This is a genomic window from Formosa algae (assembly GCF_001439665.1).
GTDB classification, from domain to species: domain Bacteria; phylum Bacteroidota; class Bacteroidia; order Flavobacteriales; family Flavobacteriaceae; genus Formosa; species Formosa algae.
Window position 1 is genome coordinate 1 of sequence record NZ_LMAK01000016.1, and the last position, 57,671, is coordinate 57,671.

54 protein-coding genes and 1 pseudogene (1 of these 55 running past the window's edge) are annotated in these 57,671 nt (G+C 33.1%); 36 read left to right on the forward strand and 19 right to left on the reverse strand.

What is annotated here, in order from left to right:
• Positions 1-106: pseudogene (locus AST99_RS18705) on the forward strand (methyltransferase); the annotation flags it as partial.
• Positions 107-108: 2 nt separating this feature from the next.
• Positions 109-960 carry a glycosyltransferase family 2 protein gene (locus tag AST99_RS06610; RefSeq protein WP_057780614.1) on the forward strand — a complete coding sequence of 284 codons (852 nt, stop codon included), beginning with the start codon at positions 109-111 and terminating at the stop codon, positions 958-960.
• A gap of 854 nt (positions 961-1,814) precedes the next feature.
• On the opposite strand, the gene AST99_RS06615 is transcribed toward AST99_RS06610, so the two are convergent.
• Positions 1,815-4,451 carry a valine--tRNA ligase gene (locus tag AST99_RS06615; RefSeq protein WP_057780468.1) on the reverse strand — a complete coding sequence of 879 codons (2,637 nt, stop codon included), beginning with the start codon at positions 4,449-4,451 and terminating at the stop codon, positions 1,815-1,817.
• Between the two features lie 277 nt (positions 4,452-4,728).
• Between AST99_RS06615 and AST99_RS06620 the strand changes: the two genes are divergently transcribed.
• Positions 4,729-5,118 (forward strand): DUF1573 domain-containing protein, encoded by a 390-nt coding sequence (locus AST99_RS06620; protein WP_057780470.1) that lies wholly within the window; start codon positions 4,729-4,731, stop codon positions 5,116-5,118.
• Between the two features lie 63 nt (positions 5,119-5,181).
• Here AST99_RS06620 and AST99_RS06625 read toward each other — a convergent pair whose 3' ends face one another.
• A complete protein-coding gene (locus AST99_RS06625; protein ID WP_232301592.1) occupies positions 5,182-6,459 on the reverse strand; it encodes a PDZ domain-containing protein in 1,278 nt (425 codons plus the stop codon).
• A 155-nt stretch (positions 6,460-6,614) separates the two neighbouring features.
• On the opposite strand from AST99_RS06625, the gene AST99_RS06630 reads away from it, so the two are divergent.
• The 10 genes from AST99_RS06630 (at position 6,615) to AST99_RS06675 (ending at position 16,547) form a co-directional block, all read left to right on the forward strand.
• A complete protein-coding gene (locus AST99_RS06630; RefSeq protein ID WP_057780474.1) occupies positions 6,615-7,805 on the forward strand; it encodes a pyridoxal phosphate-dependent aminotransferase in 1,191 nt (396 codons plus the stop codon).
• 3 nt (positions 7,806-7,808) lie between these two features.
• Complete coding sequence (gene murB, locus AST99_RS06635; protein ID WP_057780476.1) at positions 7,809-8,822, forward strand: UDP-N-acetylmuramate dehydrogenase; 1,014 nt, start codon at positions 7,809-7,811, stop codon at positions 8,820-8,822.
• A 69-nt stretch (positions 8,823-8,891) separates the two neighbouring features.
• On the forward strand, positions 8,892-9,425 hold the full coding sequence (locus tag AST99_RS06640) for an RNA polymerase sigma factor (RefSeq protein ID WP_057780478.1): 534 nt from the start codon (positions 8,892-8,894) through the stop codon (positions 9,423-9,425).
• Between the two features lie 9 nt (positions 9,426-9,434).
• On the forward strand, positions 9,435-10,238 hold the full coding sequence (locus AST99_RS06645) for an anti-sigma factor (protein ID WP_057780480.1): 804 nt from the start codon (positions 9,435-9,437) through the stop codon (positions 10,236-10,238).
• A 153-nt stretch (positions 10,239-10,391) separates the two neighbouring features.
• On the forward strand, positions 10,392-10,595 hold the full coding sequence (locus AST99_RS06650; RefSeq protein ID WP_057780481.1) for a hypothetical protein: 204 nt from the start codon (positions 10,392-10,394) through the stop codon (positions 10,593-10,595).
• 14 nt (positions 10,596-10,609) lie between these two features.
• Entirely contained in the window at positions 10,610-11,722 is a 1,113-nt protein-coding gene (locus tag AST99_RS06655; protein ID WP_057780484.1) for a glycosyltransferase, read from the forward strand.
• A complete protein-coding gene (locus AST99_RS06660; RefSeq protein ID WP_057780486.1) occupies positions 11,713-12,261 on the forward strand; it encodes an RNA polymerase sigma factor in 549 nt (182 codons plus the stop codon). Before AST99_RS06655 ends, AST99_RS06660 begins: the two co-directional genes overlap by 10 nt.
• Positions 12,262-12,389: 128 nt before the next feature.
• Positions 12,390-13,268 carry a lipoyl synthase gene (gene lipA / locus AST99_RS06665; protein ID WP_057780488.1) on the forward strand — a complete coding sequence of 293 codons (879 nt, stop codon included), beginning with the start codon at positions 12,390-12,392 and terminating at the stop codon, positions 13,266-13,268.
• Positions 13,268-14,263, forward strand: coding sequence for a type I glyceraldehyde-3-phosphate dehydrogenase (gene gap / locus AST99_RS06670; RefSeq protein WP_057780490.1), 996 nt, complete (start codon positions 13,268-13,270; stop codon positions 14,261-14,263). Before lipA ends, gap begins: the two co-directional genes overlap by 1 nt.
• A gap of 46 nt (positions 14,264-14,309) precedes the next feature.
• Positions 14,310-16,547: a tetratricopeptide repeat-containing hybrid sensor histidine kinase/response regulator gene (locus AST99_RS06675; protein WP_057780492.1), complete on the forward strand. Its 2,238-nt coding sequence runs from the start codon at positions 14,310-14,312 to the stop codon at positions 16,545-16,547.
• Here AST99_RS06675 and lpxK read toward each other — a convergent pair.
• Positions 16,544-17,551, reverse strand: coding sequence for a tetraacyldisaccharide 4'-kinase (gene lpxK, locus AST99_RS06680; RefSeq protein WP_057780494.1), 1,008 nt, complete (start codon positions 17,549-17,551; stop codon positions 16,544-16,546). The genes AST99_RS06675 and lpxK overlap by 4 nt on opposite strands.
• 53 nt (positions 17,552-17,604) lie before the next feature.
• Between lpxK and AST99_RS06685 the strand changes: the two genes are divergently transcribed.
• Both AST99_RS06685 and AST99_RS06690 read left to right on the forward strand, forming a co-directional pair.
• A complete protein-coding gene (locus AST99_RS06685) occupies positions 17,605-18,699 on the forward strand; it encodes a Nif3-like dinuclear metal center hexameric protein (RefSeq protein WP_057780496.1) in 1,095 nt (364 codons plus the stop codon).
• Positions 18,700-18,702: 3 nt separating this feature from the next.
• Complete coding sequence (locus AST99_RS06690) at positions 18,703-19,482, forward strand: zinc ribbon domain-containing protein (RefSeq protein WP_057780498.1); 780 nt, start codon at positions 18,703-18,705, stop codon at positions 19,480-19,482.
• A gap of 144 nt (positions 19,483-19,626) precedes the next feature.
• On the opposite strand, the gene AST99_RS06695 is transcribed toward AST99_RS06690, so the two are convergent.
• Entirely contained in the window at positions 19,627-20,025 is a 399-nt protein-coding gene (locus tag AST99_RS06695) for an ankyrin repeat domain-containing protein (protein ID WP_057780500.1), read from the reverse strand.
• A 418-nt stretch (positions 20,026-20,443) separates the two neighbouring features.
• Positions 20,444-20,842 carry an ankyrin repeat domain-containing protein gene (locus AST99_RS06700; RefSeq protein ID WP_057780501.1) on the reverse strand — a complete coding sequence of 133 codons (399 nt, stop codon included), beginning with the start codon at positions 20,840-20,842 and terminating at the stop codon, positions 20,444-20,446.
• A gap of 438 nt (positions 20,843-21,280) precedes the next feature.
• On the opposite strand from AST99_RS06700, the gene gpmI reads away from it, so the two are divergent.
• Complete coding sequence (gene gpmI / locus AST99_RS06705; protein WP_057780503.1) at positions 21,281-22,801, forward strand: 2,3-bisphosphoglycerate-independent phosphoglycerate mutase; 1,521 nt, start codon at positions 21,281-21,283, stop codon at positions 22,799-22,801.
• A gap of 26 nt (positions 22,802-22,827) precedes the next feature.
• Positions 22,828-23,244 (forward strand): BT0820 family HAD-type phosphatase, encoded by a 417-nt coding sequence (locus AST99_RS06710; RefSeq protein WP_057780505.1) that lies wholly within the window; start codon positions 22,828-22,830, stop codon positions 23,242-23,244.
• Position 23,245: 1 nt separating this feature from the next.
• Here the strand turns inward: AST99_RS06710 and AST99_RS06715 are convergent, their stop codons facing one another.
• Positions 23,246-24,517, reverse strand: a complete 1,272-nt coding sequence (locus AST99_RS06715) for an acetyl-CoA hydrolase/transferase family protein (protein ID WP_057780507.1) — start codon at positions 24,515-24,517, stop codon at positions 23,246-23,248.
• Between the two features lie 122 nt (positions 24,518-24,639).
• Between AST99_RS06715 and map the strand changes: the two genes are divergently transcribed.
• The 3 genes from map to AST99_RS06730 are packed head-to-tail and all read left to right on the forward strand — an operon-like array spanning position 24,640 to position 26,603.
• Positions 24,640-25,458: a type I methionyl aminopeptidase gene (map, locus tag AST99_RS06720; protein ID WP_057780509.1), complete on the forward strand. Its 819-nt coding sequence runs from the start codon at positions 24,640-24,642 to the stop codon at positions 25,456-25,458.
• Complete coding sequence (locus AST99_RS06725) at positions 25,458-26,222, forward strand: class I SAM-dependent methyltransferase (RefSeq protein ID WP_057780510.1); 765 nt, start codon at positions 25,458-25,460, stop codon at positions 26,220-26,222. The genes map and AST99_RS06725 overlap by 1 nt, the downstream gene beginning before the upstream one ends.
• A 9-nt stretch (positions 26,223-26,231) precedes the next feature.
• Positions 26,232-26,603: a DUF423 domain-containing protein gene (locus tag AST99_RS06730; protein WP_057780513.1), complete on the forward strand. Its 372-nt coding sequence runs from the start codon at positions 26,232-26,234 to the stop codon at positions 26,601-26,603.
• Positions 26,604-26,614: 11 nt separating this feature from the next.
• On the opposite strand, the gene AST99_RS06735 is transcribed toward AST99_RS06730, so the two are convergent.
• Entirely contained in the window at positions 26,615-27,601 is a 987-nt protein-coding gene (locus tag AST99_RS06735) for an FAD:protein FMN transferase (protein ID WP_057780515.1), read from the reverse strand.
• Positions 27,602-27,979, reverse strand: a complete 378-nt coding sequence (locus tag AST99_RS06740; protein ID WP_057780516.1) for a hypothetical protein — start codon at positions 27,977-27,979, stop codon at positions 27,602-27,604.
• A gap of 105 nt (positions 27,980-28,084) precedes the next feature.
• Between AST99_RS06740 and AST99_RS06745 the strand changes: the two genes are divergently transcribed.
• Positions 28,085-28,534: a hypothetical protein gene (locus AST99_RS06745; RefSeq protein ID WP_057780518.1), complete on the forward strand. Its 450-nt coding sequence runs from the start codon at positions 28,085-28,087 to the stop codon at positions 28,532-28,534.
• A gap of 52 nt (positions 28,535-28,586) precedes the next feature.
• Here the strand turns inward: AST99_RS06745 and nqrF are convergent, their stop codons facing one another.
• From nqrF to AST99_RS06775, 6 genes are all read right to left on the reverse strand, one after another.
• The gene (gene nqrF, locus AST99_RS06750; RefSeq protein WP_057780520.1) at positions 28,587-29,903 is read right to left on the reverse strand and encodes an NADH:ubiquinone reductase (Na(+)-transporting) subunit F; all 1,317 of its coding nucleotides are present in this window, start codon (positions 29,901-29,903) and stop codon (positions 28,587-28,589) included.
• Between the two features lie 6 nt (positions 29,904-29,909).
• On the reverse strand, positions 29,910-30,626 hold the full coding sequence (gene nqrE, locus AST99_RS06755) for an NADH:ubiquinone reductase (Na(+)-transporting) subunit E (protein ID WP_083495618.1): 717 nt from the start codon (positions 30,624-30,626) through the stop codon (positions 29,910-29,912).
• A 73-nt stretch (positions 30,627-30,699) separates the two neighbouring features.
• Positions 30,700-31,347 carry an NADH:ubiquinone reductase (Na(+)-transporting) subunit D gene (locus AST99_RS06760; RefSeq protein ID WP_057780524.1) on the reverse strand — a complete coding sequence of 216 codons (648 nt, stop codon included), beginning with the start codon at positions 31,345-31,347 and terminating at the stop codon, positions 30,700-30,702.
• 3 nt (positions 31,348-31,350) lie between these two features.
• Positions 31,351-32,103 carry a Na(+)-translocating NADH-quinone reductase subunit C gene (locus AST99_RS06765; RefSeq protein WP_057780526.1) on the reverse strand — a complete coding sequence of 251 codons (753 nt, stop codon included), beginning with the start codon at positions 32,101-32,103 and terminating at the stop codon, positions 31,351-31,353.
• A 2-nt stretch (positions 32,104-32,105) separates the two neighbouring features.
• Positions 32,106-33,305: an NADH:ubiquinone reductase (Na(+)-transporting) subunit B gene (locus AST99_RS06770; protein WP_057780528.1), complete on the reverse strand. Its 1,200-nt coding sequence runs from the start codon at positions 33,303-33,305 to the stop codon at positions 32,106-32,108.
• Between the two features lie 2 nt (positions 33,306-33,307).
• A complete protein-coding gene (locus AST99_RS06775; protein ID WP_057780530.1) occupies positions 33,308-34,663 on the reverse strand; it encodes a Na(+)-translocating NADH-quinone reductase subunit A in 1,356 nt (451 codons plus the stop codon).
• 194 nt (positions 34,664-34,857) lie between these two features.
• Between AST99_RS06775 and AST99_RS06780 the strand changes: the two genes are divergently transcribed.
• From AST99_RS06780 to AST99_RS06800, 5 genes are all read left to right on the forward strand, one after another.
• On the forward strand, positions 34,858-36,111 hold the full coding sequence (locus AST99_RS06780) for a type IX secretion system plug protein (protein ID WP_057780532.1): 1,254 nt from the start codon (positions 34,858-34,860) through the stop codon (positions 36,109-36,111).
• A 106-nt stretch (positions 36,112-36,217) separates the two neighbouring features.
• Positions 36,218-36,604, forward strand: a complete 387-nt coding sequence (gene apaG, locus AST99_RS06785) for a Co2+/Mg2+ efflux protein ApaG (protein WP_057780534.1) — start codon at positions 36,218-36,220, stop codon at positions 36,602-36,604.
• Between the two features lie 169 nt (positions 36,605-36,773).
• Positions 36,774-38,402, forward strand: a complete 1,629-nt coding sequence (gene pruA / locus AST99_RS06790; RefSeq protein ID WP_057780536.1) for an L-glutamate gamma-semialdehyde dehydrogenase — start codon at positions 36,774-36,776, stop codon at positions 38,400-38,402.
• A 122-nt stretch (positions 38,403-38,524) separates the two neighbouring features.
• Complete coding sequence (locus AST99_RS06795) at positions 38,525-39,643, forward strand: lactonase family protein (protein ID WP_057780538.1); 1,119 nt, start codon at positions 38,525-38,527, stop codon at positions 39,641-39,643.
• A gap of 143 nt (positions 39,644-39,786) precedes the next feature.
• On the forward strand, positions 39,787-40,905 hold the full coding sequence (locus tag AST99_RS06800; RefSeq protein WP_057780540.1) for a lactonase family protein: 1,119 nt from the start codon (positions 39,787-39,789) through the stop codon (positions 40,903-40,905).
• Here AST99_RS06800 and rsmG read toward each other — a convergent pair whose 3' ends face one another.
• Positions 40,906-41,535, reverse strand: a complete 630-nt coding sequence (rsmG, locus tag AST99_RS06805; RefSeq protein WP_057780543.1) for a 16S rRNA (guanine(527)-N(7))-methyltransferase RsmG — start codon at positions 41,533-41,535, stop codon at positions 40,906-40,908. It abuts the gene before it with no gap.
• Positions 41,536-41,671: 136 nt separating this feature from the next.
• Between rsmG and AST99_RS06810 the strand changes: the two genes are divergently transcribed.
• Positions 41,672-42,775 (forward strand): fatty acid desaturase family protein, encoded by a 1,104-nt coding sequence (locus AST99_RS06810; protein ID WP_057780546.1) that lies wholly within the window; start codon positions 41,672-41,674, stop codon positions 42,773-42,775.
• A gap of 11 nt (positions 42,776-42,786) precedes the next feature.
• Positions 42,787-43,974 (forward strand): pyridoxal phosphate-dependent aminotransferase, encoded by a 1,188-nt coding sequence (locus tag AST99_RS06815; protein WP_198151419.1) that lies wholly within the window; start codon positions 42,787-42,789, stop codon positions 43,972-43,974.
• 51 nt (positions 43,975-44,025) lie between these two features.
• Here AST99_RS06815 and AST99_RS06820 read toward each other — a convergent pair whose 3' ends face one another.
• From AST99_RS06820 to trkA, 3 genes are all read right to left on the reverse strand, one after another.
• Positions 44,026-44,298 carry a hypothetical protein gene (locus tag AST99_RS06820; RefSeq protein WP_057780549.1) on the reverse strand — a complete coding sequence of 91 codons (273 nt, stop codon included), beginning with the start codon at positions 44,296-44,298 and terminating at the stop codon, positions 44,026-44,028.
• Between the two features lie 93 nt (positions 44,299-44,391).
• Positions 44,392-45,885, reverse strand: a complete 1,494-nt coding sequence (locus AST99_RS06825) for a TrkH family potassium uptake protein (protein ID WP_057780551.1) — start codon at positions 45,883-45,885, stop codon at positions 44,392-44,394.
• A 3-nt stretch (positions 45,886-45,888) separates the two neighbouring features.
• Positions 45,889-47,238: a Trk system potassium transporter TrkA gene (gene trkA, locus AST99_RS06830; RefSeq protein WP_057780556.1), complete on the reverse strand. Its 1,350-nt coding sequence runs from the start codon at positions 47,236-47,238 to the stop codon at positions 45,889-45,891.
• A gap of 137 nt (positions 47,239-47,375) precedes the next feature.
• Between trkA and ubiE the strand changes: the two genes are divergently transcribed.
• Together ubiE and porT are read left to right on the forward strand one after the other, a co-directional pair.
• On the forward strand, positions 47,376-48,104 hold the full coding sequence (gene ubiE, locus AST99_RS06835; protein WP_057780559.1) for a bifunctional demethylmenaquinone methyltransferase/2-methoxy-6-polyprenyl-1,4-benzoquinol methylase UbiE: 729 nt from the start codon (positions 47,376-47,378) through the stop codon (positions 48,102-48,104).
• A gap of 1 nt (position 48,105) precedes the next feature.
• A complete protein-coding gene (gene porT / locus AST99_RS06840; protein WP_057780562.1) occupies positions 48,106-48,837 on the forward strand; it encodes a type IX secretion/gliding motility protein PorT/SprT in 732 nt (243 codons plus the stop codon).
• On the opposite strand, the gene AST99_RS06845 is transcribed toward porT, so the two are convergent.
• A complete protein-coding gene (locus AST99_RS06845) occupies positions 48,824-49,561 on the reverse strand; it encodes an RNA methyltransferase (protein WP_057780564.1) in 738 nt (245 codons plus the stop codon). The two genes, porT and AST99_RS06845, sit on opposite strands and share 14 nt — an antisense overlap.
• A gap of 130 nt (positions 49,562-49,691) precedes the next feature.
• Between AST99_RS06845 and tamL the strand changes: the two genes are divergently transcribed.
• The 6 genes from tamL to AST99_RS06875 all read left to right on the forward strand — a co-directional run.
• Positions 49,692-52,193 (forward strand): translocation and assembly module lipoprotein TamL, encoded by a 2,502-nt coding sequence (tamL, locus tag AST99_RS06850; protein WP_232301593.1) that lies wholly within the window; start codon positions 49,692-49,694, stop codon positions 52,191-52,193.
• A gap of 135 nt (positions 52,194-52,328) precedes the next feature.
• Positions 52,329-53,396, forward strand: coding sequence for a class II fructose-bisphosphate aldolase (gene fbaA / locus AST99_RS06855; RefSeq protein ID WP_057780569.1), 1,068 nt, complete (start codon positions 52,329-52,331; stop codon positions 53,394-53,396).
• A 231-nt stretch (positions 53,397-53,627) separates the two neighbouring features.
• Positions 53,628-54,485, forward strand: a complete 858-nt coding sequence (gene accD / locus AST99_RS06860; protein ID WP_057780572.1) for an acetyl-CoA carboxylase, carboxyltransferase subunit beta — start codon at positions 53,628-53,630, stop codon at positions 54,483-54,485.
• A gap of 145 nt (positions 54,486-54,630) precedes the next feature.
• On the forward strand, positions 54,631-54,900 hold the full coding sequence (rpsO, locus tag AST99_RS06865; RefSeq protein WP_057780575.1) for a 30S ribosomal protein S15: 270 nt from the start codon (positions 54,631-54,633) through the stop codon (positions 54,898-54,900).
• Positions 54,901-55,042: 142 nt separating this feature from the next.
• Positions 55,043-57,274: a polyribonucleotide nucleotidyltransferase gene (locus AST99_RS06870; protein ID WP_057780579.1), complete on the forward strand. Its 2,232-nt coding sequence runs from the start codon at positions 55,043-55,045 to the stop codon at positions 57,272-57,274.
• 346 nt (positions 57,275-57,620) lie between these two features.
• On the forward strand, positions 57,621-57,671 hold the start of the coding sequence (locus tag AST99_RS06875) for a sigma-70 family RNA polymerase sigma factor (protein ID WP_034041378.1). Its footprint extends 813 nt past the window's final position; 51 of the gene's 864 nt are visible here — the first part of the coding sequence; it begins with the start codon at positions 57,621-57,623; the stop codon falls past the right edge of the window.

Consider the following 57,671-nt stretch of genomic DNA (forward strand, 5'->3'; position numbering starts at 1 on the left):
AAAAGCCCGCCATAAATGGACTAACCCTACAAACAAAATCGGAATCCGTCCAATTCTAAGACGCTTTACACCGCGTTATTATATTGTTTATGCAGAACGTATTTAATGTTGAATTTTTATATTGTAATACCCGCACATAATGAAGCCGATTCTATTGGGCTAACCTTAGAATCTTTATGTAAGCAAACGCTTTTACCAAAAAAAGTTGTTATCGTTAACGATCATTCTACAGATAACACCAGAATAGTCGTAGAAGCTTATATTGAAAAACACCCATGGATTTCCATAGTAAACGTACAATCCTCAGACAAACATTTACCGGGTTCAAAAATAATTAATGCCTTTTATAAAGGTTACGACACTTTAGATGAAGATTACGACATCATGTGTAAATTCGATGCCGATTTAATCTTTCCAGAAAACTATTTAGAGACTATATCTAATCATTTTAATGCCAATTCAACTTTAGGGATGGCTGCTGGATTTTGTTATATTGAAAAGCATTCAAAATGGATTCTAGAAGACTTAACCAATAAAGATCATATTCGTGGCGCACTAAAAGCCTACAGAAAACAATGTTTCTTAGATATTGGTAAACTAAAACCTGCTATGGGTTGGGACACTATTGATGAGTTATTAGCCAAATTTAATCATTGGGAAATTCTTACAGACGAATCGCTTCATGTAAAACACCTAAAACCTACAGGTGCGAGTTACAATAAAGCTTCAAAATATATGCAAGGTGAAGCCATGTATAAAATGCGTTATGGATTTTCAATCACAGCGATTTCTGCTCTTAAACTAGCCATGAAGAAAAAGAATTTATCGCTTTTTAACGATTATATGTCGGGCTATTTTAAAGCTAAAAAAGAAAACACAGAACCTTTAGTATCTCCAGAACAAGGTGTATTTATTAGAAAAATACGCTGGAAAGGCATGCTGAAGAAGTTTGGAATGTAATTGATGGTTGATGAAAAATTAATCCCTTCTTATTTAACTAAAATCAATAGCCGTAATCTTTTTTTAATAGTGAGAACCTGAAACAAGTTCAGGTTGACTAAACCTCAACTTTAAGCAATAACCTATTTCGCTAAGTCATGCTTAATTCTTTTCGAAGACTCTGTTTATATAATATGCTTCTCGACTCCGCTCGAAGACCGTTATAATAATGTTTTGTTTTTTATAAGATATTACAAGAACAAGAATATATCCGAAGTTTATTCTAATAACGTTTTGTGTTCCATGGTGTTCGAGCGGAGTAGAGAACTAAAATTTATTTATGAGATACTATTTAATTCACACTATATGCTTCTCGACTACGCTCGAAGACCGTTATAATGATATTTTGTATTTTATATGATATTACAAAAACAAGAATATATCGGAAGTTTATTCTAATAACGTTTTGTGTTTCCATGGTGTTCGAGCGGAGTCGAGAACTAAAATCTAGATATGGGATACTATTTAATTCACACTATATACTTCTCGACTTCGCTCGAAGACCGTTATAATGATATTTTGTATTTTATATGATATTACAAAAACAAGAATATATCCGAAGTTTATTCTAATAACGTTTTGTGTTTCTATGGCGTTCGAGCCAAGTCGAGAACTAAATTCAATATATGCTTCTCGACTCCGCTCGAAGACCGTTATAATGATATTTTGTATTTTCATGGTGTTCGAGCGGAGTCGAGAACGCATCACACAAGGTGCTATCACACCATTTCAAAGCATAAAAAAACACCTCAACATATATGCTGAGGTGTTTTTGATTTATAAAGAAACTCTAAAATAATTTAAGAGTGACATATTTATTTTAAACTCGCTAAACTAGATTTTAAAGTCTCTATTTTAGCTAAAGCATCTGCTTCTTTCTTACGCTCGTTAGCAATTACTTGCTCAGGAGCTCCAGAAACAAAACGCTCGTTAGACAGTTTCTTTTGAACAGATTTCAAGAATCCTTCAGTATAATTTAATTCTTCAGAAAGCTTTTTAATTTCTGCTTCTACATCTATTGCGCCTTCCATAGGAATGAAATACTCATTAGATTTCACTCTAAAGGTTAATGCACCATCAACAGGTTCAGACACATATTCAATAGCTTCTAAGTTTCCTAATTTTGCAATTACGGCATCAAAAGCTGTGTTAGAGTTTTCATGATTAATTACAGAAAAACCTATGGCATCTTTAAATGCTATATTCTTGTCTTTACGCACTGTTCTAATTCCTGAAATCACTTCCGAAGCAAATTCAAATTGAGCAATTAAATCTGTATTGATAGGTTTAGCTTCTGGCCATTTCGCCACGATTAAGGCTTCTTCTGGCGTACGTTCAGCAATATATTGCCAAATATCTTCCGTTAAAAACGGCATAAATGGATGTAATATTTTAAGGTTATCTTCAAAAATAGACATCACCTTATTGTATGTTTTAGCATCGATTGGCTGTTGGTAAGCTGGCTTTACTATTTCTAATAACCAGCCACAGAAATCGTCGTAAATTAATTTATAAATACTCATTAAAGCATCACTTAAACGGTATTTACTAAAATGATCGTCAATATCAACTAAAGCAGCTTGAAATTTCGATTCGTACCAATCTAATGCAATTTTACTAGAAGCTGGCTGCTCTATAGCATCGCTTACTTCCCATAAATTAGTTAAATTAAATGCATTCCAAATTTTGTTACCAAATCCTTTTCCTTGTTGGCAAAGTGCTTCATCGAACATTAAATCGTTTCCGGCTGCACTACTCAATAATAATCCAACACGCACACCATCTGCACTATAATCGCTAATTAATTTTAAAGCATCTGGAGAGTTCCCTAGAGATTTACTCATTTTACGACGTTGTTTGTCGCGAACCAATCCGGTTAAATACACATTATTAAATGGTTTTTCGTCTTTATACTCATATCCTGCAATAATCATACGTGCTACCCAGAAAAACAAAATATCTGGACCTGTAACTAAATCGTTTGTTGGGTAGTAATACTTGATATCTTCATTTTCTGGATTACGAATCCCATCAAACACACTCATTGGCCATAACCAAGATGAGAACCACGTATCTAAAGCATCTGTATCTTGTGTTAAGTCTTCAGCTTTTAAATCGGTTTTTCCTGTTTTTTCTTGTGCTAATGTTACTGCGTTTTCAAGAGATTCTGCAACTACAAAATCTTCTTTTCCATCGCCGTAGAAATACGCAGGAATTTGTTGTCCCCATAATAACTGACGAGAAATATTCCAATCGCGGATATTTTCCATCCAGTGACGGTAGGTGTTTTCAAATTTCTTTGGGAATAATTTAATTTCAGCATCTTCGCCTAAAACAGCTTCGATTGCTGGCTTTACTAAATCTTCCATTTTTAAGAACCATTGATCGCTTAATCTTGGTTCGATAACGGCCTTGGTACGTTCAGACGTACCCACTTTATTTATATGCGTTTCCGTTTTTTCTAAAACACCTAAAGCGTCTAATGCTTTAGCAACTGTTTTTCTGGCTTCAAAACGATCTTGACCTTCAAACTGCAATCCAAAACTATTTAAAGTGGCATCTGCATTAAAGATATCAATCACTTCTAAACTGTGCTTATCTCCTAAATTTTTATCGTTTTCATCGTGTGCTGGTGTTACTTTTAAACACCCTGTTCCAAATTCTAAATCGACATATTCATCTTCAATAATAGGCACTACACGATTACATATTGGAACAATCGCTTTCTTCCCTTTTAAATGCGTAAAACGCTCATCGTTTGGATTAATACAAATTGCAGAATCTCCAAAAATGGTTTCTGGTCTAGTTGTTGCAATTGTTAACGTATCGTCGCTTCCTTCTATTTTATAATTGATATAATACAAGTTCCCTTGACGTTCTTCATGTATCACTTCTTCGTCAGACAAGGTTGTTTTCGCTTCCGGATCCCAGTTTACCATACGGTAACCACGGTAAATTAACCCTTTATTATGTAAATCGACAAACACTTTAATTACCGCTTCAGACATATCGTCGTCCATTGTAAATTTGGTTCTATCCCAATCGCAAGAACACCCTAATTTTTTAAGTTGCTCTAAAATTACACCACCATATTCGTGAGTCCACTCCCAGGCATGACCTAAAAATTCGTCGCGAGTTAAATCGTTTTTATCTATGCCTTGCTCTTTTAATTTAGCAACCACTTTCGCTTCTGTAGCAATAGATGCATGATCTGTTCCTGGTACCCAACATGCATTTTTACCTAATAAACGTGCACGACGCACTAACACATCTTGAATGGTATTATTTAACATGTGTCCCATGTGCAACACTCCGGTTACGTTTGGTGGCGGAATGACAATAGTATACGGTTCTCTTTCGTCTGGTGTAGAATGAAAATAATTGTTTTTCATCCAGTAATCGTACCATTTACTTTCTACTGAATTAGCATCATATTTTGAAGGAATATCCATCGGCATAATTTTGAATCTTTGTATTGCTTAAAATGAAATTAGTTAAACTCTAATAATTGTTATTTTATAACTACAATTTGGGTTTAAATAATCACTTTGGAATAGTTTTTGAATATAGGATGCAAAAGTACTTATATTTCTTTTGATGTGAAATTTTATTGTAAGTTTATAGAATTACAAACCTTAATATAATGTTAATGCTTTGGCTATACATCTAAAAATTTTGCATAATGAGTAAAAAGTATTTACGTTTACAACAAATATAAAATACAATATTATGAAACAACTTATAACTATTTTATTTATTGGATTATTAAGTTTCTCTATTCAGGCACAAGATAAGGTGGCAAAAATTGAGTTTAAATCTGATACTATCGACTACGGAACTATTGAAAAAGGAGCTGATGGTGTTCGTGTATTTGAATTTACAAACACTGGAGATGCACCGCTAATTGTTTCTAAAGTAACGTCTAGCTGTGGTTGTACAGTACCTAAAAAGCCGGAAGAACCAATTATGCCTGGTAAAACTGGAGAAATTTCTGTTAAATATGACACGAACCGTGTAATGCCTATTAGAAAAACAATAACAGTAATGTCTAATGCAGAAACACCAACTGTAGCTTTAAAAATAAAAGGTGAAGTTATAGATCCAAGTAAAGTAAACTAAGATCTGATTACAGATTCATTTTATTTCAATATACATAAACCTCTTGATTTTTTCAAGGGGTTTTTATTTTAGAGGAGATCTTAACCGGAACCTATATTCCCTAACAGATCCATTTCTATCTACCAAAACAGTAACCTCATCGCCTTCTTTTTCGTAAAACAGTCGGACAACCTCTTGCAATTTAAACTTATACGTATCTTTTTTATTGACTTGTAAAACCACATCCCCTTTTAACAACCCTGCTTCGGCTGCTGGAGAGCCTGCTCTTAGCTCTACAATTACAAATGCCGGTTTAATTAAATATTTATAAGTGGGTGTTAATCTAGCTTCATCATTTACATCTCTGTTAGACAATGCATTTAAAGAATAGGTCACATCTTCTTTAATCATTAATTCTCCACGATGTTCTATTTCTATACCACTTTTATTGTAGTTAAAATCGTCTTTAAAAAACTTGTTTTTCTTCAAGGTTAACCGTGCTCCTCTATAGTCTACCACCATATTAAAACGTTTCAAGACCTGTCCAGACACACTACCATTCCTATCTTTAAAACGTTTAGCTATTGCTACCGTAAGAGAATCCGGATACGCCACATTTACAGCTTTTAAGGTAAACGATTTTAAGTGTAGTTTATGTATTTTAGCGCGTTTACCATACACACTGCCGCTTAACCCTTTGCCTAGAAAATCATCGAAATAACGTTCACCTTCATACAATCCTAAATCGTCATCTTCAAAAAGCCATAAAGCATCGCTTCCTCCAGAATCTATTAGTAGTTTTACAGGAATTTTAGTGTCATTTACACTGACTTCTGCATTTAAATACGGCTTATTATTATAAAATTCGAGGTTTATTGTTTCACATTTTTTACAGTTCTTATATTTATAATACTTAGGATCATGTAATTTGAGGTGCTTAGATGAGTAATTTATTTCGACTATAAAATCTTTAAACAAGTCGAAACCTATAATACCATGAACGGGTACTCCCAATTGGGAGGTAAAATTTAAATTGGCATCATGTATGGCATACATGTCTTGGTTAAGACTAATTGCATTTCCTACTTTAAAAATATTGTTAGTCGATTTTGAGGCTTCATAAGATTCGCCTTCCCCCAAACCTCTTAAAAAAAAGGCTTCACTATTATAAATCTGCAACGTATCTTGTTCATGTAAAAAACTAAATACTATAGGTTTAGAAACTCCCGTATCTAAAATAAACGATAGTGAAACATCATTAATTTCAACAGGAATAATAATTAGATTATTAATGAGTTTAAACGGTACTTTTTCAAATTTTTTATCGTTTTGAAGTACAAACCTTGTTTGAGAAATTCCCAAAAGACATCCGCAATACAAAAAAATCAAAAAAAAGCATATTTTTTTCATGAATCTATAAAATTCTTATGCTCTAATTTACAAATTTATTTTATGATACCTTTAGTAGACCTTTTTAAAGAAAATTCCTCAACTTTGTATTTATAAATTTCAATACTATGCCAAAGATATCTAACAAAGGCCAAAACATGCCCGAATCTCCAATTCGTAAATTGGTTCCTTACTCTGAAAAAGCTTACAAAGCAGGAAAAAAAGTATACCATTTAAACATTGGACAACCAGATATTAAAACACCAGAAATTGCTCTAGAAGCAGTTAAAAACAATACCTTAAAAACCTTAGAATATTCGCGTTCTGAAGGGTCTGAAGAATACAGAACTAAGATCGCTAATTACTACCATAACAATAATATTGAGGTTAAACACAACGACATTATTGTAACTACAGGAGGAAGTGAAGCCTTACTTTTTACTTTTGGAAGTATTATGGATGTAGAAGATGAAATTATAATTCCTGAACCATTTTACGCTAATTATAACGGATTCTCTACAGCATCTGGAGTAAATGTAGTCCCTGTAATTTCTAAAATTGAAGATAATTTCGCTTTACCTCCAATTTCCGAATTCGAAAAATTAATTACACCTAAAACCAAAGCCATATTAATATGTAACCCTGGAAATCCAACAGGTTACTTATATTCTAAAGACGAAATTCTTCAGTTAGCAGATTTAGTTAAAAAACACGATTTGTTTTTAATTGCAGACGAAGTATATAGAGAGTTTACTTACGATGGAATTAAACATCATTCCATAATGGAAATAGAAGGTTTAGAAGAGTATGCCATCATGATTGATTCTGTATCTAAACGTTATAGTATGTGCGGAGCTAGAATTGGTTGTATGGTTTCTAAAAATAAATCTGTTATTACCACGGCCTTAAAATTTGCACAAGCAAGATTAAGTCCGCCAACTTTAGCACAAATAGCCAGTGAAGCTGCATTAGACACGCCACAAAGTTATTTTGACGAAGTAAAAACAGAATATTTAGGCCGTAGAAATACATTAATATCTGAGTTAGAAAAAATTGAAGGTGTTAAAATAGGCGTGCCAAAAGGTGCATTTTACTGTATTGTAGAACTACCTATTAAAAACTCCGATAATTTTGCAAAATGGCTTCTAGAAGACTTTAGTATAGACAATGAAACTGTAATGGTGGCTCCTGCTGCTGGGTTTTATTCTACTCCAGGTGTTGGGTTAAATCAAATTAGAATTGCCTACGTTTTAAACAAAGAGAGTTTAATTAAAGCTGTTCATTTATTAAAAGAAGCTTTAAAAGTTTATAAAGACTAGGCAGTGAATATAGAACACAATGTTTCTTTAAAACCATATAATACATTCGGGATAGAGGTTATTGCAAAACATTTTGTAATACTCCCTTCCCTTGAAGATATACACGAGGTTTTAGCACTTAAAGACTATCCTAAAAAATATATTTTAGGAGGCGGAAGTAATATTTTATTAACTCAAGATGTAGATGCGTTAGTTATACTTGTTAGAATAAAGGGTATTTCTATTATTTCTAAAACCGATGATACCGTTTTAGTAAAAGCTAATGCAGGAGAAAACTGGCATGAATTTGTGCTATGGACTTTAGAGCAAGATTTTGGTGGACTTGAAAACCTATCTTTAATTCCTGGTAATGTCGGCACCTCACCTATCCAAAACATCGGCGCTTATGGTATAGAGCTTAAAGACGTATTTGAATCTTGCGAAGCCATACATCTAGATACAAAAACCACAACCACTTTTTATAAAGAAGATTGTGAGTTTGGCTATAGAAATTCCATTTTTAAACAACATGCCAAAGGGCAGTATATAATTACTGCTGTGACCTTTAAACTGACGACCAAAAACCATAAATTAAACACAAATTATGGCGCTATTTTGGCTGAACTGAAAGCGATGAATGTTAGAGAACCTAGTATTCAGGACATTTCAAAAGCAGTAATATCTATCAGACAAAGTAAATTACCCGATCCTAAAAAGATTGGAAATAGCGGTAGTTTTTTCAAAAACCCAATAGTACCTAAGTCAGTGTATTTAGATATTTTAAATCAATTTCCAGAGGCACCAAGTTATCCTGTTTCCGAAACCGAGGTTAAAATTCCAGCCGGTTGGCTTATAGAAACCGCTGGATTTAAAGGAAAATGCTTAGGAAATTATGGTGTGCATAAAAATCAAGCCCTTGTATTAGTAAACTATGGAGGTGCTTCTGGAGCCGAAATTTTAAAACTTTCAGAGATAATTAAGCTAACGATAGCTCGTATTTTCAATATAACTATCGAATCGGAAGTTAATATCTTATAATTAACAATAATTTATATAACTTTGAGTTATTGCAACACATTGTAATGTAACAAATTAAAGGCTTATATTTTGATCGCACCTATTGAACAGGAAATTGTTGGGCTATTAAAGCATGGAGATAAAAAAGCTCTGAACTTGCTATACCATCATTATGCCGACACACTTCTTGGGGTAATTTCTAAGGTGATAACAGACGAAGATTTAGCACAAGACGTTCTACAAGAAAGTTTTATTAAAGTATGGAAAAAAGCTAAATCTTACGACCCGAGTAAAGCCAAATTATTTACTTGGTTATATAGAATTGCTTATAACACAGCAATAGATAAAGTAAGGTCGTTATCAAATAAAGAAAATAAAGAAGTCCAGATTGAAGTTTCTAACGTATATAAAATAACGGCAGAAGGTTTAAATCAAGATGTTATGGACATTAAAAAACACCTGAAGTCTTTAGATCCAAAGTACCAGATAGTACTTAATGCACTTTTCTTTGAAGGCATGACACAGCAGGAAGCTAGCGATGAATTAAATATTCCGCTAGGAACCATAAAATCGAGATTAAAAATAGGATTACGCGAATTAAAGAAAATTTACGATCCAGAATAAATTATAGTCATGAATGATAAAATAACTACATTTTTAAATTCTGATCTTTTAGAAAAATATATTACGGGAGATACAACTTCTAAAGAAACAGAATTAGTTGAAAATTACATCTCTAAATTTCCAGAGGTGGAACACGCTTACAATACTTTACAACACAATTTAGAGATTATTTCTAAGTATCACGCTGTTGAAGCGCCACGCTCTATTTTAAATAACGTATTAGAATCCTTAGATCAGGACAATCCAGTAATTCAATTACAAACACAGCCAAATACTCAAAAAGTTTGGTATAAATTTTCTATTGCAGCCAGTGTTGTTGCAGCACTTTTTGCTTGTGCTTCATTTATATTTTTTACTAAAAATTTAGAATTGAAAAGAGAAAACCAAGTTGTGGTAGATGAAATTTTTGATTTAAGAAGCGACATACAATTAAATAATCAGCGTTTAGATGATGTTATGTCCCAGTTTAAGCAATTAAATAATACTGAAACTCAGAGATATATCATAAAGGGAAATAACCGAGCTAAGAACTTAAAAACCGTTGCTTATATTAACCCTAAAGAAAAAACATCAATGATAGATGTTGTGTCTCTACCAGAATTACCAGAAGAGCAATGCTATCAAATTTGGGCAGAATTAAATGGTAAAATGGTAAACCTCGGCATATTAGACGAAACAGATAGGCAGTTAAAATCTATACCATACACAGAAAACGCATTAGGATTAAACATTACAATAGAACCTAAAGGAGGAAATACAAATGCTTCTTTAGAAAATTCTGTTGCAGAAATTTCTCTAAAAAGCAGAGAGTAATACCACATAAAGTAGCCACTTATTTGCCCCATTTTATTAAATAAAGTGGGGCTTACTTTTTTACTCTTTTCTTAAATTATAGTACATTTGCAAAACATAAAAATAGGTTTTCTAAAAACAACTTAGCTTAACCTATATATTAAACACACAGTTATGAAATTATTTCTTATAACATTAGCATTATTAGGACTTGGTATTGCCGGAATAGCAATAAAAATTTGGGCAAAAAAAGACGGTAAATTTGCTGGCACTTGTGCTAGTCAGAATCCTGTTTTAAACCAATCTGGTGAATCTTGTGGGTTTTGCGGTAAAACCCCAGAACAATACAAAGACTGTAGCGAACCTCAACACTCATAAGTCTACACATACACATGGTTGTACTTGACATTATTTTCTACAGTTTTGTAGCAATTGTCTTTATTCAGTTATTTTATTATTTAGTTTTTCTTAGAGCCTTTGCGTTTATAAAACCAAAGCCAGTACAACCGCAAGATTTTCCTGTATCTGTAGTTGTATGTGCAAAAAATGAGGAAGAGAATTTAAAACAGTTTTTACCTTCAATATTAAATCAAGATTACCCAAATTTTCAAGTAGTCTTAATTAATGATGCTTCTGCGGACGAAACGCTAAGTGTTATTGAAGAATTTGCAGAACAACACAGTTGTATTAAAATTGTTGATGTAAAAAATACTGAAGCCTTTTGGGCTAATAAAAAATACGCCTTAACATTAGGTATAAAAGCAGCGAAACACGATCATCTATTATTTATAGATGCAGATTGCAAACCAGTTTCTAATACTTGGATTTCGGAAATGACAGCAGGTTTTGAAACGGATAAATCTATTGTTTTAGGATATGGTGCCTATTCTAAAATTAAAAATTCTTTCCTTAATAAATTAATTAGGTTTGAAACTGTTTTAACAGCCTCTCAATATTTTTCTTATGCCAAAATGGGCATTCCGTATATGGGTGTTGGTCGTAATTTAGCATATACAAAATCATTGTTTTTTGAAGCTAATGGTTTTATAAATCATATGAATGTGCGTTCTGGAGACGACGATTTATTTGTAAACCAAATGGCTACTAGTAAAAATACGTCACTGTGTTATGCTACAGAAAGTTTTACAGAATCTGTACCTAAAAAAACAGTTGCTGCTTGGTTTAGGCAAAAACGTCGCCATGTTTCTAGCGCTAAATATTATAAAAAAGGGCATCAGTTTTTACTCGGTGTATTTTATATCTCTCAATTGTTATTTTGGGTTGTTGGAATCTTTTTACTTTCATTTTTATTCCATTGGGAAATAGTTGTCGGCTTATTTGCTTTACGCCTTTTAGTACAGTGGATTATTATCGGGCAAACGGCTAAAAAACTAAACGAATCCGATTTAGTAATACTTATCCCGCTGTTAGAAATTTTCATTATTCTAACACAATTAGTTATATTTATATCTAATAAGATATCAAAACCCCGTACTTGGAAGTAAAAAACGCCATACATAAAGCCAAAGCAAACGATCAAAAAGCATTTAATTTTTTGCTTCACACCTATTGGGACGACGTTTATGGATTTCAGTTAAAACGTATTGGTAACGAAAATGACGCCGAAGATATTACCATACAAACCTTCTCTAGAGCATTTGATAGAATTGAAACATATAATGACGAGTTTGTGTTTAAAACATGGTTAATTACCATTTCTAAAAATCTTCATATCGATTTACTTCGTAAAGAAAAGAGTTCCATTTCCAGGCAAATTTCTAATGAAGACGCCAACACAATTAATCAAGTTTTAGACGAATCGCCTTCTGCTGAAGATAAAATTATCACCGATCAGAATTTAGCAAAGCTTTTAAGAGACATAAAAAAACTAAAACCACATTACCAAGAGGTAATTAATCTAAGGTATTTTCAGGAGTTAACCTACAAAGAAATCTCTACAGAACTTAAGGAACCCATTAACAATGTAAAAGTTAAATTACTCCGTGCCAAAAAACTTCTTTCAGAAATTATTCAAAATGAATAGCTTCAGTTAAAGTTATCACTACAAAATTGCTTCGCTTCTTATAAAAAATGGTGTTTGTCATCCTTCGACTTTATAACACACTTTTAATTTTATACTTTGTATATTTGCCTATCGAAAAGAGAAAATTCATGAATACAGAAACAGATTCTAACATTCTACCTGCTCGTCAGCCAAAACCGAAATGGTTACGTGTAAAATTACCAACAGGTAAAAAATATACTGAACTAAGAAGTCTTGTAGATAAATATAGTTTAAATACCATTTGCACCTCTGGAAGTTGCCCTAACATGGGTGAATGCTGGGGAGAAGGTACAGCTACATTTATGATTTTAGGAAATGTGTGTACACGATCTTGTGGTTTTTGTGGTGTAAAAACCGGTAGACCGGAAACAGTAGATTGGGATGAACCTGAGAAAGTAGCACGTTCTATAAAATTAATGAAAATAAATCATGCCGTTCTTACTAGTGTAGATCGCGACGATTTAAAAGATATGGGAAGCATTATGTGGGCAGAAACTGTAAAAGCTGTGCGCCGTATGAATCCGAATACAACTTTAGAAACACTTATTCCAGACTTTCAAGGTGTAGAGCAACATATAGATCGTATTGTAGAAGTAGCTCCAGAAGTGGTTTCTCATAATATCGAAACAGTTAGACGTTTAACACGCGATGTTCGTATACAAGCTAAATACGACCGTAGTTTAAGTGTTTTAAAATATTTAAAATCTCAAGGACAACGCAGAACAAAATCTGGTATTATGCTAGGTCTTGGTGAAAAACGCGAAGAAGTTATTGAAACGCTTCACGATTTAAGAGCCAACGATGTAGATGTGGTTACTATCGGGCAATACTTACAACCAAGTAAAAAACATTTACCTGTACAACAGTTTATAACGCCAGACCAGTTTGCAGAGTACGAAAAAATTGGATTAGAATTAGGCTTTAGACATGTAGAAAGTAGTTCTTTAGTACGTTCTTCTTACAAAGCTCAGAAACACATTAACTAATGATTAATGTTGCCATAAATGGTTTTGGACGTATTGGACGTCGTGTATTTAGACTCCTACAAAACAACCCAAACATTAACGTGGTTGCTATTAACGATTTGGCAGATGCTTATACTTTAAGTCATCTGCTAAAATACGATAGCATTCATGGTGTATTACAAGATACCGTTACATACCAAGGCAATGATATAGTAGTGAACGATGTTCACATTCCTTTATTAAATATTAAACACCCAGAACAACTAAATTGGAAACCTTTCCATGTCGATTTTGTTATTGAATCTACAGGTAAATTTAAAACCAAAGACGTTTTACTACACCATATTAATAACGGAGCAAACCGTGTAATTTTAAGTGTACCTGCACCAGAAGACGATATTAAAACCATTGTTTTAGGTGTGAATGATCATTTAATAGATGGTACAGAAAAAATAATTTCAAACGCGTCTTGTACAACAAATAATGCTGCACCTATGATGTCTGTGATAAACGAACATTTTGGTATAGAACAAGCATATATTACAACCATACACTCCTACACTACAGATCAGAGTTTACACGATCAGCCTCATCGCGATTTACGTCGAGCACGTGCCGCAGGACAATCTATCGTACCTACAACTACTGGAGCAGCAAAAGCGTTAACTAGAATATTTCCAGATTTATCTGATGTTATTGGAGGCTGTGGTATTCGAGTGCCTGTTGCCAATGGATCACTTACCGATATTACCTTCAATATTAAAAAGACAGCCACTATAGAAGATGTAAACCGCGCTTTTAAGTCGGCTTCAGATACACATTTAAAATCTATTTTAGAATATACAGAAGATCCTATTGTTTCAATAGATATCGTTGGTAATTCGCATTCTTGTATTTTTGATGCTCAAATGACTTCTGTTATTGGGAATATGGTAAAAATTATTGGTTGGTACGATAATGAAACAGGATATTCAAGTAGAATTATCGATTTAATAGGTAAGTTGTCGGAAAAATAGTTACTTTTAGCGGATAAATACATCTACTCGCAAATAGAACCGTTATATGGCTAACATTAAATACTACACAGTAGGAATACTCTTTTTACTTAATTTCGGTATACATATACATGCTCAGGAAACTGTAAGCAACGATCCTGAAACCATTCAAAACACTATAGACTACCGTATAACTCAAGCGCAGTACGACTTAGACAACAATAATTACTACCCTGCTAAAAAGAAACTAGAAGAAGCTTTACAACTTGCAGAAGAGCTTGATAACAAAAAAAGCATCGGACTTATATACTCTAAAATTGGTAAATTAGAGCATATTATTGATGAAAACGATGAGGCTTTAAAAACCATTACAAAGGCAATTGAAGTCCAACGATTTTCTAAAGACAATGTAAATTTAGCCGATACTTATAAAACGCTAGGGAACATATACATGTCTTTAAATGAATATGACCAAGCCTTAACGTATTACATCTCTTCATTAACTTTGTTTGAACAAGAAGGCCTTTCAGAATTTGAAGCTGAAGTCCTTTTAAATCAAGGTAAAGCATACATAGAGCTTAAACAGTACAGAAAAGCAAGAGAACGTTTAGAAAAATCTTTAGCCTTAACGCAACGCTACGATTTAAAGAAAATTAGAAGTAGTGCCTTAATTTATCAAGCAAGAGTATACTATTTTTTAAACGAAAATGAAGAAGCTTTAAATTTAGGAAATCAAGGAATTCAAATTGCCGAAATTAATAACTTCACAGATGTTTTAAATCATGGGTATTTAATTTTAAGCGAATTAAACGAGAAGTTAGGTAATTATCAGCTTTCTACTCAATTTTTAAAAAACCACATTACATTATCTAAAAAATTATTAGAGATAAAACACCAAAATCTATCTCCAGAGAAACGTGCTAAATTTATTTTAGATAATCAAACCGAATACCAGAAAGAAAAAGAAGCCGATTTAGAAAAACTAAAAGTCGATAAAAGCTTAAATAAATTAGCAACCATTTTAAGTATTGCTTTAATTACAATTCTATCCCTTTTAACGCTGTCTCTTTACAAAAACAACAACATTAGGTTGAAGACCAATAATATGTTGCATAAAAAGAATGCAGAATTAATTCTCGCTAAAGAAAAAGCAGAACTAGCATCTAAAACCAAAGCAAACTTTCTCTCTACCGTAACACACGAGCTAAGAACACCATTATATGCTGTTACAGGTTTAACTAATATGTTATTAGACGAGAACCCAAAACCCAACCAGATACAGCACTTAAAATCGCTTAAATTTTCAGGAGATTATCTTTTAACCTTTATTAATGATATTCTTCAAATTAATAAAATTGAAGCCAATAAAGTAGATATAGAATACGAAGTTTTCGACCTAAGAAGAAAAATAACAGATGTTATTTCAGCCTTAAAAAACTCGGCTACAGATAATGGTGTAGAAATTCATTTTGAATACGACATGAATATTCCGCTACACTTTAAAGCAGATCAAATTAAATTATCTCAAATCTTGATTAATTTAATCGGAAACTCGATAAAATTCACCAAAGACGGAGACATTTGGGTTCGTGTAATTAAAGTTAACGAAACACCAGATGGCATCTTTAATTTGAAATTTGAAGTTGAAGATAACGGGATTGGGATTACTCCAGAAAAACAAAAACACATGTTTGAAAGTTTCTCCCAAGGCTCTATTCAGATTAATAGAAAGTATGGAGGAACCGGACTTGGCCTTTCTATAGTAAAAGGATTAATAGATATTTTAAATGGGAAAATTTACCTTAAAAGTGAATTAAATAAAGGAACAACCTTCTTTTTTGAAATCCCTTTAAAATATACTACCGAAGAAGTTCCAACAGAACAAAACAAAAATTACTTTAAAGATGTTACAGCTAACGAATTAAGTAATATTAAAATTTTAGTGGTTGAAGACAACAAGATTAACCAAATGATTACAAACAAGATTCTGACCAAAATGAAGCTAAATTGCGACATTGTAGATAATGGTGAAGAAGCTGTAGATATGGTTAAAAACAATCACTACGATGTTGTTTTAATGGATATACACATGCCAGGAATAAGTGGTATTGAAGCCACTAAAATTATTAGAACCTTCGATAGAGAGTTAAACATCTTTGCATTAACAGCTGTTACTATTGAAGATAAAATGAAGGAATTTGAAGAAGCTGGATTTGACGATATTATCTCTAAACCATTTAAGCAAGAAGATTTCGAGAAGAAATTATTTAATGCTGTAATTGGAAATAAAGATGCTAAAAGTTAATAAGATGCAACATAAGATTTCACTAATTTATCAAAATCAGCTGCACGGTCTATAACCGCTTCTATACTTAAATAAAACACTTTATCGTCTAAATACTCAAACTGATTTAACCTCATAAAATCTTTTTCTGTAGTTAAAATACACGTTTTTTGCTTGAAGGTTTCCAGTTCATCTGCTGTAAAATCATGATGATCTTTAAAATTTAAATGATCAAACACCATATCTTTACCTTTTAAATAATCGACTAGTGGAGTTGGATTAGCAATACCAGTTACCAATGTAAAACGGGGCACATCTTGTAAATCCATTTGCTTTGTTTTAGACACCACATAATCTGCATATTTTATGGTACTAAAAAACACGTGTTGCTCTGTTTTCGGAGCTATAGCAGTAATGATATCTGCTTTTTCCGATTCAGAAATACTATTTGGGCATTTGGTAACTACAATAACATTTGCACGACTAGCACCACTTTTTGGTTCTCTTAAATTACCTGTTGGCAACACTATATCTGACGTGTAAAGATTAGAATACGTGGTAAGCAAAATATTAAATCCGGCTTGTACCTTTCGGTGTTGGTAAGCATCATCTAACAATACCACGTCTGGTTTAAGTTGCAAAGCCATTAATTGGGCAATACCTTCTCTCCTATCCGCATCAACAGCTACGGTAATTTGATTTTTATATTTCGAATAAAACTGAAAAGGTTCATCTCCTAAAATATCGGCCGTTACACCTTCTTTTCCTATTTGAAACCCTTCACTCTTACGTTTATAACCACGACTTAAAGTCGCCACTTGAGTATCATCTTTTAGTAACCGTATTAAATATTCAATCATTGGTGTTTTTCCTGTACCACCAACGCTTAAATTACCAACACATATCACAGGAAAACGGTAAGATGTAGATTTTAAAATACCTAAATCGAATAATTTATTTCGTAGCCAAGTAATACAAAAATATATAGGCACCACAGGAAAGAAGATGTAACGTAATAATTTCATTGTAACGAAAGTAAATATTTTATCTTTGTTTTAAACCTAATACCATAAATATTATGATTGTTCAAGACGTTATAAATCATCTTGAAGATTTTGCACCACTAAATTATGCCGAAGATTTCGATAATGTTGGCTTATTGGTAGGCGATAAAACGAATACCTTAACTGGTATTTTAGTCACTTTAGACACTTTAGAAACAGTAGTAGACGAAGCTATTGCAAACCACTGTAATCTTATTGTTAGTTTCCATCCCATAATTTTTAAAGGCTTAAAAAAATTGACAGGACAAACCTATGTAGAGCGCGTAGTATTAAAAGCCATAAAACACAATATTTCAATTTATGCTATTCATACGGCTTTAGATAATCATATTGAAGGTGTAAATGCAATGATTTGCAATCAGCTACAACTCGTAAACACCTCTATTTTAATTCCGCAAAATAATACCATAAAAAAACTAACAACCTTTGTTCCGAAAACAGAAGCAAATACATTACGTCAGGCTTTATTTGATGCTGGTGCTGGGCAAATAGGAAATTATTCAGATTGTAGTTTTAATTTAGAAGGTACGGGAACGTTTAATCCAGACCAAAATGCCAATCCAACAATAGGCACAAAAGGTGAAGTTCATTTTGAAGACGAAACTCAAATTTCTGTAACCTTTGCAAAACATTTAGAAAGTAAAATTTTAAAAGCTTTATTTAACACCCATTCTTATGAAGAGGTCGCTTACGAAATTATAACACTCGAAAATAAAAATCAGCACATTGGTATTGGAATGGTAGGAGAATTTGAATCTGAAATGAGTGAAACAGAATTTCTGTCGTTTTTAAAGACCAAAATGAACACAGCTTGTATACGCCACAGTGCTTTACTGGGCAAACCCATAAAAAAAATCGCTGTTTTAGGGGGCTCTGGAAGCTTTGCGATATCGCAAGCGAAACGTGCTGGAGTTGATGCCTTTATAACGGCCGACTTAAAGTATCACGATTTTTTTTCAGCCGAAAACGAGTTAATTTTAGCCGATATTGGACATTTTGAAAGTGAACAGTTTACAAAAAATGGTTTAGTAGCCCATCTTACAAAAAAAATCACTAATTTTGCAATCGTTTTATCAAAGACCGATACAAACCCTGTTAAGTATTTTTAAAGTATGGCAAAAAGTAAAGAAGTAACTGTAGAAGAACGTTTAAGAGCTTTATACGATCTACAACTTGTCGATTCTAGAATCGATGAAATTAGAAACGTTCGAGGAGAACTACCTTTAGAGGTACGTGATTTAGAAGATGAAGTTGCTGGACTACACACAAGACTTGAGAAATTAGACACTAGTCTAGAAACTTTAGATGAAGAAATTAAATCTAAAAAGAATTTAATTGAAGAAGCTAAATCTTTAATTAAAAAATACAGTGCACAACTAAAAAATGTAAGTAATAACAGAGAGTATAACTCACTTACTAAAGAAGTTGAATTTCAAGAATTAGAAATTCAATTAGCAGAAAAACACATCAATGAGTTCAAAGCTCAAATCGAGCTAAAGAAAGACGTTATTTCTCAGACTAAAGAACGTTCTAAAGAACGCCAAGCACACCTTAAGCACAAGAAAAGTGAATTAGATGCTATCTTAGCTGAAACTGAAAAAGAAGAATTAGCATTAATTAAGAAGTCTGAAGAATACAAAACGTTAATTGAAGAGCGTTTAGTAAAAGCATACGTTAGAATTCGTAGTAATGTAAAAAACGGATTAGCAGTTGTTGCCATTGAAAGAGGTGCTTCTGGAGGATCTTTCTTTACTATTCCACCACAAATTCAAATGGAAATAGCTTCTCGTAAAAAGATTATTACCGACGAGCACAGTGGAAGAATTTTAGTTGATGAAGCATTAGCTACAGAACAAAAGGAAAAAATGGATAAGCTTTTTGCTAAATTCTAATTACTCCTTATACTATATTAAAAACCGTCTAAAACATGTTTTAGACGGTTTTTTTTATGCATTTTTTCAAAACCATTCATCAGGACACATAAAAAAGGGCATCTATAAATAGACACCCTTTTTAAATGAACAACGCGATGCTGTTTATTTTTTAGCTATAGTAGTTTCAATTATGTTTTGAGCTTCTTTAGCGTTTGTAGCTTTTGCATAATCTAAAGCAGTATATCCTTTGTTGCATTTAACTTTTAAGTTTGCACCTTTAGAAATTAAAAGTTGAAGAATTTCTGCTCTGTTATATTTAGCTGCATACATTGCTGGAGTTAATCCGTTAGATTTTTGATTTACATTTTCACCGTTAGCAATTAATTTTTTAACGATTTCTGTATCTCCTTTTGCAATAGATGTACATAGTAAATTAACCATTGGTTTATTTACAGTTACTGTTAAAGGGTTAGTGTTTGTATTTGAAATAAAATTAGAAGCTTGAACGTTTGTAGTTACAGTTCCTAATGCGATTGTGATAATAAATAATAGAGTTCTCATAATTACGACATTTTTAATAAAATTGAATATTTTTATATATTTAATAATATATGTCAAATTTAATGAGAATATCATATTTTAATATTCATTTTAACAAAATATTAACATTTGTAAAAGTAGATTTATCAACCTTTAAACAAAAGTAGCATAACACTAATAAAACTACGATATTTTAAGACTTTTAATACCATAAAGCACCTTAAAACCAGTTAATATTACAGAATTAAAACAACGTTTTTCCTACAAATTAACACCTATTTTAACATTTTATTATTTTAATGTAAAATCTAAGATAAGAACCATAAAAAAGACATATAACACATTGGTTTTTATAAAAATAGATGAAACAATACCACAATAAAAAAGCGGCTATATATTAAATATAACCGCTTGTAAACTATACATAATTCTTACAGAATTATTTTTTTATCAATGCTGCCTCAATAATATGCTGTGCATCGGTTGCATTAGTTGCTTTTGCATAATCTAATGCTGTATACCCTAAATCACATTTCGACTTTAAATTTGCACCTCTAGAAATTAAATAATTTAAGATATCTACCCTATTGTATTTAGCGGCATACATGGCAGGTGTTAGTCCGTTAGACTTCTTATTTACATCTTCGCCACTTTCAATTAATTTTTTAACGATTTCTGTATTTCCTTTAGCAATAGATGTACACAATAAATTTACATCGTATACAGAAGTTGTAATTTCTATAGATTCTGAATGATTTGATAAACTAACTGTAGCAGCTTGAACATTTGGAGCAGATACTCCCATAGCGATTGTGATAATGTATAATAGATTTTTCATAATTAAAATGTTTTAAAAATTTAGATATTTGTGTGTACTGATGTGATTACGATTAAATGGATAGCACTCCATTGTCACTCCAATTGATTACATACGACCTTTTTATTACATTTTAGATTACTTACTCCTTTTAAGACTGAAGCTGATGACGTTTCAGAATAATTTGTGATGATTTTTGTCATGATGAAAGTTTTTTAAATATTTTCGATTGTATTATAAAGACGAGGTCATATAGCTATTTGTTACAGTTAAATATTAAAATAACCTTAGATTAATCATTTGGAAACAAAATTGTTAAAATTGTATTAAAGACATTTCCACTAAAACGATGTAGTGAAAAAATGTTCATAAAAAGCACGAATAGCTTGATTTTGTAACCCAAATAATTCCCGAAAGACATTTTAAACTTTTATCTTTACGTACTAAATAAAATCTATTATGAATAAAAAAGTCATCTTAATGATACTAGATGGTTGGGGTAAGTCTCCAGACCCAAAAGTATCGGCTATAGACAATGCCAACACGCCTTTCATTGATTCTTTATATACTAAATACCCAAGTGCACAGTTAAGGACAGATGGAGAAAATGTAGGTTTGCCAGAAGGACAAATGGGAAACAGTGAGGTTGGACATATGAATTTAGGTGCCGGACGAATTGTATACCAAGATTTAGTGAAAATTAATTTAGCTGTAAAAGACAAAACTCTTGGACAAGAGAAAGTCTTAGCAGATGCTTTTAAATATGCTAAAGACAATGACAAGCCTGTTCACTTTTTAGGACTATTAAGTACTGGTGGTGTGCATTCGCATATTAAACATTTATTCGGATTATTAGATGCTGCAAATGAAGCAGATTTAAAAAAGGTTTTTGTACACGGTTTTACAGATGGACGTGACGTAGATCCTAAATCGGGATTAAGTTTCGTGAATCAATTAGAAGATCATATAGAAGGAACTCCTGCAGAAATAGCATCTATCACAGGGCGTTACTATGCCATGGATAGAGATAAGCGTTGGGAACGTGTTAAGCTTGCTTACGACGCTATGGTTAACGGAGAAGGTGAACACAGCACAAATGTTGGAGAATCCATCTCTAAAAACTATAAAAACGATGTTACAGATGAATTTATTAAACCTATTATTCACTGTGATGAAAACGGAAAACCTTTAGGAAATATTGAAGCTGGAGATGTTGTTATATTCTTCAATTTTAGAACAGACAGAGGTCGTGAACTTACCGAAGTATTATCTCAAAGCGATAATCACGAACAAAACATGCATAAGCTTGACTTATACTATGTTACACTTACAAATTACGATGAAAACTTTAAAAACATAAAAGTTGTTTTTAATAAAGATAATTTGAAAGATACACTAGGAGAAGTCTTATCTAGAAACCATAAGAAACAAATCCGTATAGCAGAAACAGAAAAATACCCACACGTTACATTTTTCTTCTCTGGCGGACAAGAAGAACCTTTTGAAGGGGAATCTAGAATTTTAAAAAACTCTCCAAAAGTAGCCACTTACGATTTACAACCAGAAATGAGTGCTTTTGAATTAAAAGATGCATTGGTTCCTGAATTAGAAAAAGGAGATGTAGATTTTGTATGTTTAAACTTTGCTAACGGAGATATGGTTGGACATACAGGTGTAATGGCCGCTGCTATTAAAGCCTGTGAAGCTGTAGATGCTTGCGTAAAAGATGTTGTAACTACGGCTTTAGCTAACGGTTATACAACTTTACTCATTGCAGATCACGGAAATTGTGAAACCATGATTAATCCAGACGGATCGCCAAACACTGCGCACACTACAAATCCAGTGCCTTTAATTTTAATAGACAATGACTTAAAACACATTAAAGATGGTGTATTAGGAGACATGGCACCAACTATTTTAAAATTAATCGGAGTTCCACAACCTGAAGCCATGACAAGGCATTCTTTAATAGATTAAAAACGCTTAAAATATAAACCTACTAAATGATTTTTCAAGATAAATTAATTATTGCTATAGATTTTGATGGTACTATCGTAGAAGACGCATACCCAAGAGTTGGAAAAGCAAAAACGTTTGCTTTCGATACGATAAAACGTCTTCAACAAGATGGTCATCGCTTAATATTATGGACATACAGATGTGGTAAACCTTTAGAAGAAGCTGTCGCGTTTTGCAAAGACAACGGAGTAGAGTTTTACGCTGTAAATAGTAGTTTTCCTGAAGAAGAATTTGATGTTACAAAAAGTAGAAAAATTAATGCCGACATTTTTATAGATGATAGAAATGTTGGCGGATTTTTGGGTTGGGGAGAAATTTATCATTTATTATCAGACCCAAACTTCGATCCGAAAAGCATAGAAAAAAAGAGAGGTTTTTTGGCCTCTCTTTTTAAAAAATAATTTAGCCTCTTACTAATTTAAAATAGTCGCGGTCTATAGATTCTCTATGATCAGGATGCGCTATTTCTACTAAAGCTTTTGCGCGTTGTTGTATGGTTTTACCATATAAATTAGCCACACCATATTCTGTAACTACATAATGAATATGAGCACGGGTGGTAACAACTCCTGCACCAGAGTTTAATGAAGGTACAATTCTGCTAATCCCATTTTTAGTTACAGATGGCAATGCAATAATTGCTTTACCGCCTTCACTTAACGATGCGCCACGTATAAAGTCCATCTGTCCACCTACTCCAGAATACATGTCTGCACCAATTGAATCTGCACAAACTTGACCTGTAACATCTACTTCAATAGCAGAATTAATAGCTACCATACGCGGATTTTGTTTGATCACAGAAACATCGTTTACATAATCCGAACTTCTTAATTCAATATATGGATTGTCATTTACATAGTCATATAAACGTTGCGATCCCATTAAAAACGTAGCTAAAGCACGCCCTGGGTTTATACTTTTATAATTTCCGTTAATAACATCTTTCAAAATTAAATCAATCACACCATCAGAAAACATTTCTGTATGCAACCCTAAATCTTTATGGTTTCCTAATAACGATAATACAGCATTTGGAATGGTACCAATTCCCATTTGCAAAGTGCTTTTGTCTTCAATTAAATTGGCAACATAAGCCCCTATTTTATTTTCAGTTTCTGTAGGTTCAGGAATATCGTGTGTCGGCAAAGGTTCGTCACATTCAACAAAGCTGTTTATTTCAGAAATATGGATTATCCCATCTCCAAAGGTTCTTGGCATTTGTTTATTAACCTGTGCAATTACATAATCGGCATTATCTATTGCCGCTAAAGTGGCTTCAACAGAAACCCCAAGAGAACAGTAACCATGTATATCTGGAACAGAAACATGAATTAAGGCTACTTGCAAGTCTACTATATTACGTTTAAACAATAATGGAAGTTCGCTTAAAAACACAGGCGTATACGATCCATTTCCTGCTTTAATGGTATGTCTAATATTTTTCGCGATAAAGAATGAGTTTACATGAAAACTATCTTTAAAGTCAGGATTTGCATAAGGCGCTTGGCCTTCGGTATGTAAGTGACAGATTTCTACATTACGTAATTCATCATGGCGTTGTGTTAATGCGTTAATCAACAATTGTGGTACAGCTGCAGCTGCATGTAAATACACTCTGTCGTTAGATTCTATAACTTTTACAGCTTCGGCTGCACTTACGCATTTATACATCTTCTTTTTTTTTAAGAATGCAAAATACGACAATTTTAAAGGTTTAAAAACTGTTTAAAGTCATATTCCATTAAACAAATTAACTAGGTATTTTTAAGTATATTTGCACTTTATTTTTGGACATGATTATAGTAAAAACAAAAGAAGAGATCGAATTGATGCGCGAAAGTGCGCTTATCGTATCTAAAACACTAGGAGAATTAGCTAAAGCTGTAAAACCAGGTGTAACAACATTAGAGCTTGATAAACTTGCAGAAACATTTATACGCGACCACGGTGCCTATCCTGGCTTTTTGGGCATGTATGGATTTCCAAACTCGCTTTGCATGAGCCCTAATGAACAAGTTGTACACGGTATACCGAATGACAAACCTTTAGAAGAAGGCGATATTATCTCTATTGATTGTGGTGCTTTAAAAAATGATTTTTACGGTGATCATGCTTACACATTTGCTGTCGGTGAAATTGCTCCAGAAACTCAAAAATTACTCGATGTTACCAGAGCATCTATTTACGTAGGTTTACGCGAATTAAAAGTAGGTAAACGTGTTGGAGATGTTGGTTATGCCATCCAAAATTATTGTGAAGCACATGGCTATGGTGTGGTTAGAGAATTAGTAGGCCATGGTGTGGGAAGAAAAATGCATGAAGATCCTGAAATGCCAAACTATGGTAGACGAGGAAGAGGAAAGAAATTTGTTGAAGGTATGGTTGTAGCTATAGAACCTATGATTAATTTAGGAACTCAGCGTATTAAACAACACAGAGATGGTTGGACAATTACTACGTTAGATAAAAAACCTAGTGCTCACTTTGAACATGATGTGGCTATTGTAGATGGTAAAGCAGAATTACTTTCAACCTTTGCTTATGTACACCAAGCTTTAGGCATAGACACTAACGAAGAAGATGAATTTAGACAAAAGGCCTTAGTACTTTAATGAAAAAAGCCTTTAAATTGGTTTTAAACACCATCCCTAGACCATTACTTATTCGTTTAAGCTATGTTGTAAGGCCAATAATGGCTGCCGCTTTAAAAGGAAATACATTTATAGATCCTATAGATGGAAAAGGGTTTAAATCGTTTTTACCTTATGGTTATGGTACGCAACGCAATAATGTATTGTCTCCTTCTACCCTATCTTTAGAGCGACACAGATTATTATGGTTGTATTTAAAAAATGAAACAGATTTTTTTACTGCGCCTAAAAAAGTACTTCATTTTGCTCCAGAACAAGCTTTTTACAAACGTTTTAGAGCACTAAAAAATTTAGAATATACCACTACAGATTTACTTTCGCCTTTAGCTGATGTTAAAGCAGATATTTGTAATCTTCCGTTTGAAGACCAAAGTTTTGATGTGATATTATGTAACCACGTTTTAGAACATATTCCTGATGATACTAAAGCCATGCATGAGTTATATCGCATATTAAAACCAGGCGGCATGGGAATACTACAAATTCCGCAAGATTATACTAGAAAGATCACGTTTGAAGATGATTCGATAACAGATAAAAAAGAGCGTGCTAAAATATTTGGGCAATACGACCATGTGCGTGTATATGGCTTGGATTATTTTGATAAATTAAGAACTATTGGGTTTAAAGTTAATGCTGTAGATTATACCTCTAAATTTTCAGACTCCGAAATTTCTAAATACTGTTTAGCTAAAGGTGAACTAATACCTGTAGTATATAAATAAAATTCAACCATGACAACTCAAATTATTATAGCAACTGGAGCTTTTTTTGGAATGCTTGCTGTTATTTTTGGTGCTTTTGGCGCTCATGCTTTAAAAAAAATATTAACCGCAGATCAATTACAAAGTTTTGAAGTTGGTGTAAAGTATCAAATGTATCACGCTATAGTACTTGTAAGTATTGGCTTAGGTTTTAACACTAAAATTCCATCAGCAATATATTGGTGCTTTACGTTAGGGGTAATACTATTCTCGTTTAGTATTTACGGCTTGGTATTAACTGCTGCAAAAGGTAAAAAGATTAAAATCTTAGGTCCTATAACGCCTATAGGAGGTCTACTTTTAGTAAGCGGATGGGGATTACTACTATTACAAGTACTTTAATATTTAAGATATTATTCCGGAAAACCGTTTAAAGACAACGTTGCCAATTCCTGGTTTTCGTTTTCAAAGATTAAAAACACTTTAAACTCAGGTCTGTCTTTTAGAAACTCTTTTATACGCGCTATGCCCATCGTTTTAAAAGCGGTAGCGTACGCATCGGCTGTCATACAATCTTTTCCAATTACAGAAATACTCAATAGGTTTGTTTTACTAGGAAAGCCGGAATGTGTATCTATTATATGGGAAAATTTATTACCATCTGAATCGACCTTAAATTTTCTATACGTCCCAGAAGTAGCCATAGATTCATCTTTCAATTCAATAGCTCGAAGTAAAGATTGAGTACCATCAAAATGAGGCATTTCGACACCTACTTTCCACGGACTATCCTTTTCTTTGTTTATGCCTTTAGTTCTTATCTCTCCACCGATTTCAACCAAATAATTTTCGATATTTTGAGACTCTAAAAAACGTCCAATAACATCTACTCCATACCCTTTAGCAATGGCATTAAAATCTAAATACGTATTTGGATTTTCTTTAATGACTTTAAACTTATTTAAAGTCACTTTATCTAACCCAACACTTAGCTTTAAACTATCTATTTTAAGACTATCTAAGCCTATAATCTGCTTTTCCGGACCAAATGCCCACGCATTAACTAAAACCCCAATAGTAGGATCGAAAGCACCATCTGTATCTTTATATATTTGCTTAGATGCTTTAAAAACTTTTGCAAAATGTGAATCGATAAGGTTAGATGTATTTTTATTTAAACGAGATATGTCTGAATCTGGAATATAAGTAGACATGGAATTATTAATAACGGTAAACAAACTATCAAATTGTTTTTGATAGTTTACTCCTTGATCTGAATAATATTGTACAGCATAAGATGTTCCAAAAACAGGACCTGATAACTTAACATGTTCTATAGATTCGTTACAAGAACTAAAAGAAAAGAACAGTAAGATAAAACATAATGGAAATACTTTCATTTAATTTAAATGGGTTTCTATAATTTGAATACCATTGTATTCTATTAAATATTCTTCATTAAGATATATGGGAAGATCTTCTCCATTTGGATTGCTTAAACCCACACCGGCATATAAAACTTTAGCGTTATTACTCCGCGCGTGATCTTTAAAGGTTTCCATCCAAACTATATCGTAATTATTAGGGTTTTCAGGAAGCAAAACAGCTTTAACTAAAACAAAAAAATATTGTCCTTTTTTGTCAATACAAACAAACTGAGGGTGTCGTTGTAATTTACTATTAATCGCCACAAATTCAAAACCACGTTGTTCTAAATCTTTCCCAACATGATTCATGGCTAGATTGTGTAATTCTTGTGTTGATAGCGCTTTACTCATATAGCAAAATTACTATTAATATCTGTTTTCTACTAGAAATTAAAATCACTAATTTTTATTTTGACGCTTTTTTATGTAATTTAATTGAATAAAATGGTTTTTAAGATGACGACTAAACGATTTAACACGGCTATTAACAAATTATATCAAGCATTTCACGATAATACGCTACATCCTGAATGTTGTAAACAATGTGCAGTGGGTAATATTTTAGATCATAAAGAGGCTTGGAAACATTTATCCGATCATCATGGATCTACAGAATTGAATTATTTAGGGCAAGTACACCAAAATTTAGGAAGGCGTTTTAATGGCTATACACCTATGGAATTATTACAGATCGAATCTACATTTCTGGTAGCTTGTGGATACACTATACCTTTACATCATAAAAATAGTAAACCTAAAAACCCCACAGATAAAGATGTATTATTTAAAGGGCTATCGGCCGTAGTAAGCTACCTCTGTAAGTTAGATGGTATACCAGATGTTATGGATTGTGAAGCCTTATTTAAGTATGAAACTAAAAAGACTGTAATCTCTCAAGTTATATAATAAAAAAACCGACTCAAATGAGTCGGTTTTTTTATTATATAGATGGAGTTGATTAACCTCCAAAATCATCAAATCTGATATTTTCGTCATCTAAACCAAAATCTTCACCCATTTTCTGAACGGCTTTGTTCATTAATGGTGGTCCACAGAAATATAATTCTAAATCTTCTGGAGCATCATGTTTAGATAAATACTGATCTATTACTACTTGGTGAATAAATCCAGTAAATCCGTCTCCGTTTGGATCATCTACATCCGTTTTAACTTTCCAGTTATCTGCTTCAGTTGGATCTGATAATGCAATAAAGAATCTAAAGTTCGGGAAATCTTGCTCTAAAGCTCTAAAGTAATGGATGTAGAATAATTCTGCTTTAGAACGTCCACCGTACCAATATGTTACTTTTCTTCCTGTTTTTAAGGTTCTAAATAAGTGATAGATATGAGAACGCATTGGTGCCATACCTGCTCCACCACCAACATAAAGCATTTCTGCTTCAGATTCGTTGATAAAGAATTCACCGTAAGGTCCAGATATTGTTACTTTATCTCCAATCTTCTGATTAAAAATATAAGATGATGCAATACCAGGGTTAACATCCATCCAACCATTTTTAGCACGGTCGAAAGGAGGTGTAGCTACACGAACATTAAGCATAATTTTACGCCCTTCTGCAGGATAAGAAGCCATTGAGTAAGCTCTTTCTACAAGTTCATCATTTTTCATCACTAAAGGTCTTAAACCAAACTTATCCCAATCAGCCTCGAATTTATCTGGCTCACCTGGGTGATCTTGAGGGTGAGCAGAAATATCCATTTCAGAATATTTAATTTCACACTCAGGAATTTCAATTTGAATATATCCTCCTGCTTTGTAGTCCATATCTTCAGGGATTTCAACTACAAATTCTTTAATAAATGTGGCAACGTTATAGTTTGATACTACAGTCGCTTCCCATTTTTTAATACCAAATACTTCTTCTGGAATGGTAATTTCCATGTCTTGTTTCACTTTCACCTGACAAGATAAACGCGCACCATGTGCTAATTCTTTTCTTGTAAAGTGTGGTGTTTCTGTAGGCAGAGCTTCACCTCCACCAGAAAGCACGTGACATTCACATTGGATACACGTTCCTCCACCACCACAAGCTGATGGCAAAAATATTTTTTGAGCTCCTAAAGTAGATAATAAACTACCTCCTGAACTAACTTCTATTTCTCGTTCACCATTAATCTTAATCTTTACCGGACCAGATGGTGATAATTTTTGTTTCACGAACAATAATAAACTCACTAAAACTAAAGTAATAATTAAGAAAGCTACTACCGTTGCGAGTATTGTTCCTGTTGTACTTGCTGCTAAAATCGTCATAATCTCTTAGTTGATTTCTTTTGTATTATTCGCTAATTCTTTTTCGCTGTCTGGTGCAGAAACTCCAACTTTTACAGGGTCGCCTTCTTTAAGGCCTTCTTCATCACCACCAGTTAACATACCACCAAAACTCATAAATCCGATAGCCATTAACCCTGTAATGATAAACGTAATTCCTAATCCTCTTAATGCTGGTGGCACATTAGAATATCTAATTTTTTCACGAATAGCTGCAATAGCTAAAATCGCAAGAAACCATCCAATTCCTGAACCAACGCCGTATGTTGTCGCTAATCCTAGAGAAGGAATTTCACGAGATTGCATAAATAACGATCCTCCTAAAATGGCACAGTTTACAGCAATAAGCGGTAAGAAAATACCAAGTGAATTATATAAAGAAGGTGAAAATTTCTCTACAATTATTTCTACTAATTGTACCATAGTTGCAATGGTAGCAATAAATAAAATAAAAGATAAGAAGCTTAAATCGTAATCTGCATATTCTGCACCTAACCAACTTAAAGCACCTGGTTGAAGGATATATTGATCTAGTAACCAGTTTAAAGGTACCGTAATGGCAAGTACAAAGATAACTGCAGCACCAAGACCAACAGCAGTACTTACCTTTTTAGATACAGCAAGATAAGAACACATTCCTAAGAACGTAGCAAATACCATGTTATCTATAAATATTGACTTAAAAAATAATTCTATATGTTCCATATGTTTTAGTATTGAGTTTTGAGTAGTTAGTATTGTATAATTTTATACTTCTCTAACATCTCATTACTATTTTTTAATGATCTTCTATTAATGCTTTATTTCTGCTACGTTGTACCCAAATAATGATACCTACCACAATTAAAGCCATTGGTGATAATAACATGAATCCGTTATTTTCGTATCCTAAAGCATATAATCCTGTTTTCTCAATTGGATCTCCTAAAACTTTAAATCCTAATAATGTACCAGAACCTAATAATTCTCTAAAGAAACCTACCATAACTAAGATTAAACCATACCCTGCAGCATTACCAATACCGTCTAAAAACGATTTCCAAGGTCCGTTAGCTAAAGCGAATGCTTCAAAACGTCCCATAATAATACAGTTGGTAATAATTAATCCTACGAATACAGATAATGTTTTACTAAGCTCATAAGAGAATGCCTTTAAAACTTGATCTACTATAATAACTAGTGCGGCTACAACAACTAACTGCACAATGATTCTAATTTTTGAAGGAATAATGTTTCTCATTAGAGAGATTACAACATTTCCTATTGCTAGCACAGCCATTACTGATATAGCCATTACGATAGACGCTTTTAATTGCGCTGTAATTGCTAAAGCAGAACAAATCCCCAATACTTGAATAGTAATTGGGTTATTATCCATTAAAGGATCTGTGATTAATTTTGTGTCTTTTTTTGATAAAAGTGCCATAAATTAATTGTTTTTTAAGTTATCAAAATAAGGCTTATAAAGCTTTAAATCGCTTTTTAACATTGCTGTAACACCATCACCAGTAATTGTAGCTCCGGCAATAGCATCTACCTCATTATCTGTTTTATCTTCATTTTTAGGATCTGCATTAGATTTAGATACCGTAATACCTTTAAAATTACCTGCATCATCTAATAAATGCTCTCCAATAAAGTCATCCATAAAAAAACGTTCTTTTATGTTTGCCCCTAAACCTGGAGTTTCACCTTTATGATCGAAATAAGCACCTTGAACAACCATGTCTTTGTTTACTGAAACATAGCCCCAAATTGCATCCCAAAGTCCTTTTCCATATACTGGAATAACATAAAACGATTCACCGTCTTTTTCTCCTACAAATAAAGGTAAACGTCTTTTTGATGGATCTGAACTAGCTGCTGCTTTTTCTTTTTTAATATCCATTAAATACGCTTGATCATTTTCTTTGGCAGTCCCATTTTCAATGACAATTTGTTTTGTAATGTATTTTTCAAATAAGTCAGGTGCATCTTCTGTAGATACGAAAACAGCACTCCCTTCTGTATTATCATTAACACCCATAGCATACAAAATGTTTTGTTGCTTTTCTATACGCTGATTTTCTGCAATCCTAGGCTTTAATGATGATGCTGTAAAGGCTAATAAAGCACCTACAACAAAAACCATCACTATAGCGAATATAATGGTATATGAGTTTTTATCTGTTCTATTTTCCATTGTTAAGCCGTTTTAACTTTTAAACGTTTCATTCTTTTCTTCACATTACCTTGAATGATGTAATGATCAATAGTTGGTGCAAACACATTCATTAATAAAATGGCTAGCATAACACCTTCTGGATACGCTGGATTAAACACACGAATCATAATTGATAAGAATCCAATTAAGAATCCGTAAATCCATTTCCCTTTATTAGTTTGCGATGCTGTAACTGGGTCTGTTGCCATAAATACAACTCCAAAAGCAAAACCACCAATAATTAAATGATGCCAGAATTCAGTGCTCATTAAAGTGTAAAATTTACTTGTTTCTGTAATCCATCCAGAAGACACAACACCATTAAAAATTAAGCCCATTACTAAAGCTCCTACTACTGCAGAAAGCATTATTCTCCAACTTCCAATTTTCGTGAAAATTAAAAACAAAGCGCCTAATAAGATTAAGAGTGTAGATGTTTCTCCAACCGATCCAGGAATAAACCCAAAAAACATATCTGACAAAGAATAATCTATATGATGTCCTTGGGCAAGACTACCTAAAATAGTCTCTCCAGAAATGGCATCAACATTTGCTCCTGCCGCGATTTCTTTAGTACGCTCTACAGCACCGTGAACCCATACTTTATCTCCAGACATCCATGTTGGATATGCGAAGAATAAGAAAGCACGAATGGTTAAGGCTGGGTTTAAGATATTCATCCCAGTACCACCAAACACTTCTTTACCAATAACAACACCAAAGGCTACAGCTACTGCTAACATCCATAATGGAATATCGATTGGTACAATTAAAGGCACTAACATTCCTGTTACTAAGTATCCTTCTTCTACTTCGTGATTATTAATGGTTGCGAAAATAAATTCGATACCTAAACCAACACCGTAAGACACTATTACTAGAGGTAAAACTTTAATTAAACCAATATAAAATGCATCCCAAGACAAAAAGTCTACAGGAGCACCTAAGGCTGAAAAGTGTTGATATCCTGCATTAAACATTCCAAAGATTAAACAAGGCACCATGGCCATGATAACCGTATTCATGGTACGTTTTAAATCATCTGCAGCTTTTATATGAGTACCATTGTGAGTGGTTTCATTTGGTAAGTATAAGAACGTATGCAATGCATTAAACGCTGGCGCCATCTTGGTACCTTTATACTTTTCTTTTAAATTATGTAAATTACTTTTTAAACCCATGATTATCCTATTTCTTTAATCATTACATCCAAACCTTTTCTAATAATTTCCTGATGTGGCTGTTTAGATACACAAACAAATTCTGTTAAAGCAAAATCTTCAGGCGCAACTTCGTACATACCAAGAGCTTCCATTTCATCTAAATCTGTATACATACAAGACTTAAGAATTTGCATTGGAAAAATATCTAAAGGAAAAACCTCTTCATAATTACCCGTTAATACAAAAGCTCTGTGCTCTCCGTTAGTATTTGTATTTAAATCGTATTTTTTATTCGGACTTAACCAAGAGAAGGTTAAAGCTCTAGATGTAGAAATTTTATTAAACACAGGTTTATTCCATCCAAAAAACTCATAATCATCTCCTTCTGGAATTACAGTAATTAAGTTGCTGTAATAATCTAAATTTCCATCTGGTTTTACTTGTTTTCCTGATAAAACATTCCCTACAATAACACGGTTATTTTCTTTTTGATCGATACCGTTATCGTAAATTATGGTTGCAATTTCGCTAGCTACTTTAGTTTTAAAGTATCTTGGTTTTTTCACCACAGATCCAACTAAAGCGACAATACGTTCTGCATTAAATTTACCTGTTAATAATAATTCTCCAATAATAACAAGGTCTTGTGGATTAATAGTCCAAACCACTTCGCCTTTATTTACAGGATCAATTTTATTAATTTGAGTTCCCACATTCCCTACAGGATGTGGTCCAGATAATTTGTGAAGAGAAACTCCTGACAACCCTGCAAGAGGGGAATTGGATCCGTTTTTAACAGACACATGAACTTGTCCTGAAGTTAATTTCCCTAAAGCAGTTACTGCAGCTTGTAATTCTGCTTCTTTACCTTGAAGAGCAAAATCTAAGTCTACTGCTAAAGGTGCGCTATCGTAACCTGAAACAAATATAGCTTTTGGCTGTTTTGTTGGGTTTGCAATAACATCGTATGGTCGTTGTTTAATAAACGGCCAACACCCTGTTGCTTGTAAGTATGAACTTAAAGCTTCAGCAGTTGCAGAATTTACATTAATTTTTTCGTTTTCCAGATAGCTTTGTTCTTTATCTGCTTGAATTTTAATTGCTAAAATCTTACGTTTTTCACCACGTAAAATATCAACAACTTCTCCTGAAACAGGCGAAACAAATTGAACATTTTCATTGGATTTATCATAAAACACAGGGCTACCCGCTTTTACTTTATCTCCAACTCTTGCAACTAATTTTGGAATAACTCCGTGGAAGTCCTCAGGCCTTAAGGTGTAGGTATTGCTTATTACAGCACTTTCTAAAGCCTTTTCAGCTTCACCTTTGAGTTTAATGTCTAGACCTTTTGTAATCTTAATGTCGTTTGACATATTTATAAATCTATGTATTAATAATAGTTATACTGATTTCAATGCTGATACGATTGAAAAATCCGAGCAAATTTAAGAATAAAAAGATAAAATAGTTCGATTTACTGCATATCTTATTTATTTATAACTGTTCTAAATAAAAAACAAATCAAGCTTTTAATTTTCCTTATATTTACCTCAATAAATGTACAAAAATGAAGATTAATTCAATTTTTTATCTGGCACTATTTTTTATACAAGGTATTTGCTTTGCACAAGTAGCACAAGAAACAGCTCCACCAGACTACATAAAAACCATAACTTTTAAAGGAGATACAGATATAAGTGTGCTACCAATTATAGTATTAGGAGACGAATTACAACTAGAATTTGATGTACTTAACGGCAATGAAGACGACTTTTATTACTCAATAGAATATTTTAATTACGATTGGACACCTACCACATTAATGCGCTCTGAATATATTGACGGTTTTGACAAGCAACGTATTACTGCTTACGACAATTCTTTTAACACCTATCAGATTTATTCACATTACACCTTTTCTGTCCCTAACGAACAAGTACGCAGTTTAAAAGTATCCGGAAATTATATGATTAAAGTGTACGACGAAAGTGAAGAACTTATGTTTTCTAGAAAGTTTATGGTAAACGAAGGCGGAGCCAATGTTGGTGTAAGTATAAAAATATCTAGAGACGTAAAATTTTTAAACGAAAATCAAACAGTAGACATTACTATTAATTCAAGTTCTATTCAATTTAACAACCCCTTAGAAAGGGTAAAAACAGTTATCGTTCAAAATAACAATTTAAATTCCGCTATAAAAAACATAAAACCCAAGTACACCATGGGTCAAGATTTAATTTACAGATACAATAAGGAAACAACTTTTGGTGGCGGGAACGAATATCATTATTTTGAAAACAAAGATATCCGTACAGCAAATAGCGGTGTAAATTTCGTAGACTTACACGACCTTTACAATACATACCTATACACTAATGTACCCCAAAGAAATGCACCGTATACGTATAACCCAGATATAAACGGGAATTTTGTGGTTAATAATATTGATGCAACAGATCCCAATATTGAAGCCGATTACGCCTGGGTACATTTTTCTTTAAAACTAGACCAACTACCTCCAAACAAATCGGTTCACGTGTATGGTAACTTTAACAATTACGCCGTAAACGAAAGCACTAAAATGCTATATAATTATGAAAAAGGCATTTACGAAGTCCCTATGTTATTAAAGCAAGGATTTTACAATTACAAGTTTGTAACTTTAAACGATAACGGCTACGTAGATGAAAATGACATTAGCGGAAACTATTACCAAACAGAGAATGATTACAAGGTTATTGTTTACTACAGAGATCTTGGCGGACGGTACGACAAAATTATTGGAATTGGAGAAGCAAACTCTACAAACATTTCAAATTAGCCTCAATTAAATGAATTACTTTTAGGTGCGTTACGTTAAAAAAAAGCACCTACTCAATTAAATTTGTATTTTTGCACAATAAACTCACGCTTTACCAATTACACATATGGTACAACAAGTAACAAGAGGGATAAAAATCTCGGTAGAAACATCATTCGAAGGCACATTATACAAAAACTATAATATGCAATACGCTTTTGGATACAAGATCACTATCGAAAACAATAGTAAAGATGCCGTACAACTATACGCCAGACATTGGGAAATTCTTGATGCCTTAAGCAGTCTTGAAGTTGTTTCTGGCGAGGGTGTTGTAGGTTTAAAACCTGTACTTATGCCTGGTGAGTCTCACACGTATAAATCTGGATGCATGCTTACATCTCCATTCGGAGCCATGTCTGGATATTATAACATGATTAATTTAAATAATTCCAACACGTTTAAAGTCGCAATTCCTAGTTTTAAACTTAGCGCTCCATTCGCGATCAATTAACATTAATTTTCTTACAATATTTAAAATTTTATCAATCCTTCAATCCTACACTTTCATAATTTAAAATAGTCTAATTTTTAACGGGTTTTTAGGAATTTATCGCACCAATATTCCCATTAAAAAATGGTAACTTTGTTTAAATCTAAACAAATTTAAACTCAAAAGGATTATGGGAAAAGGATTTTTCAATACACCAATTGCCATTAACGAACCTGTTAGAAGTTATGCGCCTGGATCTCCAGAACGCGAAGCTGTTCAAGCAGCTTACCAAGAACTTTTTAATAGCAAAGTTGATGTACCTTTATATATTAATGGGAAAGATGTAAAAACTGGAAACACCAGAACAATGTCTCCGCCTCACGACCACAAACATAGTGTTGGTCAATATCATTTAGCAGAAAAATCGCATGTAGAAGATGCTATCGCTACAGCACTTGAAGCGAGAAAAGCCTGGTCACAAATGCCATGGGAACACCGTGCTGGAATTTTCTTAAAAGCTGCAGAACTTATTCAAGGACCATACCGCGACAGAATCAATGCAGCAACCATGATCGCGCAATCTAAAACCATACACCAAGCGGAAATTGACTCGGCTTGCGAATTGATAGATTTCTTACGTTTTAATGTACAATACATGACAGACATCTATAATGAACAACCAGAAAGCACAAGCGATGCTTGGAACAAAATAGAATATAGACCTCTAGAAGGATTTACATATGCAGTAACACCATTTAACTTTACAGCAATTGCAGGAAACTTACCTGCTTGTATGGCATTAATGGGTAATGTTGTGGTTTGGAAGCCAAGTGATAGCCAAGTATTTTCTGCAAAGGTAATTATGGATGTTTTTGAAGATGCTGGTGTACCTCCAGGAGTTATAAACGTTGTTTTTGGTGACGCAGAAATGATTACAGACGTGGTATTATCTAGTCCGGATTTCTCAGGATTACATTTTACAGGATCTACCTATGTCTTTAAAGAGCTTTGGAAAAAAATTGGGAACAACATTCACAACTACAAAACGTATCCAAGAATTGTAGGAGAAACTGGTGGAAAAGATTTTATTGTGGCTCACAAAACAGCAAAACCAAAACAAGTAGCTACTGCTATTGTTAGAGGTGCTTTCGAATTCCAAGGTCAGAAATGTAGTGCTGCCTCACGTGCTTATATCTCAGAAAGTATTTGGGACGAAGTAAAAGACTACGTTATTGAAGATGTAAAATCATTTAAACAAGGATCTCCAGAAGATTTTAGCAATTTTGTTACAGCTGTTATTCACGAAGGGTCTTTCGACAAATTAGCGAAATATATAGATCAAGCTAAAACAGACGATGATGCTGAAATTATTGTTGGTGGAGGTTACGATAAAAGCAAAGGGTACTTTATAGAACCTACCGTTATTCTAACTACAAATCCGAAGTATACTACAATGAGTACGGAGTTATTTGGACCTGTAATGACTATTTACGTATTCAAAGATGATGCCTATAGCGAAACATTAAAATTAGTAGACGAAACTAGCGAATACGGCTTAACTGGAGCTATTTTAGCACAAGACCGTTATGCTGTTATCGAGGCTACTACAGCCTTACAAAATGCTGCAGGAAACTTTTATATAAACGACAAACCTACAGGTGCCGTTGTGGGTATGCAACCGTTTGGTGGTGCAAGAGCTTCGGGAACAAACGACAAAGCAGGAAGTGCACAAAACTTATTACGATGGATTTCTCCACGCATGATAAAAGAAACATTTGTAACCCCTACAGACTACCGTTACCCGTTTTTAGGAGAATAATAATTAAAGTATAGTATAATATTAAAAAGTCTGTCTGCATTTTAGACAGGCTTTTTTGTTCACCTTATTTGTTAGTCACTATTAAAAATAGTTACTTCGTTATTACAATTAATCGATACCCTATGAAAATTTTTCTCTCCCTTTTAAGTCTTATTTTGATAACAAGTTGCAACACGAATAAATCTGTAACAAAAAATTCAGAAGACAGCTTTCCATTTTATATTGGAACCTACACCAATAAAGATAGCAAAGGCATTTATAAATACGCGCTCAATGCCGATGGAAGCTTTACTAATCACGGATTAAAGGCCATTACAGAAAACCCATCGTTTTTAACGCTTAGTGCTGACAAAAAAAATCTTATAGCTGCGAACGAAATAGATATTAACAACTCTGGAGCCATCACCTCTTTTGCAATAGCAAATGACTCTTTAATTTTAAATAACACCATCACTTCTGGCGGGGCAAATCCGTGTTTTGTAGCGACTAACTCAGATAATTATGTATTAACTGCAAACTATTCTAGCGGCACAGTAGGACTACTTCATTTAAAAAAAGATGGTACGTTAAGCGATTTATTAGCAACACAAACACATATTGGAAAAGGTTCTACGAGCAGACAAGAAGCTCCTCATGCCCATTCGGCTTGGTTCGAACCTAATAGCAAAACTATTATTTCGGTTGATTTAGGAACAAACCAACTTTGGTTTTCTCAAATCGACACTAAAACAAATACATTACAACCTACAGAACCTTTGCTTTTAACTATGGCTGAAGGTGCAGGACCTAGACATTTATCATTTCATCCAAATTCAAAATGGATTTATGTTTTAAATGAATTAAATAATACAGTAACCCGGATTGAAAAATCATCTAATAAAGACTACCTCGTCAAAGAAAGTATATCTACACTTCCTTCAGACTATAAAGAAGAAAGCACTAGTGCAGATATTCATATTTCAGATGATGGTGCATTTCTGTACACCTCCAATCGAGGACATAACAGTATTGCTATGTTCAAAGTCGACAAAACTAACGGGGCTTTATCTCTTATAGATTACGAATCGACGCACGGAAAAGATCCTAGAAACTTCTCCTTATCACCTTCAAATGATTTTATAGTGGTAGCGAATCAAAATTCAGACAACCTCGTATCATTTAAAAGGGATAAAAAAACAGGTACATTACAATTTGTAGATGAAACGACTGCGCCAACACCGGTTTGCATATTATTTGAATAATTCTAAGCCAAACCCTATTGCAAGCTAGTCGATTTTAATTATTTTTACGGTACTTTTTATTTAAGTCATTTCAGAACAAACTACTCGATTTAACTCTTAATAAAACCTAGAGATACTTCGTTTTAAACCAACATCTTTCACCTATGAAAACGTTTCTTTCAATTTTATGCTTAGGCCTAGTTTTAAGCTGTAATTCTAAAAAATCTACTCCAGAAGACACACAAAATACAAGCTTTCCTTTTTATGTAGGAACTTATACTAATGCAGACAGTAAAGGAATTTATAAATATGAATTACATGAAGATGGAACATTTTCTGATTTGGGATTACAAGCCTCTACAGAAAGCCCATCGTATTTAAGCTTTTCTGCAGATAAAAAACAACTTATTGCTGCCAATAAAAAAGATCCATATCAAGGGACAATAACCGCTTTTGAGATTAGCGCAGATTCATTAAAATTTAACAATGAAATGTTTTCTGGCGGAATGAATCCGTGTTTTTTAACCACGAATGCAGATAATCAAATTCTTGTTGCAAATTACGGAAGCGGAACACTAACACATCTTCAATTAAAAGACGATGGATTTTTAAGCACAAAAATAGACGTTAAAAAACACACTGGAAAAGGAAGCACATCTAGACAAGAAGGTCCGCATGCACATTCCGCCTACTATATTCCAAACAGTGAAGACATTGTAGCTTTGGACTTAGGCACTAACGGCCTATGGTTTTACACATTAAATAAAAGTACAAATAAGTTAGTCCTTCATCCTGAAAAAACCTTAGTTATGGCCGAAGGCGCTGGCCCTAGACATTTAACATTTCACCCCAATAACAAATGGATTTATGTTTTAAATGAATTAAACAATACCGTAACTAAAATTGAAAGGCTTACTGATGGAGGTTACGAAATAAAAGAAAGCACGACTAGTTTACCAGAAGGTTACACAGAAAATGCTTACGCAGCAGATATTCACATCTCTACAGACGGAAAATTTCTCTACGCTTCTAATCGCGGTCCTAACACTATAGCTATTTTTAAAGTTGATGCCAATACAGGTGAGTTAACAACCATGGGTTTTGAACCAACAAAAGGAGAAACACCACGAAATTTTTCTTTATCACCGGATGACAACTTCTTAGTGGTAGCACATAGAAATTCAGATAATTTAACATCGTTTAAAAGAGACGCAACTACGGGATTACTAACTTTTGTTGATGAAATTAAGGCACCAACACCATCATGTATTTTGTTTGAATAATTAGCCTCGGTTCTTTATAGGAAGATGCACAATTTTTTTAGTATCGAAAAAATCTTCATCAAAATACGTCTTTAAATCGTAGATAGAAATGGTCTTATAACCCTGAAGTTCTTCAGTTAAATCGCCACCTTTAAGGTAAATGATTCCATTTTTTAAATCGTTCTGCTGTGTTTTAGCTATTTTACCTTTGGTCCAATGCACAAAAGTTGGCATGGCAGCTACGGCGCGACTTACAATAAAATCGTAGGTATCATCAATCTCTTCAACGCGACTATGCGTCACTTTTACATTGGTTAACTCTAAGCCTTCAACAACTTCAGAAACTACTTTTAGTTTTTTAGCAATACTATCAACTAAATGAAACGAACATTCTGGAAACATAATCGCTAAAGGAATCCCAGGAAATCCTCCTCCGGTACCTACATCCATTAACTTGGTCCCATCTTTAAATGAAACTAATTTGGCTATTCCCAACGAATGCAAGACATGGCGCAAGTACAATTCGTCTATATCTTTCCTAGAGACAACATTAATTTTTAAATTCCAATCTTGATATAAGGCCTCTAATTTTTGAAACTTAGAAATCTGGTCGTCTGTTAAATTTGGGAAGTACTTTAAAATAAGGTCCATTTCATTTAATTTTTGGCAAAAATATACATTTTGCCAACATTTTTTTATGATTTAAATAATAAGTTACGATGCTTTATTATTTATATTTGTCCAAAATAGCAACCTCCTAATTTAGTTGTTGTTAAATAATTATTTTATGACTAATCAAGTATTATCGTTTTCACGTAAAGATCCAGCTAAGTTTTTTAGAACCCTGAACAAACGTGTAAACGAATATTTTAAAGAAAACAATGTTAAACGAACTGGTAACTGGAAATTATGGGTTAAAACCATAATCATGTTTACCATATTTTTAGCGCCTTACTTTTTAATTTTAACGACAAACATCCCACAATGGGCACAATTTCTATTAACTATAGTTATGGGAATTGGAATGGCTGGCGTTGGAATGAATGTAATGCACGACGGAAATCACGGAGCCTTCTCTAACAAAGATTGGGTAAACCGTTTAATGGGAAGTAGTATTTACATCCTTGCAGGAAATGTATATAACTGGCAAGTACAACATAATGTATTACACCATACATACACAAATATTCACGGACATGACGAAGATTTAGAAGCAGGACGCGTATTGCGTTTTTCTAGACATTCTGAATGGAAATGGCACCATAAATTTCAACATTACTACTCGGTATTATTATACGGTTTATTAACGATTAATTGGGCGATTACTACAGACTGGAAACAGATGAGAAGTTACATGAAACGTAAACTATCTTATGGAAAATTCCCAAGTAAAACGGCAAATTATAGCAAATTAGTAATTTCTAAACTTATTTATATTAGCATCTGGATTGTGTTACCTATGGTAATTTTAGATTTAGCATGGTGGAAAATTTTACTAGGATTTTTTATTATGCACTACACTGCAGGTCTTATTTTAAGTGTCGTTTTCCAATTAGCACATGTTATGGAAGAAGCAGAGATGCCACTTCCTGAACAAGATGGAACAATGAAAAACACTTGGGCAATTCACCAACTAAAAACTACAGTTAATTTTGGAGCCAAAAGCACAATTATTAATTGGTATACCGGAGGTTTGAATCACCAAGTAGAACATCATATTTTTCCTCATATTAGCCACATTCACTATTCTAAAATTTCTAAAATAGTAAAAGAAACGGCTTTAGAATTTAATTTACCTTACAACGAATATAAAACGACCCGTAAAGCAATCGCGGCACATTTTAACTATCTGCGCGAAATGGGTATGGAACCTACAGCTTTACAATCTTAACTATTAATTAAATGAATCCACTTTCTGACAGAATTACAAGTCTGCCTGCATCAGCTACATTAGCAATGGCAGCAAAAGCACGCGAATTAAAAACTCAAGGTATTGATATTATCGGATTAAGTTTAGGAGAACCAGACTTTAACACACCTGATTATATTAAAGACGCGGCTATTCAAGCTATAAACGACAATTACAATTCATATTCACCAGTAGATGGTTATGTTGAATTAAAAGAAGCGGTTATCACTAAATTTAAACGTGATAACAACTTAACCTATACACCTGCACAGATCGTAGTATCTACAGGAGCGAAACAATCTATTGCCAATGTTGCACAAGTATTGTTAAACCCAGGAGACGAAGTATTATTACCTGCTCCTTACTGGGTAAGTTATTCTGCTATTGCAACGTTGTGTGAAGCTACTTTTAAAGAAATCCCTTCTTCTATTGAAGACGATTTTAAAATTACACCAGCACAGTTAGAAGCTGCTATTTCTCCTAAAACGAAAATGGTATTTTTTAACTCACCTAACAACCCAAGCGGAACGATTTACACAGAAGCTGAATATCGTGCTTTAGCTGAAGTTTTAGAAAAATATCCAAACATCTATATTCTTTCAGACGAAATTTACGAGCACATTAACTACGGTACAAAACACTTTAGTTTTGCTGCTATTCCAAGCATGTACGACCGCACTATTACAGTGAATGGTGTTGCAAAAGCATTTGCCATGACAGGTTGGAGAATTGGATATATTGGAGCACCAGATTGGATTGCTAAAGCATGTACAAAAATGCAAGGACAGATTACTTCTGGAACAAACTGTATTGCACAACAAGCAACTATCACAGCTTTAAACGAATCGCCAGAACGCATCCAGTTCATGGTAGATGAATTTAAAGTTAGACGTGATTTAATCTTAGATTTATTAAACGATATCGACGGATTTAAAACAAATATACCTGATGGTGCGTTTTATGTATTCCCTAATGTTTCTGCATTTTTCGGAAAAACCTTAAGAGGAAAAACAATAAACAACGCTACAGATTTCTCTCTTTACTTACTAGAAGAAGCCCACGTGGCTACAGTGACAGGAGAAGCTTTCGGAAACTCTAACTGTATCCGTATCTCTTACGCTGCGTCTCAAGACACTATTATTGAAGCTCTAAAACGTATTAAAGAAGCTGTAACTGCTTAATAATACGTTCATAATTATTGAAAAAGCCACTATTTTGAGATAGTGGCTTTTTTATGCAAAATAATAAAGCACACTTATTAAAACAGTCAAAAAAGCTATTAATATAATTACTCGTTTATAGAAAACTTGACTATTTTCTTTTTGAAGTTTACGCTTTATCTTACTCAATTCATAAGCATTAGCATTTGGTGTTTTAAATTCAACTGGATTGTTACGATTTGAATAGCCTCCCATATTATCTTTTAAAGACTTCCTTTTATTCAATAATTTCTTATTGTTCTTTAAAGATGTTATCATTGCTTGTGTTGCGCCTCCAAAACTCATCTAATGCTATTTAAAATTGTAATACAAAATAAGAAATTACTTCAACATGAGAATATAAACTAATCAATATACTTTTAAAATATTTAAATAAACCTAACGATTCCGCCAAAAGAAAGGCGTCAATAACACTAAGACAGTAAAGAGCTCTAAACGCCCAATAAGCATTAAGAAACTACACCACCACTTACCAAAAGCAGGTAGAGCAGCGTAATTGGTAACTGGACCAAAATTACCCAAGGCAGGACCAACGTTTCCTAAACTAGAAGCTGATAACCCTACAGCCGATTCAAAGTTAATCCCCAACATAGAAAATACTAAAGCTCCAATTATAAAGGATAACATATATAATATAAAAAAGGCTAACACATTAAATACAATCTCTCCAGAAACCGCTTTGTTATTATAACGTACAGGTAAAACAGCATTTGGGTGAAGCGATCTTTTAAATTCTATGAACCCATTTTTAATCATTATCAAATGGCGCACCACTTTTACACCTCCAGATGTACTTCCTGCTGAACCACCTAAGAACATAATTCCGAAGAAAAACACAACGAGAAAGTGTGTCCATAAAGTATAATCTGCAGACACAAACCCTGTAGTTGTAATTATAGATAATACTTGAAACAATGCATGTCTAAATGCACTTTCTGCTTGTCCCCAAACCATAGGATGTGTTATAGTAGACATCCCTAAGTCTGCTCTAAAATAAATAATTAAAGCAACTATAATGGTAAAAATGGCAATAAAAGCAGTATACAATTTAAACTCTTCATCTTTTATAATCTTTTGTACTTTACCTTTAAACGCAAAATAACTAAGAACAAAATTGGCGCCGGCTAAATACATAAACAGAATAATAATATACTGTATAATAGGCTGATGATTCCAATATGCTACACTTGCATTTTTAGTAGAAAACCCACCTGTAGACAAAGTCGCTAAAGCATGATTTATAGCGTCGAAGAATGTCATTCCTGCAGCCCATAATAATAAGGTTTCGGCAATGGTATATCCAAAATAAATTAGCCATAAACGTTTAGCGGTATCTGTAATTCTTGGGTGTAATTTATCTCCACTTGGTCCTGGAGCTTCTGCTGCAAATAATTGCATCCCTCCTATACCTAATAACGGAAGTATTGCAATTGCCAATACAATAATCCCCATACCTCCTATCCAATGCGTTAAACTTCTCCAGAATAATACACCATGCGGAATAATTTCAATATCATGTAAAATAGACGACCCTGTTGTGGTATAACCAGACATGGTTTCAAAAAAAGCATCTGTAAAATTAGGAATACTTTGGGTTATAATATAAGGCAGTGTACCAGACAACGTCATAACCAACCAACCAAATGTTACAATAATATACCCTTCTCGTTTATTTATTTCTTTTTTATGATCTCGAGTATTATACATTACAATAGCTCCTAAAGCAATGGGGATAAATCCTGAAATAAATAATTCAAGGATTACACCATCATCATAAAAAAAACTCACAATAGTAGACAACAATATAAACCCACCATTGAACAACAATAGAGACCCTAAGAAAAAGAAAATAATTTTATGGTTCAATTTCATATACTATAAGAAGAGTTTTTCTACTTGCTTAATAGATTGAGGCAAACAACACACAACAACACGATCGCCTTGAGAGATTCTAAAATCACCCAATGCAATAATACCATTGTCGTCTCTAATAATTCCACCAATAATTGCTGAGCGCGGAAAATCTATATCTTTTATTAATTTATCACAAATTACCGATTTTGATTTCACTTTAAATTCCAACAACTCTGCATGCATATTGTTTAGCTTAGTCATAGCTACAACATCCCCTTTTCTAATATATCTAAAAATGTTATTCGCTGCTAGAAGCTTTTTATTTATAAGCGTATCGATACCTATAGATTGAGATAATTCAAAATAATCCATATTCTCAACCAAGGCAATTGTTTTTCTTACACCCTTAGACTTCGCTACCAAACAAGACATGATATTAGTTTCCGAATTCCCTGTTACAGCAATAAAAGCATCCATATCGCTAAGATTTTCTTCTTCTAACAAATCTACATGACGACCATCGCCGTTAATCACTAATACTTTAGGTAATTCGTCGGCAAGATCGAAAGCGCGGTCTTTATCTTTTTCTATTAATTTTACTCGTGTAGATAGATTGCTTAAATCGCGTGCTGCTTTAAAACCGATTTTACTTCCTCCTAAAATCATAACATGCTTAACCTCGGTATGCATTTTACCCGTGAGTTTACAAAGCTCTTCAGCACCACCTTCTGCCGTGATAAACACAACGTTATCCCCTTGTTTAAAAACGGTATCTCCTCTTGGAATAATAGTATACTGTGTACCAAAACGTTGTATGGCTATGGGTACAAAACGGATTTCCGGAAAAATTTGTGCTGCTTCTTTTACGGTTTTACCCACAAAAGTCATTCTGCTAGATAAATTTAAACCTACCATGGTTAATGCGCCATCTTCAAACTCGTAACTATCGTTAAAAGCAGACTGATCCAGTAGCAATTTAATTTCTGAAGCCGCTAAAGCTTCTGGAGAAATCAATTCATCAATTCCGAATTTAGTAAATCCAACTTCATCTTTATGATTTATAAATTCTGTATTAGAAATTCGTGCAATGGTCTTCTTTGCACCAAGTTGCTTTGCTAAAACACAAACCGTAATATTTGTAGTTTCAGAAGACGTTACAGCTATAACAAGATCACTCTCAGATACTCGCGCATCTTTTAAAATAGAAATAGAAGTAGAATCTCCTTTAATTACTTTAATATCTAAATGTGTATCGGCATAATTTAAGCTCTCCTTATTGACATCAATTAATGTTATTTCTTGAGCTTCATAAGATAAAAGTTTTGCTAAATGAAATCCAACTTCACCAGCCCCTGCTATGATAATTTTCATGTGTAGTCTATCGTAAAAAGTAAAACAAATATAGTTGAATTTATAATTTAAGTAGACTTTTGCAATTAATATAATTATTTCTACCCAAGTTTCTTAATACATGCTTAAAAACTTATATTTGCTTAAAATTTTTTGATTTGACAAAAGTAAATCCATATAAAGACAGCGACTTAGGTAAAAAAGAACAAGTCACTAAAATGTTTGATAATATTTCTGGAACTTACGACGACTTAAACCGTGTAATTTCTTTTGGTATAGACATTAAATGGCGTAAAAAAGTAGTCGCTTTGGTTAAGAATACTAACCCTAATTCTATTTTAGACATAGCAACAGGGACAGGTGATTTAGCCATAAATTTAGCTGAAACTAATGCTGAAAAAATCACAGGATTAGATATTAGTCCTGGTATGCTTGATGTTGGAAAACAAAAAGTAAATGCAAAACACTTAGAAGGTACAATTGAAATGATTTTGGGTGACTCTGAAAACATGCCTTTTGAAGACAATACCTTTGATGCTATTACAGTTGCCTTTGGAGTACGAAATTTTGAGACTTTAGAAAAAGGGCTTGCAGAAATTCTTCGTGTGTTAAAACCAAATGGTATTTTTGTCATTTTAGAAACTTCAGTTCCTGTAAAAACACCATTTAAACAAGGATATAAATTGTACACTAATAATATTATGCCGGTTATTGGTAAATTGTTTTCTAAGGACAAAAGTGCTTATAAATATTTAAGCGATTCTGCAGCTGTTTTTCCTCATGGTGAAGCTTTGAACAATATTTTAAAGAAAATTGGGTTTATTAATGTTGAAGCATTCCCTCAAACCTTTGGAGTTGCAACTATATATACATCATCTAAACAGTAATATGAGAAAACTTATTGTAGTCTTATTTTTAACTCTAATTTCGCAAACCTCTTTTGCACAGTTATTTAGCAAAGAAAAAATTCTTAACAACGAAAACTTTGATAAGGACCGTTTTAGCTATGGTTACTTTTTAGGTTTCAATAATTACGGATTTGATTTTGAATATGAAGATGGTAAAGATGAACCACAGATTCAAGTAGAAAAAGGAATAGGTTTTAGTGTAGGGCTTTTAGGAAATATGAGAATTAACGATTATTTCGATTTACGTTTTGAACCTGGACTATATATAACAAACAGAGATTTAACATTCCCGGAAGAATATTTTACAGATCTTGGGTACACTTATGATGATAGCGATCTTAAAAGAGAAGTAAAATCAACATACATACACTTGCCTCTTATAGTTAAGTTCTCTTCTAAACGTATAAATAATTTTAAACCATTTATTACAGGAGGCGTGTCTATGTCTTTAAATTTAAACAGTAACGAAAACAATACTCAAGACAATCATAATGGTCAGTTTAGAATGACAAAAAACACCTATTATTACGAATTTGGTTTTGGTATAGATTTATACTTACAATACTTTAAATTCACACCATCTATACGCGGTGTATTTGCATTAAATGATGAGTTAGTTCGTGATGATCCGAATGAAGGTCCTAGTCCATGGACAGACAATATTGCAAGTATGAAATCTCAAGGTTTATTCATAAACTTTACTTTTCAGTAAGCGTACGGCGTTTAAATTCACTTAACAATATAGACGTTGCAGTCGCTACATTTAAGCTTTCTGTTGCTCTAAGTGCTCCAAATCTAGGTATCGCTATTTTTTCTGTAATTAAAGCTTCAATAGAGTTAGAGACTCCATTAGCTTCGTTACCCATAACTAGAATACCAGAATTTAAAAGTGCATTGTGGGTATATACATTTTTACCATCCATAAAAGCACCATATACAGGAACATTTACATCGTTAATAAATGCTTCTAAATCTATATAATTAATATTTACACGGGTAATAGATCCCATTGTAGCTTGTACCACTTTAGGGTTAAAACAATCTACAGTTCCTTTATTACAAATTAAATCTCGAACTCCAAACCAGTCACATAAACGAATAATAGTTCCTAAATTCCCTGGATCTCTAACATCATCTAAAGCCACACACATTTGAGTTAAATCTATAGGATTTGATTTCGGAATTTCAAAAACGGCAAGTGCTTTATTAGGCGTGGTTAAAAAACTAATACGCTTTAAATCGGCTTCAGAAATAAGCGTTTCTAAATCCGTTTCAATATTAAAAAGCTCTGTGGTGTATAAATGTTTCAGTTTTAAGTTAGATTCAAGCAATTCTTTAATTGTCTTAATTCCCTCAGCAACAAACACATTCGATTCTGTTCTATGCTTTTTTAGTTTTAATTTATTAATTAATTTTATTTGATTTTTTGATAACATTCAAATAATGTATTTTTGATTTTATAAGCGACTTATTATCTAAGCTTTAATTAGTAGTGCAAACATAAAACAAGTCTTTTAAACGTTTTTAATTCCTAGAATATACTTGAAACAAAGGTTATCAAAAATAGTGTTATTTATTTTAATAACGGGTTTAATTACGGCTTGTAATTCTATTAAAAGGGTTGGAGAAAATGAACGCCTTCTGGTTAAAAACACCATTTATGTAGATAGTGTTAGAAACACTTCAGAACAAATTGACAATTTACTATATCAAGACCCAAATAAAACCATGCTTGGTCTTCCTATTCGGTTATACATTTATAATCTTGCCAGACCAAATATAGATTCTATTATAGATGCGCGTTTAAATAAATCTGAAAAACACCGCGAAAACTTAGAGCGTTTTCTATCTAAAAAACAATTATTTCAGTATATAGGTTATAGAAAAGGCTTAAACTCTTGGTTAAAAACAACAGGAGAAGCACCCACTATTGTGAGTGAACCACGTGCTATAAAATCGGTAAAACGTTTAGAAGATTATTACACAAATAACGGTTGGTTTGATGTAGTTGCAAGTTACGATACCATACAAAAGACGAAAAACAAAACCGAAATAGAATACCATGTTAATCTGGGTAAAGCCTTTAAAATTGACAGTCTCTCTTCAAAAATCATGTCGCCTACTGTAGATACTATTTACAATAAATTTAAACACAGATCTAAAATAAAAATTGGCGAACGTTATACCACAAATAACTTTGAAGCAGAACGTGATAGAATAACAACCTCGTTAAGAAACAATGGCGTTTATCAATTTAGCCAAGATTATGTTATTTTTCAGGTAGACACCGTTGGTACGAACAAAAAAGTAAATGTAGAAGTTCAAATTAAAGATTACGAATTAAGAAAACAAGACTCGTCTTACAGAGTACCTTTTAAAGTATATAAAATTAAAGACGTCAACATTTTTACTGATACTAAAATTGACAATAGAAACGCAACCATTACAGATTCTACAACTTATAATGGGTATAATTTATATGGTACAGAAAAAATTGCATTTAGGCCAAAAGCTTTAACAGATGCGATTTTTATTGGTCCAGGAAGGATGTATAAAGACATAGATCGTACACGTACTTATAATCATTTAAGCGGATTAAAAACGTTTAAATATCCAGATATTAAATATGTAGAAAATCCAGACACTACACTTACAGCGAACATACATTTAACCCCATTAAAAAAATTCAATCTAGGTTTTTCAACAGAAGTATCTACAAGTAACATTCAGGTCATTGGTTTTTCGGTAAGTCCAAGTTTATTAGCCAGAAATATATTTAGAGGTGCAGAAACACTAGAATTATCGGGATTTGCTTCCATAGGTGCTTCTGATGATGCGGGAGATGATAAAGATGTGTTTTTCGATATTAATGAGATAGGTGCCGATTTAAAATTAACCATCCCAAGACTATTTTTTCCGATTAAAACAGATAGCTTGATACCTAAATTTATGTCGCCTACAACAAAAGTTAGTCTATCTATAGCAAGTCAAAAAAACGTAGGTTTAGATAAGCGCTCATTAACGGGAAATCTAAATTACAATTGGAAACCAAAACCAGGAATTACGCAATCTTTAGATTTATTTAGCGCACAATACGTTAGAAATTTAAATCCTGACAATTACTTTAATGTATACAGCACGTCTTACAATACCTTGAATGATATTGCTCAAGATATAGGATACGAATCTAGTGATGAGGATTTATCTATTCCAGACGGTACAACAGAATTTATCACAGAAGTCTTAAGCGACGATCCGCCAAACGATATTTCTGATGACGATATACAAACCGTTAATAATATTGAAGAGCGCAGAATTAGATTAACAGAAAACAACCTTATTGTGTCTTCTGCCTATACTTTTATAAAGGACAACAGAAGAAATATTAGCGATGAAAGTTTTTATATTTTTAGATTCAGACTTGAATCTGCAGGAAATTTAATGGCTTTAGGTTCTAATCTTGCTAACAGTACTAAGAATGACGACGATCGGTACGAACTTTTTAATGTGGCTTATTCTCAATATATTAAGACAGAATTCGATTATACGAAACACTGGGATTTAGGACACGAAAACATACTCGCTTTTCGTAGTTTCTTCGGAATTGCCATACCATACGGAAACTCAGACAACATTCCTTTTTCTAAAAGTTTCTTTGCCGGAGGTGCAAATGATAACAGAGCTTGGACTGCCTACGATTTAGGTCCTGGTAGTTCGCAGAGTAATGACGATTATAATGAAGCCAACCTAAAACTGGCTTTAAATATAGAGCATCGTTTTAATGTCTTTGAAGATTTATACGGCGCATTATTTGTAGATGTTGGAAATATTTGGAATGTTTTAGATAATATAGATGATGACGCATCTACTTTCGACAGTTTTAGCTCACTAAAAGACACGGCCATTGGTACGGGTTTTGGACTGCGCTACGATTTTAGTTTTTTAGTATTTAGATTTGATATTGGATTTAAAACCTACGATCCGTCTTACACAGAAGGCGACCGTTGGTTTAAAGATTACAATTTCGGAAATGCCGTATATAATGTAGGTATTAACTATCCATTCTAAATACTTTTTTAAAAAAGTAAAAATTAAAACGTTTTCGCTATTTTTTGCCTTACTTAAGGGCTTTAAAACTAAAAAAAAACACTTAAATGTGTTACTTTTGGTAATAATCAACATTCACAATATAAAAAAAATATTATGGGACACAATATTAAACCGGGAGTTGCTACCGGAAAAGAAGTACAAAACATTTTTAATTACGCTAAAGAAAAAGGGTTTGCTCTTCCAGCTGTTAACGTAATTGGATCTGATACTATAAATGGAGTTTTAGAAACTGCTGCATCTTTAAATGCACCAGTAATTATTCAGTTCTCAAATGGTGGAGCTGTATTTAATGCTGGTAAAGGATTAAGTAACGAAAACCAAAGAGCTGCAGTAGCAGGTGCTGTTGCTGGAGCTAAACACGTACATCAACTAGCAGTAGCTTACGGTGTTCCTGTAATTTTACATACAGACCATTGTGCTAAGAAATTATTACCTTGGATAGATGGTATGTTAGATGCTAGTGAACAACATTTTGCAGAAACTGGAAAACCGTTATTCAGCTCGCATATGATTGACCTTTCTGAAGAGCCTCTTGAAGAAAACATGGAAATTTGTAAAAAATACCTTGAGCGTATGAGCAAAATGGGTATGACTTTAGAAATTGAATTAGGAATTACAGGTGGTGAAGAAGATGGTGTAGACAATACAGATGTAGACGATTCTAAACTATATACACAACCAGAAGAAGTCGCTTACGCTTATGAAGAGTTAAGTAAAGTGAGTGATCAATTTACAATTGCAGCTGCTTTTGGGAATGTACACGGTGTTTACAAGCCAGGAAACGTAAAACTAACTCCAAAAATCTTAAAAAATTCTCAAGAGTATATTACTAAAAAATATGGTGTAGAAGAAAACCATATCGATTTTGTATTCCACGGGGGATCTGGTTCTACAGTAGAAGAAATTAGAGAAGGAATTAGCTATGGTGTAATTAAAATGAATATCGATACAGACATGCAATATGCATTTATGAGCGGAATTCGTGATTATATGAAAGAAAATGAAGCCTATTTACAGGCTCAAATTGGAAATCCTGATGGTGCAGACTCTCCAAATAAAAAATATTATGACCCTAGAGTTTGGCTAAGAAAAGGTGAAGAAACCTTTGTAGCTCGATTAAAAAAGGCATTTGAAGATTTAAATAATGTGAATACATTATAAAAAAATCGTAGCGTTATGCTAATATTAAAAACAAAATTATAATTTTGGCAGAAATATAGTAACAGAAATCGAAACGGTTTTTAACATTAAAACTGTTTACATTTCTATTATATTTACATAAATTTAACCTAACAGACATAAAGAATACTATTTTTTATGTCTGTTTGCTTAACGCTAAACTGAACTATTTTAAGGCAATTCATGCTTTAAAATAAAAAAATAAGAATCAATATGTCTTGGTTTAAAAGAAAAACAAAAGGAATTACAACCACTACCAACGAGAAAAAAGACACACCAAAAGGGCTGTGGTATAAATCTCCAACAGGTAAAATAGTAGATACAGAAGAATTAGAACAAAATTTCTATGTGAGTCCAGAAGATGGTTATCATGTTAGAATAGGAAGTAAAGAATACTTCGAAATACTTTTCGACGAAAACACCTTTAAAGAATTAGATGCAGATCTTACCTCTAAAGATCCTCTTAAATTTGTCGATACTAAAAAATATCCAGACCGTTTAAAGGCTGCTCAAGATAAAACCCAATTAAAAGATGCCGTTAGAACTGCGGTCGGAAAATCTAAAGGTAAAGAGTTAGTTATAGCATGTATGGACTTTAGTTTTATTGGAGGTTCCATGGGAAGTGTCGTAGGTGAAAAAATAGCTCGTGCTGCAAACTACTCTTTAAAGAACAAAATTCCTTTAATGGTAATTTCTAAATCTGGTGGAGCAAGAATGATGGAAGCCGCGTTATCTTTAATGCAAATGGCTAAAACATCTGTAAAGCTAGCACAATTAGCAGACGCTAGTATTCCTTATATATCTCTATGTACAGATCCAACAACCGGAGGTACAACAGCATCTTTTGCTATGTTAGGAGATATCAATATTAGTGAGCCTGGAGCTTTAATTGGTTTTGCCGGACCACGTATTGTAAGAGACACTACAGGAAAAGAACTTCCTGAAGGCTTTCAAACTGCAGAGTTCTTGTTAGAACATGGGTTCTTAGACTTCATTACACATCGTAAAGATTTAAAAAACAGAGTAAACTTATACATCGATTTAATTACAAATCAACCTATAAGATCATAATATACTAAAGAGACGTTAAAGTCTCTTTTTTTATGTCTTTTATAAAAGATTGCTAATTAAATTTTTAAATGATATAATATTCTTATATTTGCGGCTCGAAAGATAGGCTTTCGTGTACATAACAATCATTTACAATAATATTAGAATGTATTTATCAAAAGAAGCAAAACAGGAAATGTTTGCAAAGCACGGGAAAGATAAAAACGATACAGGTTCTGCAGAAGGGCAAATCGCTTTATTTACTCAAAGAATTGAACACTTAACAGCACACTTAAAAAACAACCGTAAAGATTACAATACGGAACGTTCTTTAGTAATGTTAGTAGGTAAAAGAAGAAGCTTACTTGATTACCTAACAAAGAAAGATGTCTTAAGATATCGTGCTATTGTTAAAGAATTAGGATTAAGAAAATAATAAAAGAGAGGCTTTACGCCTCTTTTTTTACTTAAATACGTCTCGTAAGAGATAAGATAAAAAGCTGTTTTATAGTTTTTCATTGGTCACCCACACAACAACTACAACACAACGACCATTGTTTAATTAGAATAAAAAAATTATGATTCCAAAAGTTTTTAAAGAGGTCATAGACCTTGGCGATGGAAGAGAAATCTCCATTGAAACCGGAAAATTAGCTAAACAAGCTCATGGATCGGTCGTTGTAAAATCTGGAAAATGTATGTTATTATGTACATTAGTTTCAAATTACAAACAAAGTGATGTAGACTTTTTACCTTTAACGGTAGACTATAGAGAAAAATTTGCAGCAGCAGGTCGTTATCCTGGAGGTTTCTTTAAAAGAGAAGCAAGACCAAGTGACGGAGAAGTATTAACAATGCGTCTTGTAGACCGTGTTTTACGTCCATTATTTCCAAAAGATTATCACGCAGAAACTCAAGTAATGATTCAATTAATGTCTCATGACCCTGAAGTTATGCCAGAAGCAATGGCAGGTTTAGCCGCTTCTGCAGCGATTCAATTATCTGATGTGCCTTTTGAAACTCCAATCTCTGAAGCTAGAGTTGGTCGTATTAATGGGGAATTCATTATCAACCCAACAAGAGCTCAATTAGAAGAATCTGACATTGATATGATGATTGGAGCATCTGCTGATTCTGTTATGATGGTTGAAGGTGAGATGTTAGAAATTTCTGAAGAGGAAATGGCTGAGGCTATTAAATTTGCTCATGAAGCTATTAAAGTACAATGTGCTGCTCAAGTAAGATTAGCAGAAGCTTTCGGTAAGAAAGAAACACGTGAATACGAAGGCGAAAGAGAAGATGAAGCTGTAGAGCAAAGAGTTAAAGCATTAACTTACGATAAAGTGTATGCGGTAGCAAAACAAGCATCTGCTAAACACGAAAGAAGTGCTGCTTTCGACGCTATTAAAGAAGAAGTAAAAGCATCTTTCACAGAAGAAGAATTAGAAGACTTTGGAGATTTAGTCTCTAAATATTTCTATAAAGCTGAAAAAGCTGCTATTAGAGATTTAACGTTAAATGAAGGTTTACGTTTAGATGGTCGTAAGACAGACGAGATTAGACCAATCTGGTGTGAAGTAGATTACTTACCATCAACACATGGTTCTTCAATCTTTACTCGTGGGGAAACTCAAGCATTAGCAACAGTTACTTTAGGAACATCTAGAGAAGCTAACCAAATAGATATGCCATCTTTTGAAGGTGAAGAGCGTTTCTATTTACATTACAACTTCCCTCCTTTCTCAACTGGTGAAGCGCGTCCTTTAAGAGGAACGTCTCGTCGTGAAGTAGGACACGGAAACTTAGCACAACGTGCTTTAAAAAATATGGTTCCTTCAGATTGTCCTTACACAGTACGTGTAGTGTCAGAAATTCTTGAATCTAACGGTTCGTCTTCAATGGCAACGGTTTGTGCAGGAACTATGGCTTTAATGGATGCAGGTGTGCAATTAAAGAAACCCGTTTCTGGTATTGCCATGGGATTAATTACAGATGTTGAATCTGGAAAATACGCTGTATTATCTGATATTTTAGGAGACGAAGATCACTTAGGTGATATGGACTTTAAAGTAACAGGAACTGCAGATGGTATTACAGCTTGCCAAATGGATATTAAAGTAAAAGGATTATCTTACGAAATTCTTGTAAATGCTTTAAAACAAGCTCGTGATGGTCGTTTACATATCTTAGGATTAATTACAGATACTATTTCTGAACCTAATACAGATGTAAAAGAACATTCTCCTAAAATGATTACTAGAAGAATTCCTAACGAATTTATCGGTGCATTAATCGGACCAGGAGGAAAAGTAATTCAAGAAATGCAAAAAGAAACAGGAACAACTATCGTTATTAACGAAGATCCTGTAACTGAAGAAGGTATTGTTGAAATTTTAGGTGTAGGTAACGAAGGTATCGCTGCTGTACAAGCTAAAATTGATTCTATATTATTTAAGCCACAAGTAGGTAGCGTTTACGAAGTAAAAGTTATTAAGATGTTAGATTTTGGAGCTGTTGTAGAATATCTGGAAGCGCCAGGCAACGAAGTCTTATTACACGTAAGTGAATTAGCTTGGGAACGTACTGAAAATGTTTCTGATGTTGTTAATATGGGTGATGTATTCGATGTGAAGTATTTTGGGACAGACCCTAAAACACGTAAAGAAAAAGTATCTCGTAAAGCCATTTTGCCAAAACCAGAAGGTTATGTAGCAAGACCACCACGTGAACGTGATGATAGAAAACCTAGAGATAACAGAGGTCGCGACAACAGACGTGACGATAGAAAACCTAGAGAAAAAAGAGATTAATTAGTTAATCCTTTAATCATATTTAAAGCCAACCTTGTACATTCAGGGTTGGCTTTTTTGTTTTTTAACAATATTTATTAGAACCTATTAACAAGACAAATACTAAAAACTAGATAAAAAAGACAATCATAAAATTATTTAACTCACTAATAAAATTCTATATATCAAAACCTTTCAGTGTAAATTCATGCTCATATACTATTTAAATCATTAGATTAATTTTCAGTAATATCTAATACACAAAATAAATAAAAAAAATATCTCAAAATTGTAACATTTATAATGATGCTTACGTATAACTACATACAAAGGAGTATTCACATAATTATTTACAGAAGAACTTTACATGAGACAACTTAAAATTACGAAGCAGGTTACTAATAGAGAAACAGCTTCG

Excerpts from the sequence above, each read along its gene's own strand:
- AST99_RS06775 (WP_057780530.1), bottom strand. The coding sequence starts at position 34,663 with ATGTCAAACGACATTAAGATTACAAAAGGTCTAGACATTAAACTCAAA.
- AST99_RS06630 (WP_057780474.1), top strand. The coding sequence starts at position 6,615 with ATGCCAAAGATATCTAACAAAGGCCAAAACATGCCCGAATCTCCAATT.
- map (WP_057780509.1), top strand. The coding sequence starts at position 24,640 with ATGATTATAGTAAAAACAAAAGAAGAGATCGAATTGATGCGCGAAAGT.
- AST99_RS06655 (WP_057780484.1), top strand. The coding sequence starts at position 10,610 with ATGGTTGTACTTGACATTATTTTCTACAGTTTTGTAGCAATTGTCTTT.
- gap (WP_057780490.1), top strand. The coding sequence starts at position 13,268 with ATGATTAATGTTGCCATAAATGGTTTTGGACGTATTGGACGTCGTGTA.
- lipA (WP_057780488.1), top strand. The coding sequence starts at position 12,390 with ATGAATACAGAAACAGATTCTAACATTCTACCTGCTCGTCAGCCAAAA.
- nqrF (WP_057780520.1), bottom strand. The coding sequence starts at position 29,903 with ATGACGATTTTAGCAGCAAGTACAACAGGAACAATACTCGCAACGGTA.
- gpmI (WP_057780503.1), top strand. The coding sequence starts at position 21,281 with ATGAATAAAAAAGTCATCTTAATGATACTAGATGGTTGGGGTAAGTCT.
- AST99_RS06800 (WP_057780540.1), top strand. The coding sequence starts at position 39,787 with ATGAAAACGTTTCTTTCAATTTTATGCTTAGGCCTAGTTTTAAGCTGT.
- nqrE (WP_083495618.1), bottom strand. The coding sequence starts at position 30,626 with ATGGAACATATAGAATTATTTTTTAAGTCAATATTTATAGATAACATG.
- AST99_RS06620 (WP_057780470.1), top strand. The coding sequence starts at position 4,729 with ATGAAACAACTTATAACTATTTTATTTATTGGATTATTAAGTTTCTCT.
- AST99_RS06700 (WP_057780501.1), bottom strand. The coding sequence starts at position 20,842 with ATGAAAAATCTATTATACATTATCACAATCGCTATGGGAGTATCTGCT.
- pruA (WP_057780536.1), top strand. The coding sequence starts at position 36,774 with ATGGGAAAAGGATTTTTCAATACACCAATTGCCATTAACGAACCTGTT.
- porT (WP_057780562.1), top strand. The coding sequence starts at position 48,106 with ATGAGAAAACTTATTGTAGTCTTATTTTTAACTCTAATTTCGCAAACC.
- AST99_RS06645 (WP_057780480.1), top strand. The coding sequence starts at position 9,435 with ATGAATGATAAAATAACTACATTTTTAAATTCTGATCTTTTAGAAAAA.
- trkA (WP_057780556.1), bottom strand. The coding sequence starts at position 47,238 with ATGAAAATTATCATAGCAGGGGCTGGTGAAGTTGGATTTCATTTAGCA.
- AST99_RS06715 (WP_057780507.1), bottom strand. The coding sequence starts at position 24,517 with ATGTATAAATGCGTAAGTGCAGCCGAAGCTGTAAAAGTTATAGAATCT.
- AST99_RS06675 (WP_057780492.1), top strand. The coding sequence starts at position 14,310 with ATGGCTAACATTAAATACTACACAGTAGGAATACTCTTTTTACTTAAT.
- AST99_RS06725 (WP_057780510.1), top strand. The coding sequence starts at position 25,458 with ATGAAAAAAGCCTTTAAATTGGTTTTAAACACCATCCCTAGACCATTA.
- AST99_RS06760 (WP_057780524.1), bottom strand. The coding sequence starts at position 31,347 with ATGGCACTTTTATCAAAAAAAGACACAAAATTAATCACAGATCCTTTA.
- AST99_RS06695 (WP_057780500.1), bottom strand. The coding sequence starts at position 20,025 with ATGAGAACTCTATTATTTATTATCACAATCGCATTAGGAACTGTAACT.
- rpsO (WP_057780575.1), top strand. The coding sequence starts at position 54,631 with ATGTATTTATCAAAAGAAGCAAAACAGGAAATGTTTGCAAAGCACGGG.
- AST99_RS06765 (WP_057780526.1), bottom strand. The coding sequence starts at position 32,103 with ATGGAAAATAGAACAGATAAAAACTCATATACCATTATATTCGCTATA.
- AST99_RS06615 (WP_057780468.1), bottom strand. The coding sequence starts at position 4,451 with ATGGATATTCCTTCAAAATATGATGCTAATTCAGTAGAAAGTAAATGG.
- AST99_RS06650 (WP_057780481.1), top strand. The coding sequence starts at position 10,392 with ATGAAATTATTTCTTATAACATTAGCATTATTAGGACTTGGTATTGCC.
- AST99_RS06710 (WP_057780505.1), top strand. The coding sequence starts at position 22,828 with ATGATTTTTCAAGATAAATTAATTATTGCTATAGATTTTGATGGTACT.
- AST99_RS06735 (WP_057780515.1), bottom strand. The coding sequence starts at position 27,601 with ATGAAAGTATTTCCATTATGTTTTATCTTACTGTTCTTTTCTTTTAGT.
- AST99_RS06690 (WP_057780498.1), top strand. The coding sequence starts at position 18,703 with ATGGCAAAAAGTAAAGAAGTAACTGTAGAAGAACGTTTAAGAGCTTTA.
- AST99_RS06820 (WP_057780549.1), bottom strand. The coding sequence starts at position 44,298 with ATGAGTTTTGGAGGCGCAACACAAGCAATGATAACATCTTTAAAGAAC.
- AST99_RS06815 (WP_198151419.1), top strand. The coding sequence starts at position 42,787 with ATGAATCCACTTTCTGACAGAATTACAAGTCTGCCTGCATCAGCTACA.
- AST99_RS06740 (WP_057780516.1), bottom strand. The coding sequence starts at position 27,979 with ATGAGTAAAGCGCTATCAACACAAGAATTACACAATCTAGCCATGAAT.
- AST99_RS06845 (WP_057780564.1), bottom strand. The coding sequence starts at position 49,561 with ATGTTATCAAAAAATCAAATAAAATTAATTAATAAATTAAAACTAAAA.
- AST99_RS06730 (WP_057780513.1), top strand. The coding sequence starts at position 26,232 with ATGACAACTCAAATTATTATAGCAACTGGAGCTTTTTTTGGAATGCTT.
- AST99_RS06870 (WP_057780579.1), top strand. The coding sequence starts at position 55,043 with ATGATTCCAAAAGTTTTTAAAGAGGTCATAGACCTTGGCGATGGAAGA.
- apaG (WP_057780534.1), top strand. The coding sequence starts at position 36,218 with ATGGTACAACAAGTAACAAGAGGGATAAAAATCTCGGTAGAAACATCA.
- AST99_RS06825 (WP_057780551.1), bottom strand. The coding sequence starts at position 45,885 with ATGAAATTGAACCATAAAATTATTTTCTTTTTCTTAGGGTCTCTATTG.
- AST99_RS06770 (WP_057780528.1), bottom strand. The coding sequence starts at position 33,305 with ATGGGTTTAAAAAGTAATTTACATAATTTAAAAGAAAAGTATAAAGGT.
- lpxK (WP_057780494.1), bottom strand. The coding sequence starts at position 17,551 with ATGAAATTATTACGTTACATCTTCTTTCCTGTGGTGCCTATATATTTT.
- rsmG (WP_057780543.1), bottom strand. The coding sequence starts at position 41,535 with ATGGACCTTATTTTAAAGTACTTCCCAAATTTAACAGACGACCAGATT.
- accD (WP_057780572.1), top strand. The coding sequence starts at position 53,628 with ATGTCTTGGTTTAAAAGAAAAACAAAAGGAATTACAACCACTACCAAC.
- AST99_RS06745 (WP_057780518.1), top strand. The coding sequence starts at position 28,085 with ATGACGACTAAACGATTTAACACGGCTATTAACAAATTATATCAAGCA.
- AST99_RS06685 (WP_057780496.1), top strand. The coding sequence starts at position 17,605 with ATGATTGTTCAAGACGTTATAAATCATCTTGAAGATTTTGCACCACTA.
- AST99_RS06795 (WP_057780538.1), top strand. The coding sequence starts at position 38,525 with ATGAAAATTTTTCTCTCCCTTTTAAGTCTTATTTTGATAACAAGTTGC.
- AST99_RS06780 (WP_057780532.1), top strand. The coding sequence starts at position 34,858 with ATGAAGATTAATTCAATTTTTTATCTGGCACTATTTTTTATACAAGGT.
- fbaA (WP_057780569.1), top strand. The coding sequence starts at position 52,329 with ATGGGACACAATATTAAACCGGGAGTTGCTACCGGAAAAGAAGTACAA.
- AST99_RS06810 (WP_057780546.1), top strand. The coding sequence starts at position 41,672 with ATGACTAATCAAGTATTATCGTTTTCACGTAAAGATCCAGCTAAGTTT.